The organism is Ruegeria sp. YTSC106 (assembly GCF_059609765.1).
In genome coordinates, this window is record NZ_JBXWMI010000009.1 from 113973 (window position 1) to 170257 (window position 56285).

Below are 56285 nucleotides of genomic sequence, written 5' to 3' on the forward strand. Positions count from 1 at the left end.
CATTCAAAGGGTCTTTTCTGCTTCGTCGCCTCTAAACTGGCATGAATATCTTGCCGTTCCGTAACCGCCGCATCATAAGTCGATCGCGAGCTTGGATCAACAAACCACAGGAACGGAGCTTTTTTGTGACCTACGACGCGCTTATTCCCGTCATCCGGCGACTGGCTCTGGAGGCAGGCGACAAGATCATGGAAATCTACGAGGCGGATGATTTCGATGTCAAAGTCAAATCCGACTCCAGCCCTGTGACCGAGGCAGACGAAGCTGCTGACGCATTGATTTCGGCAGGGTTGCTTGCGGCATTCCCGGATATTCTTCTGGTCACCGAAGAACAGGCCGCTTCGCACTCTGAAAAAGGCGACACTTTTCTCATTGTTGACCCGCTGGACGGCACCAAGGAGTTCATCAACCGTCGCGGTGATTTTACCGTCAACATCGCACTTGTCGAAAACGGAGTGCCGACCCGGGGTGTCGTCTATGCCCCGGCGCGGGGTCGTATGTTCTTCACGCTGGCTGATGGCCGTGCGGTCGAGGAAACAGGTGCTTTCGACAAAAACGTGACAGGTCCTTCGACGCCCATATCAGTCTCTGAACCGGACAATTCAGGGCTGTTGGTTGTGGCGTCAAAGTCCCACAGGGATCAGGCCACCGAGGACTACATCAACAAATATCATGTGAAGGACAGCAAAAGCGCGGGTTCGTCACTCAAGTTCTGTCTGGTTGCCACGGGCGAAGCGGATATTTACCCGCGCGTCGGACGCACGATGGAATGGGATACGGCAGCGGGCCATGCAGTACTGGCCGGGGCCGGTGGCCGGGTTGTGCGTTTTGACGACCATACTCCGTTGGTTTATGGCAAGGATGGCTATGCAAATCCGTTCTTTATTGCCTACGCCCCGGGTGTTGAACTGAAGGAAGCCTGATGTCTGTTCTGATTGCCATCCCCGCGCGCTACGCCTCGACCCGCTATCCCGGCAAACCTCTGGTTCCTCTGACCGGCGCGAGGGGCGATTCCATGACTTTGATCGAACGGTCCTGGCGTGCAGCCAAGTCGGTCTCTGGCGTCGATCGCGTAGTTGTTGCGACGGATGATGACCGAATTCGCGAAGTGTCCGAGGGCTTTGGGGCAGAGGTCGTGATGACCTCGGAAAGCTGTCAAAACGGCACCGAACGATGCGCCGAAGCGCATGAGGTCCTGGGCGGCGGGTATGAAATCATCGTCAACCTGCAAGGAGACGCTCCGCTGACACCGCAATGGTTTGTCGAAGATCTGGTGTCCAGCCTGCGCGCGGCCCCGGAAGCCGGTGTTGCGACCCCTGTTTTGCGCTGCGATGGTAATGCGTTGAACAGTCTTCTGAACGACCGGAAGCATGACCGTGTGGGTGGCACGACGGCAGTATTCGGACGCGATCGCAGTGCGATGTACTTCTCGAAAGAGGTCGTGCCCTTTACGTCCCAGACATACACCGGTGATGCAGCGACACCCGTTTTTCACCATGTCGGCGTTTACGCCTATCGGCCCGATGCACTGGCGGCGTATCCAGGTTGGCCAATCGGCCCTCTGGAACAGCTGGAAGGCCTGGAACAGCTCAGGTTCATGGAAAACGGGCGCAAGGTTCTGTGCGTCGAGGTCGAGGCAAGGGGCCGTCAGTTCTGGGAACTGAACAACCCGCAGGACGTGCCCAAAATCGAAGAGATGATGGCAGCCATGGGGCTGGAGTGACGTCTTTTCCCCATGACTCTGACGGTGCCCTTGCCGAAACTGTTCCTCAACCAACCTCGATGGATATGCCATGAAGACAATTCTTGTCACCGGTGGTGCCGGGTACATCGGCTCACATGCCTGCAAGGCGCTTGCGCAGGCAGGTTATCTTCCTGTGACCTACGACAATCTGATCACGGGTTGGCAGGATGCGGTACAGTTTGGCCCTTTTGAACAGGGCGACCTTTTGGATCGGGACCGCCTGGATGAGGTTTTCGCGAAACACAAACCAGATGCAGTGATGCATTTTGCGGCGCTCAGCCAGGTTGGTGATGCCATGCGTCAACCCGGACTGTATTGGTCGAACAATGTCACAGGCTCGCTGACGCTTATTGAAGCAGCGGTTGCAGCCGGGTGTCTGGATTTCGTGTTTTCGTCCACATGTGCCACATATGGTGAGCATGACAATGTGGTACTCGATGAATCCACGGCGCAGTATCCCCTGAACGCCTACGGAGCATCGAAACGCGCGATCGAAGATATCCTCAAGGATTTCGAGGCGGCTCATGGGCTGCGCCATGTCATCTTCCGCTATTTCAACGTTGCAGGCGCTGATCCTGAAGGGGATGTGGGCGAGTTTCACCGACCCGAAACCCATCTGATTCCGCTGATGTTGGACGCGATTGACGGCAAGCGGGAAGGTCTTACCGTCTTTGGGACGGATTACGACACGCCCGACGGCACATGTATCCGCGACTATGTACATGTTTGTGACCTGGTAGATGCACATATTCTGGGGCTGGGCTGGCTGGAACAGAGCAAAGACAGCCGAGTCTTCAATCTGGGCACCGGGTCCGGGTTTTCCGTCCTTGAGGTGATCGAGCAATCCAAGTCCGTCACCAACCGTTCCGTGCCGTATACTGTGGGCCCTCGACGGGCAGGAGATTGCACCAAGCTGGTATCCGGCTCTGTGCGGGCTGAAAACGAACTGGGATGGAAGCCCAAAAGATCTACGTTAGAGACGATGGTCGCAGATGCTTGGCGCTGGCACCAGAACGGCCACTACGAGAAATGAGGACCCGGTGACATCCAGCACTGCTTTGACACTTCCCCGGATCGGATGGGCACGGCAGTACAGGTTGCGCTGGAAACGCCGGCGGCTGCTCTGGAGGTCGCTGCGCAGCCGACATCAATTGACCTGCCAGAAGGATCGGACGGCCGAGATCAAGGGCGGTGACGTGTTGGCTTTGGTCACCCTACGCAATGAAATCATCCGCCTGCCGTGGTTCTTTCGTCACTATCGCGCTTTGGGTGTCGATCATTTTCTGATCGTCGACAACGGCAGTGACGATGGATCGTCCGAGTATCTGCAGGATCAACCGGATGTCTCTGTGTGGAAAACCCATACCAGCTATCGTGGATCGCGGTTTGGCCTGGACTGGTTAACCTGGTTGCAGATGCGCTATGGCCACCGCCACTGGTGCCTTATGGTGGATGCGGATGAACTGTTGGTCTATGCCCACTGTGACACCCGGTCCCTGCATGACCTGACAGCTTGGCTGGACCGGCGCGGGCAGATCGGGTTCGGGGCGCTGATGCTGGACCTCTATCCCCAGGGTCCTTTGGGCGACAATGCTTATGACCCGGACACCGACCCCACAAATCTGCTGTGCTGGTTCGATTCAGGACCGTATCGTACGCAACGACAAAGCCCGATGGGCAATCTTTGGGTGCAGGGCGGCGCGCGGGAACGGATGTTCTTTACGCAGACACGGCAAAGATCCCCAACGCTGAACAAGATCCCGCTGATGCGCTGGTCGCGGCGCTATGCTTATGTGAACTCTTGTCATTCCGCCCTGCCGCGCCATCTGAACGAAACCTATGATGGGCCGGGCGGTGATGCCCCGTCGGGCGTGTTGCTGCACACGAAGTTCCTGCCGGACGTTATCGAGAAATCCAATACCGAAAAGCAGCGACGCCAGCATTTTCATGATCCGGACCAATTCGGGCCATACTACGATGGAATAATCAACCAGCCGGATATGTGGACCTCGCAATCGGTGCGCTTCACCGGATGGAGCCAGCTGGAACAGTTGGGTCTGATGAGTGGCGGAGGCTGGGATTGAAAACGAAAACAAGGGCATCAACCGCACGTTTACAATTTACGGGTTTTAAAGTCGTTGCCTCTGAAGATGCAAAAGTGGCATAAACCTGCAACGCCATGTCGTGTTAACGGTCGCGACGGGTTTGGGGAAAGCTCGCGTCATAAAAAGGTTGGGCAGTCACGTGAGCCTGTTTGAGTCTTACAAGATGAGGTTGCGGCGCAAGCGCCGTATTCTGCGTTGCCTCAAACGTCGCCGCGAACTCAGGCCGGTCAGCAACAACACACAAGCAATCCGCCGTGATGATATCCTGTTGATGAGCGTTGTTCGGAACGAGAAAATTCGCCTGCCCTTCTTCCTCGAATACTATCGCAAACTGGGCATCAATCATTTTTTGTTTGTCGACAACGACAGCGATGATGGCAGTTTTGAGTTTTTGAAAGAACAGGCCGATGTTTCGGTCTGGCGGACGACAACCAGTTACAAACGCGCAAGCTATGGTCTGGACTGGTCAAACTATCTGCTGCACAGATATGCGCATGGACATTGGGTGCTGAGCGTCGATCCGGATGAATTCTTCATCTATCCGTTCTGCGACACTCGCCCGATCCGTGCTTTGACCGACTGGCTGGATGGCAGTGCCGTACGCAGTTTTGGCACGATGCTGATCGACATGTACCCTGAGGGGGCGGTGGACGCCGAACCTTATGCCGAAGGTCAGAACCCGTTCGAAATTGCGCGTTGGTTCGATCCCGGCAACTATATGATTACCAAAAACCCCGAATACAAAAATCTTTGGATACAAGGGGGTCCACGGGCGCGTGTGTTCTTTCGGGACAACCCCTCCAAGGCACCGGCGCTGAACAAGATTCCGCTTGTAAAATGGGACCGGCGCTATGTTTATGTCAGCTCGACCCATTCGCTTTTGCCGCGCGGGCTCAATCAGGTTTATGACGAATGGGGCGGCGAGAAGGCCAGCGGGTCGCTGCTTCATGCCAAGTTGATCAATATTCTTGGCGACAAAGCCCGCGAAGAACTGGAGCGTGGCCAGCATTACCGCGGCTCCGGCGAATACAGGGCCTATGCGACACAGCTTGAGGACAAGCCCGTTTTCTGGTGCGAGTGGTCCGAGGCCTATATCAACTGGCGGCAGCTTGAGATCCTTGGCCTCATGTCGAAAGGAAACTGGGCATGAGCGGTCTGGGTATTGTCATGTTGGTTCATACCTCGCTGGACCGTGCCGAACAGGTCGCACGCCACTGGACGGCAGCAGGATGCCCGGTGGTCATCCACGTGGATCGCAAGGTGTCAGACGATGTCTATTCCCGATTTGTAGCGTCCTGTTCCAACAATCCCGTGATCGTGTTTTCAGATCGACATCGGTGCGACTGGGGTGGCTGGGGCATTGTTGCCGCCTCGCAAAGCGCCTCCGAGTTGATGTTGGAGCAATTCCCAGAAGTTCGCCATGTGTTTCTGGCCTCGGGGGCCTGCTTGCCCTTGCGACCGGTCGAGGAACTGATCGATTACCTGTCAGACAGGCCGCGCGTCGATTTCATCGAAAGCGCGACCACGTCTGATGTCAGCTGGACCATCGGCGGGCTGGATCATGAACGGTTCACCCTGCGGTTTCCGTTTTCGTGGCGCAAGCATCGCAAATTATTCGACGCATATGTAAAACTTCAGCGCGCCGCAGGATTTCGCAGGCAAATCCCCGACGGCCTGGTTCCGCATATGGGCAGTCAGTGGTGGTGCCTGACCCGTCAAACGCTGTCCGCAATCCTTCAGGACCCCAGACGCAAGCTATATGACAAGTACTTCCGCCATGTCTGGATTCCGGATGAAAGCTATTTTCAGACGCTGGCGCGGTTGTACTCCACGCATATAGAAAGCCGGTCTCTGACCCTGTCCAAATTCGATTATCAGGGCCGTCCACACATCTTCTATGACGATCATCTGCAATTGCTGCGCCGATCAGATTGTTTTGTGGCCCGAAAAATCTGGCCTCGCGCGGAACGGTTGTACCAGGCATTCCTGACAGATCAGACCGGAGCAATGAAACCGGCGGAACCCAATCCGGGCAAGATCGACCGTGTATTCTCCAAAGCTGTGGAGCGGCGAACTCGTGGACGCGACGGGCTGTACATGCAAAGCCGGTTTCCCCGGCATGGCAGTGAAAACGGTCTGACATCGTCACAGTATTCCGTATTTCAAGGCTTTTCAGAACTGTTCGAGGATTTTGAACCATGGCTGGCCGCGACCACGGGAACCAGAGTCCACGGGCATCTTTTCGGGCCGGGGCGCGTCGGTTTTTCGCAAGGGGAAGTCATAACAAATGGGGCTCTCAGCGACAGTGCAGAGCTGCGGGACTACAACCCAACCGCCTTTTTGTCGAACCTGATCTGGAATACGCGGGGCGAGCGCCAGTGTTTCCAGTTCAGCCCGCGGGACACCCAGGAGATCAACTGGTTTCTGGCGCGGGACAAAAACGCTCAGATTTCGGTCATCACTGGCGCGTGGGCAATTCCACTGTTCCGATCCAATATGAACTTCTCGGAAATCCGGTGTGAGGCGGCGCGCCTGCAACGAATTGAAACCAAGCAGCTTGAGGTGCTGACATCGGTCTGGACCAAAGCGCGGATGCGCAGTTGGACGCTGGCAGATTTCATTGAATCTCCGATGGATGCATTGCAGGCAGTGCTTGAAGAAATAGGCATGCAACCGACCAGCCACCTGACCGAAGTGCCAACCATGGTCGATCTGTCCGGATTCGGGAAGTTCCTGCAAAACCTCAAGAATCAGGGAATGCACCCTTATCTGATGGGCGACTTCCCGGCGGACGACGTATTCGGCCGTCAGGCAAAACCCTACCGAAAACCATATCTGGTGCAGTGATTTTGCCCATGTCAGCCAGTTTTGACTACTTCGTGATTTTGGCCGCCATGCGAACAGGTTCGAACCTGCTCGAAGCCAACCTGAATGCGATGGATGGGATTACCTGTCACGGAGAGGCATTCAACCCGCATTTCGTCGGCAGCCTGAAATCCGACCACCTGCTCGGCCTGTCGCTGGAAGACCGGGATGCGGATCCGATGCGAATGCTCAAAGCCATCCGATCAGCGCCGGGCGACATCAATGGCTTTCGATATTTCGAAGACCATGACCCACGTATCCTGAAACCCATTCTGAACGACCCGTGCTGTGCCAAGATCCTTCTGACCCGCAATCCATTGGACAGCTATCTGTCGCTGAAAATCGCGCGGAAAACGCAGCAGTGGCTGCTGAAGAATGTCAAACGTCGCGTCGACGCGCAGGTTGTCTTCGACGCCGACGAGTTTTCGGATTATCTGAACCAGGTGCAAGGCCATCGGCTTATGGTACAACGGCACTTGCAAAAAACAGGCCAAACAGGGTTCTTCATTAACTATGACGACCTGACCGAGTTGGAGGTCATAAACGGTCTGGCTGCATGGTTGGGCGTCGAGGCGCGGCTGACCAGGCTGGATGATTCCCTGAAGCCACAAAACCCGGCACCGGCTTTGTCCAAGGTCACCAATCCTGAAGAGATGAAGCAAGCCCTGTGCGACCAGGATCGGTTCGGATTGCATCGGTCAACAAGCTTTGAACCGCAGCGCGGGGCGGCTGTGCCGATTTACGTTGCCGCAGCCCGGTCTCCATTGATGTATTTGCCCATTCGCGGTGGAATAGAGCCTGTTATTGAGCAGTGGCTGGCTGATCTGGACGGATGCCCGAAGGACAAGCTGATCACGGAGCAGAACCGCAAACAGATCCGTTCCTGGAAGCAGAACCATCCCGGTCATCGGCAATTCACGGTTCTGCGGCACCCTCTGGCCCGGGCACATACGGTGTTTTGTCAACACATTCTTAGTACGGGGCCAGGCAGCTACAAGATGGTGCGGAACTATCTTCGTAACCGGCTCAAACTGCCAATCCCGGGGCAAGTACGGGACACCAATTATTCTGTCGAACAACACCGTGAAGCATTTTCGGGTTTTCTGGGCTTTTTGCGCCTCAACCTGAACGGGCAGACGCCGATCCGTGTAGACGGTACGTGGTGCAGCCAGTCCAGAACACTGGAGGGAATCGCATCCTTCACCATGCCGGATCTGATTCTGAGAGAAGAGGACCTGTTGACGGCTTTGCCGGATCTGGCACGCAACCTGGGGCATTCAGATCCGCCTCCACCAGGTCACTGCGCGCCGGATGAACCATACGCTCTGGACCAGATCTACGACGAAAACCTCGAGGCGCAGGCAGTTGCAGCGTACCAGCGCGACTATGAAACCTTCGGGTTCAGTGACTGGCTGCCGAAAACAGCCTAAGGACGCAGGGTGATCAGCGTGCCTTTGTTAACCATCGAATATATCTCTTCGATTTCGTCATTCTTGACCGCGATGCATCCTGCCGTCCAATCCCGCGTCTTTTTTGCGCGTTTCCGCTCTGAGCGCAGATTGGGTTCTCCGTGGATGAATATATCTCCACCCGGATCAACGCCCGCGGCTTTGGCTTTGGCGACATCCTGCGAGTTGGGATAGGATATGCCTATGGACAGATGATATCGGCTTCTGGGGTTGCGACGGTCGATCAGATAAGTGCCCTCGGGCGTCCGGCCGTCGCCGCGCTGGTTCTTTGTTCCATTTGGCGCAAACCCCAATTCGACATCATATTCCTTGAGGATTCTTTCGTGGTGCAACAAGTAAAGCTTACGCGTGCTCTTGTTGACCACCAACGATGTCACCTCGGGTCCGTTATAAGTCAGAAATCTTGGGCTGCCAGAGGCACAAGCCGAAAGGCTCAGCGTTGCCAACGCCCCCAATCCGAATACTCGACGATCCATGTTTCACTGCCTGCTCTGCTTTTTTTTGATCATTATGCCAAAAAAGGAAAAAACTGAAATCACTTTTTGATGTTCGACTGCTCGGCCAGTCGACGTTCAATGCTTTCCAGCCGTTCCAGAACCTCATCTCGATAGGCGTCGGTTTTAACTTCATCCTCGGCGTGGTGGGCATCCTGCATCGAATTTACGATCAGACCCACCAAGAGGTTCACCACGGCAAATGTGGTGACCATGATGAATGGAACAAAGAAGACCCAGGCATAGGGATAGATCTCCATCACCGGGCGCACGATGCCCATCGACCAGCTTTCCAATGTCATGATCTGGAATAGCGTATAAGCAGACAGGCCCAGATCGCCGAACCAACCCGGGAACGATGTCGAGAACAACTTGGTCGAGATAACCGCCCCGATATAGAACAGAATTGCCATCAGCAGAAACACGCTGGCCATTCCGGGAAGGGCGGAGATGAACCCCTCGACCACGCGACGCAGGCGAGGCGCGACGGAAATCACGCGCAACACCCGCAAAATTCGCAGGGCACGCAGCACCGACAAACCTCCGGCACTGGGAACCAGGGCGATGCCTACGATCAGGAAATCGAAAATGTTCCAGCCATTGGTAAAGAACCTGCGCCCGGTGGCGATCAACTTCATGGTAATTTCGACCACGAAGATCGTCAGGCAAAGTCTATCCAGCGCGACGATCAGCGGACCTGCTAACTCCATCAGGGTTGGCGATGTCTCCATCCCCAAAAGAATGGCATTGAAGATTATGACAGCAGTAATGAAGCGACCGAATACCGGCGCTTCGATAATGTTCAGCAACTGCTGTTTAATCCCCATGAGTCGCATTCCCCTGCCTGATCAAGTTGCGGCGCTCAGGACAAACCGCCCAGCGAGTTCCGTATGTGAAGACCATCGAAACTGGTCAACGACCTGTACCCATTCAAGGGTGTAACCCGCGTTAACCAGCGTTTTCGCATCGCGCGCAAAGGTGACAGGACTGCACGATACATAGGCAATCACCAGGCGTTGCGACTGTGCAATCTCATCTACCTGCGCTTCGGCACCGGCGCGGGGCGGGTCCAGCACTATCGCGTCGAAAGATTTCAGCTCGTCCGGCATCAGCGGGCGGCGGAACAGGTCGCGGACCTCGGTCGTTACACGTTTCAACCCCTGTGTCCGGCGCCAGCCCTGATCGAGTGCCTGAATCATGGCAGCTTCGCCTTCAACCGCGTGAACTTCGGCGTTTTCCGCCAATGGCAGTGAGAACGTTCCGCTGCCCGAAAACAGGTCAACGATACGCTTCGCACCTTGTGTTGCTTCGAAAACAGCCTGTAATAGAGCCTGTTCGCCGTCCTTTGTTGCCTGCAAAAAACCTCCGGGAGGCGGCGTGACGCTGGCTGTCCCAAAACGCTGAACCGGCGCATGCCGCATGGCAATAACCTCACCATCCCAGCTGAGCCGGGCCAGACCATGCTTCTCAGTCGCCTGCGCCAACGCCAGTTCCAAGGGGCCGTCCAGAGGTTTGCCGCCTTTGACGGCCACGTCCAGACCACCTTCGGACAGTGTGAGCGTGACGGCCAAAGCGCCCTTGCGGCTTCCTCCCAGAACAGCCAGCGCCTCGGCCACCGGAATAGCCGCGATCAATTCCGGCTCAAGCAACCGGCAGTCGGGTATCTCTGTGATCGTGCCCGATGCACGACCGTGAAACCCCGCCAACGTGCCCTTCTTCGTGCGCCTTACGGCAATCGTAGCGCGCCGCCGCGACTGTTCGGGCGATGTGTGTATTGGGCGCAGTGGCGCTTCGAGACCTTGCGCCGTCAGCGCGTTGTTGACGATTTGCAGCTTCCAATCGGTCACAAATGCATCAGATGCATGCTGCAACTGGCAGCCACCGCACGCTTTGTAGTGGCGGCAAGAAGCTTTGACACGATGTTCGGACGGTGTGTCGACCCGGATATCGGTCAATTGCTGGCCAACAAGGGTGCCGCTGACGATTTCGCCCGGAAGGGTGCGTCGGGCGTAGATGGGGCCATCGGCAATGCCGTCGCCCTGATGTCCAAGCCGTGTGATTGTGAATTGCTGCGTCATGGGAGGCCTGATAGCCGGGCTTTCACAGCAACAAAACCCTTATTCCGCAGCTTCTGCCTGAATGAAGCCGCCCGACTGCCGGTGCCAGAACCGTGCATACAGCCCGCCCAGGTCCAGCAACGCCTCATGGGTTCCGGTTTCCACGATCCGTCCCTGATCAAGAACAACGATGCGGTCCATTTCGCTGAGCGTGGACAGACGGTGCGCTATGGCCAGCACGGTTTTACCCTGCATCACCCGATGCAGCGCAGTCTGAATCGAAGCTTCAACCTCGGAGTCCAGCGCCGATGTCGCTTCGTCGAGAACCAAAATTGGGGCATCTTTCAGAATGGCCCGCGCCAGAGCGATCCGTTGCCGCTGTCCGCCGCTGAGCTTTACGCCACGCTCCCCCAGATGAGCATCATAGCCCTTACGACCATGAGCATCTTCAAGACTCAGGATGAAGTCATGCGCTTCGGCCTTCTTTGCGGCCTCGATCATCTCGGCCTCTGACGCGTCCGGCCGACCATACAAAATATTCTCACGAGCGGATCGGTTGAACATCGCCGTTTCCTGCGTGACCATACCGATCTGCCGGCGCAGACTGTCTTGCGTCACCTGCGATACGTCCTGGCCATCGATACGAATAGCGCCATTTTCCTTGTCATAGAGCCTGAGCAACAGCGAAACGAGCGTGGATTTCCCCGCCCCCGAGGCACCGACGATGCCCAATTTTTCACTCGGATCGATGGTCAGGGTCAAATCCATGACCCCACCGATATCGCGACCATAGGCAAAGCTGACGGCTTCGAAGGTAATCGATCCTTCGGTCACATCAAGGTCCTTCGCGCCGCGCATATCTTCAACCCGGTCACGCTTGGCCAGCGTTTTCATCCCGTTTTCAATTTCACCGACATTGGCATACAGCCCCATCAACGTGAAACTGACCCAACCGGTCATCTGAGCTATACGGATCGAAACGGCCCCGGCAGCCACGATATCCCCGGCGGTCGCCATGTCGCCCTGCCACAGCCACAAGGTTGCGCCCAGCAGCAAGACGGGCAGGACTCCAGCCAGCGTCATGAGGATGAACCGGAAACTGGCCGACAACTTGCCAAAATCCAGAGATTTTTCACGCAGATCCACCATCGATTCACGCGCGGCCTGATCTTCAAAAGCGGAATGGGCGAAAAGCTTTACAGTCTTGATGTTGGTGATCGTATCAACCACCTGCCCGGACACCATCGCCCGCGCCCCGGCCCGCGCCGCCGACCGCACTCGGATGCGCGGCAAATACCAGCGCACAAGCAGGAAGTAGATCACAAGCCACGCGGCAAAGGGCAACATCACCAAAGGATGTATAGACCCTAACAAAAGCAAAGACCCCACCAGAGACGCCAGGGCAAACACAATCGCGCTGATGGTTTCCGACACGACCGACGCCATGGAGTTCGATGTCTGCATCTGTTTCTGAGCGATCCGGCCGGCAAAGTCGTCATCGAAATACGTCACCGATTGGCCCAGCGTCCAACGGTTCAGCTTGGCCAGCACCAAAGGTGTGATGTTTGGCATGACAATGTAATTGTTCGACAAAGATGACAGGCCAAACAGGATCGGGCGAAGCAACATAAAGAAGGCGACCGCACCGAAGATCATCCACATATTCGCCGGGGTCAGAAAATTCTCGGGCCCGCTTGATATCGCCACATCAATCACACGGCCCAGAATCCACGCTGTCCCCGCCTCCATCGCACCTGCAGTGGCCGAGAAGATTGCCGCAACAAACAACATCGGCCACGCGCCGGACAGGCTCCAGCGAATGAACGCCCCCAACGTCTGCGGCGGGGGCGTTTCGATGTTCCTGAACGGATAGATGAGGTCGGCAACCCTCATTCAACGGCCTCCGGGTTCATGAAACCACCAGATTGCCGCGCCCAGAATTGGGCGTAAAGGCCACCCTGCGCCAGAAGGTCGGAATGCGTGCCTTCCTCAACGATACGGCCAGCATCCATAACCAGAATCCGATCCATCTGCGCGATGGTACTGAGCCGGTGGGCGATGGCGATCACGGTCTTTCCTTGCATCATGCCGTAGAGGGTTTCCTGAATTGACGCTTCGACCTCGGAATCTAGCGCGGATGTCGCCTCATCCAACAACAAGATCGGCGCATCCTTCAGGATCACCCGCGCCAGCGTCACGCGCTGCCGCTGTCCACCGCTGAGCTTCACCCCCCGTTCGCCGACATGTGCGTCGTACCCGGTCCGACCCTGCGGATCTTGCAAGTCGAGGATAAACTCATGCGCTTCGGCCTGCTTGGCGGCGGCGATCATCTGCGCCTCGGACGCATCCGGCCGGCCATAAAGGATGTTGTCGCGTACAGAGCGGTGCAGCAAGGCGCTGTCTTGTTGAACCATACCGATATGACTGCGCAGGCTGCCCTGGGTGACGTTCGCAATGTTCTGACCATCAATTAAAATCGCACCGCGCTCAACGTCGTAGAACCGCAGCAGCAACTTTACCAAGGTCGATTTGCCAGCGCCGGAGCGACCGATCAGGCCAATCTTTTCACCCGGTTGAATGGTCAGATTGATATGGTCCAAGCCGCCGGCCTCGCGACCATAGTGATGCGAGAGGTCACGGATCTGGATCTCTCCCTTGCCGAGCCGCAAGGGTTTTGCATCAGGTGCATCGATCAAATCGATGGGCTGGGCAATGGTCTCCATCCCCTCGGCCACGATACCAAGTTGGCGGAAAAAGCTGGTCAGGGCCCACATGATCCATCCGGTCATGGCGTTCAGGCGCAGGGTCAGCGCCGTGGCCGTTGCAACAACTCCGACCGAAGCGCTGCCCTGCATCCACAACGCGATCGCCCAGCCCACAACGCCCACGATCAGCATGCCGTTCAATGTGACCAGAACGGCATCCATGATAGTGAATATTCGCATTTCGATCTGAAATGTCCGGCGGGTTTCCTCGATCGCTTCACGGGCATAGTCCAGCTCTTGCGGGCCATGGGCAAACATTTTGACCGAATGGATGTTCGTATAGCTGTCCACGACCCGTCCCGTGACCGTCGAACGCGCATCCGATGCCGCCTTTGACGCCGGACCGACACGCTGAACAGTCCATCGCACCAGTGCCGCATAGAACGCAAACCAGATCAACAGCGGGATCAATAATCGCGGATCCGCCGCATACAGCAGGAACGCCGCACCGATCAAATAGGCCAACGAAAAGGAAATCGCGTCAAAAACCTGAAAGACCACTTCACCGGCCGCAGGCGGTGTCTGCATGATCCGGTTTGCAATCCGCCCGGCAAAGTCGTTTTCGAACCAGCCAACTGATTGACGCAAAACATGTTTGTGCGCACGCCAGCGGATCAATGTGCCAAAGTTTGGCAAGATCGTATTGTTCAGAATAAGTACATCGACCAGATGCAGAAGCGGTCGAAATAGCAACACAAAGGCCGCCATCAAAAGCAATTCCGTTCCGTGGTTTTGCCAGACCTCTGACGGCGTACCGCCCAACATATCCACAACGCGACCCATGTAATAGATCAGTCCGATTTCAACGCCCGCGACGACAATGGAAATCAGCGCCGCCCAGAAAAATACCCGAAAGAACGGTCGCGAATAGTCCAGCATGAAGGGCCACAAGCGCGTCGGCGGTATATCAGCCTCGCGGTAGGCAACAAAAGGGTCAACAAGGTTTTCGAAATAGCGAAACATGGAGAGTGCTCCGATTGAGCAGAAACTAAAGACGTGCGAAGAAAGATGGCGCCTGAACACCACCCTTTACGGGGCAAGTGTCCCGGCTTTAGCCGAACCAGATCCCGTAATACATTCGCATTCCTCCATCCATGTGACTGGCGCACCTAAACACAAAGGATCAATGTTGTCATCCCTTTTTGAGACTTCGTACTAGTGTGCCAGCAACTCTTCGCGAGACAGCGCAAAACCGGATGCGATCCAGCGTTTTTCCAGCTCGGCCAGCTTCTTGCCCAGCGCCGGGCCGGTGAAGTTGGGGATCAGATCCCTGGCCTGGACGGGGAAACGCGCTGCTGCCCCGGCGTGCAGATCGCGCCGCAAATCTTCGGACCAGGGTTGTTCCAGAAAAGCGCAGCGCAAAAGCGTCTCGTGCAAACCACCTTCGTCGCCATAGCGATATCCCAGTTCAGCAATACTGGTTGCGGCCTGTGCCTCTTCGCGCATCCTGATCAGGCGTTGCAACTGCGAACGGCTCAACCGCAATGTGGCGGCATTATCGGGCGTAGCAATCGCAGCCAGGCGACGCACCGGATCGGGATCGGCACCAGCCGCCCGTTCCAGCGCGATCAAAGGGGCCAAAGACCGATCGTCCGCACCCGGTAACACCCGGGCCAAAACACCTGTACTGCGCATGGTCGCAACGGCGGGGGCTGGATCAGGCGATGCCAGCAATTTCAACAGTTCTGCCCCGACCCTCTCGCGCGACAGCGATTCCAGCCCGTCAAGATTGGCACCGATGGCGGCCAGCGCATCGGGATCAAAACCGGCATCCGGATCCCCGTACCAGGCGTGAAAACGAAAGTAACGAAGCGAGCGGAGATAGTCTTCACGTATACGATTCTCGGCTGTTCCGATAAACCGCACCAACCGGGCCTCAAGGTCGGGAAGGCCCCCAAGCGGGTCTAAAACAGTGCCATCGGGCTGTGCGTAAATCGCGTTCATTGTGAAATCACGTCGCGCCGCGTCTTCTTCGACGTGATCGGAAAATGCCACGACAGCACGACGACCGTCGGTTTCCACGTCACGGCGGAAGGTCGTGACCTCGTGCGGGATACTTGCGCTGACCACTGTGATCGTACCATGCTCGATGCCGGTTGGAATGGCCTTGAGCCCGGAAGCCTGCGCCATTTCGATGACCCGCTCGGGTTTTGCGTCGGTGGCGATGTCGATATCCGAAACCGGCGCGCCAAGCAGCGCATTGCGCACGCAGCCACCCACAAAAAGCGCCTGAGCCCCGGATGAGGTCAGGGCCGAACAGACTTTTTGGGTCGCTGGCTCACTGATCCAGGGCTCGTCAATCTGCATCATTCATTCACCCGTGCTGCAAGCCCGCGCAATATGCGGGCGGTCGCGCCCCAAATGTAATACGGGCCGTACGGAACTGCGTAGTATCTGCGTCTCTGGCCGCGCCATCGGCGCGACTCAACCAGATAATTCTCAGGATTCAAAAGATGGGCAAGGGGGGTCGAGAAAACTTCGTCCACTTCGCCGGGCTCAGGCACGGGTTGGAACCTGTCCCGCAATACAGCGACCACAGGTGTTACGGTGAACGAGGTCACGGTTTCATGCGTCGGCAGAAACCCGAGGATCTCTGGCATTTCCGGGGGCAGGCCGATCTCTTCCTGAGCTTCCCGCAAAGCCGCTGCTGTAACATCAGCATCGGCTTCGTCCTGTTTGCCACCGGGAAAGGCGATCTGGCCCGGGTGATGCTTCAGCGCGGATGAGCGCTTGGTCAGGATGACCTGCGGTGTATCTTCAGTCAGAGAAATTGCCACCAGAACACCGGCGGGCCGTAACCGGCGCCCGGGCGGCAGAACGGTATCCGGGTTCAGGTCAAAATCGCTGGACCCGTGACCTGGGCGGCGCAGGGCCGCCCGGATTTTTTCAACTGGGTCATTCACCTTTGGTGTCTTCGGCATCGAACCCGACAGTTGCCGGGTCCAACACATAATGAGCCCCGCAGAACTGACAATCCGCGGTGACCTCGCCCTCGGGTGTGGTCATCTTTTCGATATCCTTGGCCGAATAGATTGACAGGCTCTGTCGCACACGATCCTCGGAACAGGTGCAGCCAAATTGCACAGACTGCGCATCATAAACACGCGGCTGTTCCTCGTGAAACAGACGAACCAGAAGGTCGGTCGGCGCAACAGAGGGGCCGATCATTTCCAAGTCCTCGACAGTATCCAGCAGGATGTTGACGCGACCCCAGTTTTCACCTTCTTCGCCGTCGACCAGATCGGTAGCGGTCAGGATTTCACCCGTTCCTTCACCCGACGCTGCAAAGGGCGACGCTTTGGGCATGTGCTGCAGCATGATGCCGCCTGCGCGCCAATGCTCGCCCACGCCCGGCTCGGTCGATCTGCCGAAGCTCAGCGAAAACCGCGTCGGCAGCTGTTCGGACTGCGCAAAATAAGCCTCGGCACATTCACTCAGCGATCCACCGGACAGCGGAGTGATGCCCTGGTACGGCTGTGTGCCCTCACCCTGATCGATCATGATGGCAAAATACCCTTCGCCCACCTGATCGAAAGGCGCGGAATTGGTCAACCGGTCCCGGTCAAAGCTAGCATAAGCCCGAATCTGAGCGGACTGACCCTCTTCCTGCGGCGCATAATAGTCGGTGGCGATCATGCGGACCGCCCCTTTGGACTGCACCTGCAACGACAATTTCCAGCGCAGCGCAACTGTCTGGCCGATCAAAGCGGTCAGCAAGGCCATCTCGGCCACCAGCGCCTCGACCTGCTTGGGATAGTCATGCTGTTTCAGGATGCCATCCAGCACGCCATCCAGACGGGCCACGCGGCCGCGCATGTCGGATGCATCAAGTTGAAAGGGCAGGACGGTATCGTCCCACGCGATTTTTGTTCCAAGAGACATGGGGTTTCCTTACACGCCACGGGTTGGCATACCGGCACCATATAGGTCGTACAGATTGGGTTGTAAGGGGCCATACATGATCAGGCGGTTCGGTGAAACCCCCGAGACGGGGCGGAAATATACCCGGAGGGTTGGCGTCTATGCCCTTTTGCCACGTGGCAGGCAATTACTGTTGACCTGTCAGACAGAGCCGGGCCCGGATCTGCAATTGCCGGGTGGAGGCATCGATCCAGGCGAATCACCGATTTCAGCCTTGCATCGCGAAGTCTATGAAGAAACCGGGTGGCACGTCGCCAATCCGCGTCGTGTCGGCGCTTTTCGTCGGTTCACCTATATGCCCGAATACGATCTGTGGGCTGAAAAGGTCTGCCTGATCTACCGCGCCCGTCCCATACGCCGCAAAGGCCCTCCGAGCGAAGCGTTCCACGAAGCTTTGTGGATGGAAGCCACCGATGCCGTTGAATTGCTGGGCAATGACGGTGACCGGCACTTTGCGGAAATGCATCTCAGTTCGATTTAAGGCCCGTTATATTCGAAGAAAACGGCGGATACGTCATCCCCAATGCTATCTTTGGGCGAAATCTCTTGCGTCAATCGCCAGAACATGTCGTCCAGAAACTCCGACCCGCCCTTTGCAGAAATGCACAGCTGGGCCATCTCTCGCAAACCGTCTTCTTCCAGCAAACCACCTTCAGCGAGCTGACATTCGGTAAACCCGTCCGAGTACACCAACAGCTTGTCGCCGGGTTTCATTTGAGTCTCGATCTGCTGAAAGCTCGCGTCTTCGATCAACCCGATCGGCAACCCGCCATCACCCAGAAATTCAGCACTGCCATCCTGCCGCAGCAGGAGCGGATGCGGATGCCCGGCCTGTACCATTTTGAGATGCCCGTTTCGAAGATCCACAATGGCGTAGACCATCGTGAAGTATTCCTCGATCCCTTCATCCGCCATCAATCGGGAATTGAGCATACTGGCGACGTCTTCCGGAGGCAGCAGTGCGTAGAATTTGTTAAACCTCTTTTCCATTGCGACATTTTGATCAAAGTGTTTGCTTGAAAGATAGCCGCCCAGACGCGCCGTCATCATGGCCGAGGTGATGCCATGTCCGGATACATCGATGCTGTAGAACCCCAGCCGATTGACCCCGGGCGAGAACATGCCAACAAGGTCTCCACCGATATGGCCACAGGGTTTCAACAACAGGCTGACCCGGGATTTTCCAAAGCTCCGCGTAAATTCCGGAACCAGCGATTCCTGGATTTTACGGGCCTGTATGAGGTCCTTGTCGATCGCGTCATGAGCCAGCCTGAGTTCCTCCAGCGCGGACTCAATCAAGCGGTTTTTCTGCGAAAGCTCGCGCTGCATGTCCAGAATGCGCGCACCTGCGGATATGCGTGCCCGCAACTCATCCGCCTCAAGGGGTTTGATCAGAAAATCGTCTGCCCCGGCATCCAGCCCGCGTGCAACCTCCTGCTTTTCACTTTTTGAAGTCAGCAGGATGAAATAACAGTATTGATCGGTATCCAGGGCGCGAAACGCATTGCAAAACTCAAGCCCGCTCATCCCCGGCATGACCCAATCGCTGAGAACAAGGTCGGGTGGATCATCCAGACAATGCGTCAAAGCCGCATCGCCCGTCTCTGCCTCGACCACCTCAAAGCCCCATTTTCTGAGCGATGCGACCAGGATGCGCCGCTGCAGACGGCTGTCATCCACCACCAGCACCTTACGGATCGCGCCGAAATCCAGATCCGATCTGGTTTCCTCAAGACTCGTCCTTGGCACCATTTACCCTCTGATCTTATGCGTTCATTCACACACGGCGATCCTAGCGGCGACGGTTTTAACATCCGGTGAAGACCGAAGGCTGCAATCCCGCTTGGCGGTTAACCCGGTTTTTACTGGTGTTGCCTATTCCTGAAAACGCATGTTCAACGGCAGGTGACGCAGTATGATCCACTGGGGCAGAGTCAGGCAATTGCGGGACGAAGTTGGCCCGGATGAGTTTGATGAAGTGGTCGACATCTTTCTGGATGAAGTACAGGAGGTCATCGCCCGCCTGCATCAGGATACAAGCCGGTCCGAACTGGAACAGAATCTGCATTTCCTGAAGGGCAGCGCGCTCAGTCTTGGATTCGACCAGTTCTCGAAACTCTGTCAGGACGGCGAACGGCAGGCGGCCGCAGGTCAGGGCGGGGATGTCGATCTGCCCGCTATTCTAGCCGTATTTGACAGCTCGAAACAGAAATTCGAGGCTGAGCTGCGCCAGAACCTGGATTAAATCACGAACTGCGCCAGCGTTTCGTCTTCGGTTATGTCGGTGTAGGTGAACCCTGCCTCATCCAGATGCGCAAACAGACGCATGAAGTTTTCAGGCTTGCGGGTTTCGATCCCGATCAGGACCGAACCGAAATTGCGGGCTGATTTTTTCATGTACTCAAAGCGGGCAATGTCATCCTCGGGGCCCAGGATTCCCAGAAACTCTTTCAATGCGCCCGGGCGCTGCGGCAGGCGAAGGATAAAATACTTCTTCACCCCGGAATAGCGTTGGGCGCGTTCCTTGACCTCAGGCAAGCGCTCAAAATCGAAATTACCGCCCGATGTTACGCAGACCACGGTTTTGCCCCGTACAAAGCTTTGGATATCGCCCACCGCTTCGATCGCCAGGGCGCCAGCGGGCTCCAAAACAATGCCTTCGACATTCAGCATCTCGATCATGGTGGTGCAGATTCGGTCCTCGGACAGGACCAGCACATCCGACAGATGGCGTGATTTCAACAGTTCAAACGGTTTCTCACCGATCCGTCCAACCGCAGCACCATCGACGAAGGTGTCCACATGATCCAGCGACACAGGATGCCCCGCAGCCAATGCAGCCCGAAGACAAGCACCTCCAGCTGGTTCGACAAACAGACAATGGCTGCGATCCCCGAACCATGTGGCCACACCCGAGGACATACCGCCACCGCCGACCGGCAGCACAATGTTATCCGGCACACCGCCCATTTGCTCTTCGATCTCGACCGCCAAAGAGGCTTGCCCTTCGATCACATCCGCATCGTCAAACGGTGACAGGAAATGCCCGCCCTGCTGCGTGCACCAGGTTTGCGCGGCGGCCAGAGTGTCATCGAAATAGTCGCCAGTCAGGTGGATCTCGATATTGTCGCCGCCGAAGATTCTGGTCTTTTGAATTTTCTGCTGCGGTGTGGTCACCGGCATGAAGATCACACCCTTCACGCCCAGATGCTTGCACATGAAGGCCACGCCCTGCGCATGGTTGCCTGCGCTGGCACAGACGAACAGGTCCTGCCCCTGCTGTTTTCGCATCGCGTTGAACGCACCGCGGATTTTGTACGACCGCACCGGGCTGAGGTCTTCGCGCTTGAGCCAGATATCGGCCCCATAGCGTTCGGACAGATGAGCATTGCGCTGCAACGGCGTCGCCGGAAACACAGAGCGCATCGCCTGTTCGGCGGCGCGGGCGCGGGTCACGAAATCAGTCATGTCCGTTTCCCTGCCCCATCATCGCGATAAGGGCAAGGAATACATATGTGTACGGGCTTACGACAGCTCGCGCTTTTCGATGAAGACACCGTACATTGTGGTAAAGATACTGATGTTGATCATCGGAAGGATGAGTGTGCCAAAGAACACGGTCAGCAAAACGCCCAAAACCGGAATTATTGCCAGGACAGTGAAAGCCAGCTGCACCAACACCTGGAACAGGAATGCAACGACGAGAAGCAACAAGATTGCACCGCTGACCCCCGCAGTTTTGGTCCATGCATCGCTCAGCGAGATGGGATCACCAATCGCCGCTGCCGGCAGGATAATTGACAGGCGATAGAAGCATACGACCAGAAAAACGGTGTATGCAACCATCAGAATGATCGAAAGCCCCGCAAGGCTTTCGCCTAGTGCTGCAGCGACCAGACCCATGGGGATATACGCGATCATCATCAAAATCCCCAACATCAGGAAGCGACCGAAATAGGCAAGGATCCTGTCGAAACGGAATGTCGGGAGTATTCCCGTGGGGTACTCTTCCATCAGGATGAAGCGGTGCCATGACACCGCGATCCAGAACATGGTTACGAACATTACCGCCAGCAAAACGAACACAAAGACAAAGACTGATCCTGCGGTTACACCCGGTGGCAGATCGACTGCGTTTTCATCAAGCGCTTCAAGCGGAATACCAAGCGCCAAGAACACGCCCACGATAACGATAGTCCCAATCAGAGCAGGGCCAACCGTGATCTGCAGGACCTGCTTCAGGTTCCCAAAAACCATCCGCACCGAATGCACAAATATTTGCCATCCCAACATATGAAACCGCCCTCTCAACCAATGCTTGTTATTCTCTGCCTCCGTTTCACCCCAATTCAGTCACTGCGTCAATCCTCACAACTTGCCCCCGCGCGTAAAACCCGCTAGGGGCCAATCGTTCTACGCATAAAGGGAAGTCAGATGTCCGCGCCCAAGAAAGTTGTTCTGGCCTATTCCGGTGGCCTTGATACCTCGATCATTCTGAAATGGCTGCAAACCGAGTATGGGTGTGAGGTCGTGACCTTCACCGCTGATCTGGGTCAGGGAGAAGAGCTGGAGCCCGCACGCCAGAAGGCCGAACTGCTGGGGATCAAGCCCGAGAACATCTATATCGAGGACATCCGTGAGGAGTTCGTTCGCGATTTCGTTTTCCCGATGTTCCGCGCCAATGCGCAGTATGAGGGGCTGTACCTGCTGGGCACCTCGATTGCGCGGCCGCTGATCTCGAAGCGTCTGGTTGAGATCGCCGAAGCGACGGGTGCCGATGCGGTCGCCCACGGTGCAACCGGCAAGGGCAATGACCAGGTACGGTTCGAACTGGCGGCCTATGCGCTGAACCCCGACATCAAGGTGATCGCACCATGGCGCGAATGGGATCTGACCAGCCGCACCAAGCTGCTGGAGTTTGCCGAACAGAACCAGATTCCGATCGCCAAGGACAAGCGTGGTGAGGCGCCCTTCTCGGTCGATGCCAACCTGCTGCACACCTCGTCCGAAGGAAAGGTTCTGGAAGACCCTGCGGATATGGCGCCTGATTATGTGTACCAGCGTACCGTCCACCCCGAAGATGCCCCGAACGAGCCGGAGTTCATCGAAATCGGCTTTGAAAAAGGCGACGCGGTCAGCATCAATGGCGAGGCGATGAGCCCGGCAACCCTGCTGACCAAGCTGAACGAATATGGCGGCAAGCACGGCATTGGCCGTCTGGACCTGGTCGAAGGCCGGTTCGTCGGGATGAAATCGCGCGGTATCTATGAAACACCCGGCGGCACCATCCTGTTGGAAGCACACCGTGGCATCGAATCCATCACCATGGACCGTGGCGCGATGCACCTGAAGGATCAGCTGATGCCGCAATATGCGGAACTGATCTATAACGGTTTCTGGTACTCGCCCGAGCGTGAAATGCTGCAAGCCGCCATCGACAAATCGCAGGAACATGTCACCGGCACCGTTCGCGTGAAACTGTATAAGGGTCTGGCCTCGACCGTGGGCCGCTGGTCGGATCACTCGCTGTATTCCGAGGCACATGTGACCTTCGAGGAAGACGCCGGAGCCTATGATCAGACCGACGCGGCAGGCTTTATCCAGTTGAATGCCCTGCGCCTGAAATTGCTGGCCGCACGTGACAAGCGTTTGTCCAAGTGATTGACGAAGACGACAACGACGACGAACTCGATATGTTCATCGAGGCGCAGGACACGGTTTGGGCCGATGTCCTGCGTGAACTGGAACAGGGGCAGAAAACCAGTCACTGGATGTGGTTCGTGTTTCCGCAACTGGCCGAGCTGGGCCAGTCCCATATGGCGCAGCTTTACGGCATCGAAGATCTGGATGAAGCGACACGCTATCTGAACCACCCTGAACTGCGCCGCCGTCTGACACATGCGGCCTCGCTGTTACTGCAGCATCAAGGGCGCGACGCCAGCGATATTCTGGGCGGGGTTGATGCAAAAAAGCTTCGTTCTTCGATGACATTGTTTTCCTCGGTGGCGAATGCTCCGGCCGAGTTTCAGGCTGTTCTTGACGCTTTTTATGATGGCGCGCCCTGCGCTCGGACAGTTCAGAGCCTCAGCGCGTCGTGATGGAAAGTTCCAGTCGGGTCAGCCTTGCCTGTTCGATACCTGACGCTTTACGCATTCGGAAACTGCGAAAGGAACCCGGATGCTTCAGGACATCGCCGACGAAATTCAAAAAGGTCTGAACGGCAAAACCTTTGACGGCTCGTTGAAATTCGATTGTGGTGAGGACGGCGTTATTGTTCTGGCGGACAGTCAGGCATCGACTCAGGACCAGGAAACGGATTGCACGATCCGCATCTCGCAGGACAACCTGACCAAGCTTCTGACCGGAAAACTGAACCCGATGACAGGTGTCGCTTTAGGCAAGCTTAAAATCTCGGGCAATATGGGTGTTGCGATGAAACTGGGGCAGTTGCTGGGCTAAGCCGAAGGCAGGTTCATCGCGGACCTCCCCCTTGCCGGGACGCCCATATCCCACCGCCAAGACGGCCCGGTGTAAGGTATTCCACCGACGTCCGCCGCCGATAAACTCGTCTCACCAGCCCGTGACATCAGATGTCAGGCAATTGAATGTCATTCGGGTTCGGGTCACCATGGTGCCGAAAGGAGACCCGACATGTCACGGACCGCTTATCTGGATGCCTTCAAAACAGCCATTCTGTTCACCCTGATCACACTTGCGATGATCCTGCGCGCCCTGCCTGCCCCCGCAGCAGGTGCCGAAACGTTGACGGTTGCTGGAGGATGTTTCTGGTGTGTCGAGTCCGATTTTGAATCTGTACCGGGTGTTGTCGGGGCCGTGTCGGGCTATACCGGCGGCAAATCCGCCAACCCCACCTATGATCAGGTCTCCAAAGGTGGCACCGGTCATTATGAAGCAGTGCAGATTACTTTTGACCCGGCCCGCGTCTCACGTGAAACACTGCTGAACATGTTCTTCCGCTCGGTTGATCCGACGGACGCCGGAGGTCAGTTCTGCGACCGGGGCGACAGCTATCGAACTGCGATTTTCGTCTCTAACAAAGGCGAAAAAGCGTTGGCTGAACAAGCCAAGAAAGAAGCACAACGAGCACTGGGTCAGAATGTTGTCACCCCGATTCTGAACGCAGGCTCGTTTTATCCAGCCGAGGCCTATCATCAGGATTACTACAAAGGGAACAAGCTGATCTTCACCCGCTTTGGACCCAAGCGTCAGCACAGCGCCTATAAAGCATATCGCAAAGCCTGCGGCCGTGACGCGCGCGTCAAACAGCTCTGGGGTTCAGATGCGCCTTTTGCCGGGTCTTAATCGAAGGACGCGTCGCGCACTTCTCTCAGATCCGGAATGACATCGGCCGTGCCGTGCCGCGTGACCATCAGGGCAGCGGCGCGGTTCGCTTGCAGAATGGCCTGTTCCATTGGCATTCCGCGATCCATTCCAGCCAGTACGTAGCCAGTGAAGGTATCACCTGCCCCAGTGGTATCCACGGCCTGCACCTTGTGGGCCGCAAATTCCACCGGGTCATTGCCCTGCTGCAAATACCGAGCGCCTTTTGAACCCAGCGTGACAATGACATGCCGAACGGGAAGGTCAGCCGCACCCATCCCGGACTCTTGCCGCAATTGTTCGGCCTCGACCTCGTTCAGGATCAGGAAATCCAGATAGGGCAGAACCGCCTGAACCGCCTGTGCCTGAAACGGCGCGGCGGCGTAACAAACGGTCAGTCCAAGTTTGCGCCCCAACTGCGCAGCTTCAACTTGTGCGTTGGTTTCATTCTGCAGGATCAGCAGATCACCGGTGTTTGCAGATGACAGAGCCTGCCCCAGATGGCTGATATCCAAGGCGTGGTTGGCCCCCGGATAGAGGATGATCAGATTCTCACCCTCGGCATCCACCGCAATGATTGCGTGCCCCGTCGGCAGGTCCGCCTCCGAGATATAGCGTGTGTCAACGCCATATTCCGTCAGTCGATCCTTCGCCCAGCGCCCATCATGCCCGACGGCACCGATATGGCTGACGCGCGATCCAGCCCGCGCAGCCGCCACTGACATATTGGCACCTTTTCCGCCAAGGAACCGGTCCAGCCCGCGGGCGGCCAGGGTTTCCCCTGGCGCAGGCAGATGCGGCAGGTCGTATACCATATCCGCGTTGATCGAGCCAAGGTTCCAGATCGTCATGGTTTATCCGATGTCGCACGAGGCCAGAATGGCCATGTTCAGAATATCGTTCGCTGTCGAGACGGTCGAGCAAATCTGAATCGGCTTGTCGACACCCGCCAAGATCGGCCCGATCACTGTAGCGCCGCCCATTTCCTGCATGAGCTTGGTCGAGATCGACGCTGAGTGCCGCGCGGGAACGATCAGGATGTTCGCGGGGCCGGTCAGGCGTGAAAACGGGTAAGCCGCCTGCTGATCCACGTTCAGCGCCACATCCACAGTCATCTCGCCTTCATACTCGAAGTCAACGCCGCGCTGGTCCAGAACGGTCGGGGCACGATGCATTTTCTCGGCACGTTCCGAAATCGGGTAGCCAAAAGTCGAGAAACTGACAAAGGCAACCCGAGGTTCCAGACCCATGTGCCGGGCCACTGCGGCCGAACGCTCGGCAATGCTGGCCAGATCGTTTTCATCCGGCCATTCATGCACCAGTGTATCACCGATCAGGACAATCCGGCCTTTATGCAGAAGTGCCGTCACGCCGGCGGCGCCATGGGCGGCATCGGCATCAAATACATGATTGATGCGATCGATTACATGGGCCGATTTTCGTGTTGCTCCGCTAACCAGCCCGTCTCCGTGTCCGTGGGCCAGCATCAGTGAAGAGAACACGTGGCGGTCCCGCGCGGCCAGACGGTGAATATCCTTGCGGTCAAAGCCTTTGCGCTGCAAACGCTCATAGAGGAAATTCGAATAGGTCTCGAGGTGGGTGGTGTTTGCAGCATTCACAACCTCGATCTCCCGCACTGCATCGCCAAGACCGGTGGCTTCAAGTTTTTCTTTGACATCATCCGCCCGGCCGACCACGAGCGCCTTACCAAAGCCGGAACGCTGGTACATGACGGCGGCGCGCAGCACGCGGGGATCATCGCCCTCGGCAAAAATCATGCGGCTTTGCGCCTGTCGCGCCCGTGCGTTCAGCCCGCGCAGAATGCTGGCGGTCGGGTCCATCCGGGACTTCAGGCTCAGCTCGTAAGCCTCCATGTCGATGATCGGGCGACGGGCCGCACCGGTGTCCATCCCTGCCCTTGCTACCGCTGGTGGGATGCGGTGGATCAAGCGCGGATCAAACGGCGTAGGAATAATATAATCCCGTCCGAAGGTCAGCGACTTGCCATAAGCCATCGCGACCTCATCCGGCACATCCTCTCGCGCCAGATTGGCCAGTGCATGGGCACAGGCGATCTTCATCTCGTCATTGATGGCACGCGCGTGGATGTCCAGCGCGCCGCGGAACAAATAGGGAAAGCCCAAAACGTTGTTGACCTGGTTTGGATAGTCGCTGCGCCCGGTCGCTACGATGGCATCCACGCGGACCTCGTGCGCCTCTTCCGGGGTGATTTCCGGATCGGGGTTGGCCATTGCAAAGATCACTGGATTATCGGCCATGCTTGCGACCATCTCCTGCGTGACCGCACCCTTGACCGAAACGCCAAGAAAGACGTCCGCACCCTTCATGGCCTCTTCCAGAGTACGCAGATCCGTGGTGATCGCATGGGCCGACTTCCACTGGTTCATACCCTCGGTCCGGCCTTGGTAGATCACACCCTTGGTATCACAGACGATACAGTTATCGTGCCGCGCGCCCATGGATTTGAGTAGTTCAATACAGGCAATCCCTGCCGCCCCGGCTCCGTTGAGAACGATCTTCACATCCTCGATCTTCTTGCCCGAGATATGCAACGCGTTGATCAGCCCCGCCGCGCAGATCACCGCCGTGCCGTGCTGGTCGTCGTGAAAGACGGGGATGTCCATCTCTTCCTTCAGGCGCTGCTCGATGATGAAACACTCGGGCGCCTTGATGTCTTCCAGGTTGATGCCGCCGAAGGTCGGCCCCATCAGACGCACCGCGCGGCAGAACTCATCCGGGTCTTCGGTATCCAGCTCGATATCAATCGAGTTCACATCCGCAAACCTTTTGAACAGGACGGATTTCCCCTCCATCACCGGTTTCGAGCCCAGCGCGCCAAGATTCCCAAGCCCCAGAACCGCCGTCCCGTTCGAGATTACGGCCACCAGGTTGCCCTTGTTGGTATAGTCATAGGCGGTCTCTGGGTTCTCGGCGATTGCTTCACATGGAACGGCCACACCCGGGCTGTAGGCAAGCGAAAGATCCCGCTGCGTGGTCATCGGGACAGTGGCCTGCACCTCCCACTTGCCGGGGGTGGGGTCGAGGTGAAAGGCCAGCGCCTCTTCTTTGGTGATCTTCGCTTTGGGCATCGGAAATGTCGTTTCTTTACATCTGTTGGGCTTTTGCCTCATAGCGCAGGCAAAGGCGCGCCTCAACGACAATACGTTTTCACCTTTCGTCGCAGGGACCGGGTTTGTAAGGTCGCGCCCGGAATACGCCAGAAGGGGGCCGCTTTGTCCACAGTCACGCCGATGATGGCGCAATACCTCGAAATTAAAGAGGCTCATGCCGACGCTCTGCTGTTTTATCGCATGGGCGATTTCTATGAGATGTTTTTTGAGGACGCCGTCAACGCAGCCGAGGCGTTGGACATCGCCCTGACAAAACGCGGCAAACACAATGGCGAAGACATTCCGATGTGCGGTGTGCCGGTGCATTCGGCAGAAGGGTATTTGCTGACACTGATCCGGAAAGGCTTTCGCGTGGCTGTCTGCGAGCAGATGGAAAGCCCGGCTGAAGCCAAGAAAAGAGGCTCTAAATCAGTCGTAAAGCGTGATGTTGTACGCTTGGTGACGCCCGGAACACTGACCGAAGATGCCCTGCTTGAGGCCCGTCGCCACAACTTTCTGGCGGCCTATGCCGAAGTTCGGGATGAGGCCGCGCTGGCCTGGGCCGACATCTCGACCGGGGCGTTTCACGTGATGCCTTTGACGCCGGTGCGCCTCAGCCCCGAACTCGCACGACTGGCACCGTCGGAACTGATCGTCGCCGATGGCGTGCAAGACAAACTGAATGAGCCGGTTCGTGACTTGGGTATTTCCATCACCCCTGTCGGGCGGGCCAGTTTTGACAGCACGGCGGCTGAAAAACGCATCTGCGGTTTATTTCACGTGGGTGCGCTGGATGCATTCGGAAGCTTTGGACGCGCCGAAGTGTCTGCGATGGGTGCGCTGATCGACTATCTGGAGATTACACAGAAGGGCAAACTGCCCCTGTTGCAAACGCCACTGAAGGAATCCGAAGACCGCGTTGTACAGATCGACGCTGCAACGCGCCGCAATCTGGAGCTGACCCGGTCCTTGTCTGGCGGACGTGCCGGTTCACTACTTTCGGTAGTCGACCGAACCGTGACCCCGGGCGGTGCCCGTTTGCTTGAGCAACGTCTGTCCAGCCCCTCACGCAATCTGGAAATCATTCACGCCCGACTGGACGCGGTGAGCTTTGCGGCCGAAGATAGTCTTATCGCGTCAGACCTGCGTGAAGCTTTGCGGAAGACGCCAGATCTGGACCGCGCCCTGTCCCGCTTGTCGCTGGAGCGCGGCGGGCCTCGGGATCTTGCAGCCGTCCGAAACGGCCTGACTCAATCGGCAGCCATTGCCCAGATTTGCGCAGATCAGGATGTGCCGATTCTGCTATCAACCGCGCTTCAAAACCTTGTTGGCTTCGACGACCTGTTGAATTTACTGGATGAAGCCCTGGTCGCCGAACCACCGCTTCTTGCACGTGATGGTGGTTTCATCGCTCCGGGCTTTGACGCCGAACTGGACGAGGCCCGCACCCTGCGGGACGAGGGTCGGTCCGTTATCGCCGGATTCCAGAAAAAATATTCCGAGCATACCGGCATCACGTCGTTGAAGATCAAACACAACAACGTGCTGGGATATTTCATCGAGACGACAGCGACCCATGCCGAAAAGATGCTGAACCCGCCCTTCAGCGAGACCTATATCCACCGCCAGACCACCGCCAACCAAGTGCGGTTCACCACTGTTGAACTCAGCGAGATCGAAGCCCGCATCCTGAATGCCGGGAATCTGGCTCTTGAGATCGAAAAACGGCTCTATCAAAGGCTATCTGACGAGATTTTGTCCCTCGCAGCACGACTGAATCAAGCTGCCCGCGGGTTGGCTGAACTGGACCTGACCACTGCCCTCGCCGATCTGGCGCGCGGGGAAAACTGGTGCAGACCACAGGTGGACGCGTCCCGCGCGTTCAACATACAGGGCGGTCGGCATCCGGTTGTCGAACACGCACTGCGCCAACAAAGCGGCGATGCCTTCGTCGCCAATGACTGCGATCTTAGTGCCGATGACGGTGCAGCCATCTGGTTGCTGACAGGCCCAAACATGGCCGGTAAATCGACTTTCCTGCGTCAGAACGCGTTGATCGCCCTGCTGGCCCAAATGGGCAGCTTCGTCCCGGCCGAGCAGGCCCATATCGGTGTGGTCAGCCAGTTGTTCAGCCGCGTGGGAGCCTCTGACGATCTGGCGCGGGGCCGCTCGACTTTCATGGTCGAGATGGTGGAAACCGCCGCGATTCTAAACCAGGCCGACGAACGGGCGCTTGTGATTCTCGATGAAATCGGGCGTGGAACGGCAACCTATGACGGGCTCTCCATTGCCTGGGCGACTCTGGAGCATCTGCACGCAGCCAACAAATGTCGTGCCTTGTTTGCCACGCATTATCACGAGCTCACAGCGCTGGCCGGGACGCTGGAAGGTGTCAAGAATGCCACGGTCGCGGTGAAGGAATGGGAAGGCGAAGTGATCTTCCTGCACGAAGTCCACAAGGGTGCTGCCGACCGGTCATACGGCGTGCAGGTTGCGCAACTGGCCGGGCTGCCCGCATCCGTGGTGGAACGCGCCCGCATTGTACTGAACCAACTGGAGAAAACAGAGCGCGAAGGTGGAAAGCAAAAGGCGCTGATCAACGATCTGCCACTGTTTTCTGCTGCACCACCACCACCGCCGCCCGCACCCAAGGCATCGGCGGTCAACGATATGCTGAACGACATCCTGCCGGACGAGCTTACGCCACGAGAGGCACTTGACCTGATCTACAAATTGAAAGAGGCGGCCAGATTCTGACCGCCCCTGCACCTTCAAAAGCTCTTGCGCCGGAGGCTTGGCTTTTTCGAAGCCGATCAGCTTGCAGGCATGGAAGAAACGCCCACCTGCGCCGGACGCAGCAGGCGATCGTGCAACATAAATCCTTCTGCGGACACCTGAATGATGTCTCCTGCCTTGGTTCCGGGAACCGGTGCCTCGAACATGGCCTCGTGCACGTTCGGATCAAACCGGTCGCCCACTTCGGGCGTGATCACTTCGATACCATGCTTGTGGAACACGTCCTTCAATGCACGCATGGTCAGTTCGACACCTTCTAGCAAACCAGCAGCGACTTCTTTCTGCTCATCCGTCGCGGCTTCAAGGGCGCGTTTCATGTTGTCGTATACGGGCAGCATATCACGGGCCAGCTTGGACCCGCCATACTGTTCAGCATCGCGGCGTGCCTTGTCACTCCGCTTGCGCATGTTTTCGGCATCCGCCAATGCCCGCATGAACTTGTCTTTGTAGTCGTCCCGTTCGGCTCGCAGCGCGTCCAGCTCCAGTTCCTCTTCGCTGAAGTCCATCAGCTCTTCGGCCAGTTCTTCCGCCTCGGCGGTTGCGATATCGTCCAGAAAATCTTCGTTCTTGGGCTCTGCCATCTCTTACCCTCTAGCTCCGGTCGGATATCAGCTTGCCGACCAGTTGCGCCGTATAATCCACGATCGGTACGATCCGTCCATAATTCAAACGTGTGGGCCCGATGACCCCGACCGCACCGATTATCTTTCGATCAGCGTTCATATAAGGAGACACCACCAAAGAGGAACCCGAAAGTGAGAAAAGTTTGTTCTCAGAGCCGATAAAAATGCGCACACCCTCACCGTCCTCGGTCAATTCAAGGAATTCGGCGATGTCTCGCTTGCGTTCCAGATCGTCAAACAGGGTGCGAATGCGGTCAAGTTCCTCGGTCTGACCGGGTTCGTTGAGAAGATTCGCGCGCCCGCGCACGATCAAACGCGCCGAGTCGCTTCCGTCTCCGTCCCAAACGGCCATCCCGCCTTCAACCATCTCACGCGCCAAAATGTCGATTTCCTGCTTACGCGCGTCGATCTGCGTCTGCATCTGCCGCCGCACTTCGCTGAGGGTCCGCCCCTCGATGAGCGCGTTCAGGAAGTTCGCGGCCTCACGCATTGAACTGGGTGTTTGCCCCGGTGGCGGTGTGAACAAACGGTTTTCCACATGACCGTCCGAGAAAACAAGAACCACCAAAGCCCGATCATGGCCCAGAGAAACAAACTCGATATGTTTGATTTCTGATTCATGCTTGGGCGTCAAAACCAGTGAGGCCCCTTGTGTCACGTGTGACAAGGCAGAACCGACACGGTCCAGCATTCCGCCAACATCACCCGTGTTAGAGCCTAGGGTCTGTTCCAGTTTCTGCCTGTCATCGGCGCCCAGGTCTCCGACTTCAAGCAATCCGTCCACAAACATTCGCAGACCTTGCTGCGTCGGGATTCGACCAGCGCTGACATGGGGGCTGTCCAGAAGGCCCAGAAACTCCAGATCCTGCATCACATTTCGGACAGTTGCGGCGCTGACTTTTTCGGACAACGTACGTGCCAAAGTACGACTGCCAACGGGCTCTCCGCTTTCCAGATAGCTCTCGACAATCAGCCGGAACACTTCACGTGACCGGTCGTTCATCTCGTCCAGAATCTTGCTCGCTTCGCTCATGCGTGTTCCCCTGCTCGCTTGTCATTAAATAGCAGGCAAATGAAAGGTCAATCGGGGTTGCATCGTAACGCTGCGGGGCGTTATCCCCAAGCCAGCAAACAAAGGAATTCCGATGCGACCCTCTGGAAGAGATTTAAGCGAAATGCGCGCCGTTTCAATCGAGACGGGGTTCACAAAACATGCCGAAGGTTCCTGCCTGATCAAAATGGGCGACACACACGTTTTGTGCACGGCAACGATCGAAGATCGCGTGCCGCCGTTTATCAAGGGATCGGGCCTTGGGTGGGTCACAGCCGAATACGGAATGCTGCCCCGCGCCACCAATACACGAATGCGGCGCGAGGCGGCTTCGGGCAAACAGGGGGGCCGTACGGTCGAAATCCAGCGCCTGATCGGCCGCGCCCTGCGCGCCGGTGTCGACCGGGTTGCTCTGGGAGAGCGTCAGATCACCGTAGACTGCGACGTGATCCAGGCTGATGGTGGCACCCGCTGCGCCTCGATCACTGGCGGCTGGGTCGCGCTGCGGCTGGCTGTGAACAAGCTGATGAAAACCGGCGATGTGATCTCGGACCCGCTGGTTGATCCAGTCGCTGCCGTGTCTTGCGGCATCTATGCGGGTCAGCCGGTACTGGACCTTGATTACCCCGAAGACAGCGAAGCGGGCGTAGATGGTAACTTCATCATGACCGGATCCGGCAAACTGATCGAGGTACAGATGTCCGCTGAAGGCTCTGTTTTCAGCCGTGCGCAAATGGATCAACTGATGGATCTGGCGGAAAAAGGCGTCTCTGAACTGGCTGCCGCTCAGAAAGCCGCCACCGCATGACCCGCAAATTCGACGGGGACAGGTTACTGGTCGCCACCCATAATAAGGGTAAGCTCGAGGAGATGGCGCATCTTCTTGAGCCCTTCGGCGTGACAGTTGTTGGTGCCGGCGAACTGAACCTGCCGGAACCCGAAGAGGCCGAGGACACCTTTGTCGGTAATGCGCGGATCAAGGCCCATGCGGCCGCCAAAGCCACCGGCCTGCCTGCTCTGTCGGACGATTCCGGGATCACTATCGATGCGCTGAACGGCGCACCTGGTGTTTACACCGCCGATTGGGCCGAAACCGACAATGGCCGTGATTTTCTGATGGCCATGACCCGCGCCCATGATGAGCTCGAAGCGAAAAATGCACCTCACCCCCGCACCGCCCAATTCCGCAGTACACTGGTTCTGGCCTGGCCCGACGGGCACGACGAAGTGTTCGAAGGCGTTGCACGCGGTCATCTGGTCTGGCCGATCCGCGGCGAAGGTGGGTTTGGCTATGACCCAATGTTTGTCCCCGACGGGTACGACATTACCTTTGCTGAAATGGATCGCTGGGAAAAGAACAAGATCAGCCATCGCGGCCGCGCGGTGGCGATGTTCGTGAAAAGCTGCTTTGGCGGATGATTGGCGCAACGGGGGCTTTGGCCTGTATGTGCACTGGCCCTTTTGCGAGGCCAAGTGCCCCTATTGCGATTTCAACAGCCATGTTTCCAGAAATATTGATCAAAAACAATGGGTTGATGCCTATCTGAGCGAACTTCGCCGTTCCGCCTCTGAAACGCCGGATCGGGTGCTGAACACGATCTTTTTTGGTGGCGGCACGCCTTCTCTGATGGATCCGGAAACCGTTGCAGCTGTGATCGATGGGGCGCGTGCGCTCTGGCACCCGGCCAATGACATGGAAATCACGCTCGAAGCTAATCCCGGCTCGGTTGAAGCCGGTCGGTTTTCGGCTTACCGCGATGCTGGGGTTAATCGGATATCGATGGGCATTCAGGCCCTGAATGACGAAGATCTGAGGCGGCTGGGACGGATCCATACGGTGGCCGAGGCCCGGGCCGCCTTTGATACAGCCCGAAATTGCTTTGAGCGTGTCAGCTTTGACCTGATCTATGCGCGCCAACACCAAACGCTGGAAGCCTGGCGTACGGAACTGACCGAAGCGCTGTCGATGGCTATAGACCACCTGTCACTATATCAATTGACGATCGAAGACGGGACGGCCTTTGGGGATCGGTATGCGGTGGGTAGATTACGCGGCCTGCCAGAAGATGACAGTGCCGCCGATATGTATCTGGCGACGCAGGAGATATGCGAGGCACATGGCTTGCCGGCCTACGAAGTTTCCAACCACGCCCGCCCCGGCGCGGAATCGCAGCACAACCTTATTTACTGGCGGTATGGCGACTATGTCGGCATTGGGCCCGGCGCCCATGGGAGGATTACCCTGAATGGTCAGAAATACGCGACCGAAACCTGTCTGAACCCCCAGCGCTGGCTTGATACCGCCAAAAAAGGTAACGGAGAAAAGGACCGCAGCGTATTGTCGCTTGAAGATCAGGCAAATGAATACCTTATGATGGGTATGCGGCTTACTGAAGGCCTAGATATAGACAGGTGGCAAGCCCTTTCTGGTCGCTCTCTTCCCTCCGAAACCATGGATCACCTGACTGACATCAACATGGTTCAGCGCAGGAACAGACGCCTGATAGCCACATCAGACGGGCGCGCCGTATTGAACGCAGTCATCCGGGAGCTGTTGGACTGAGTATGCAGTATCTTTGGGCCGGACTGGGATTGCTTTGCGTTGCGATGGCGGTTGTTGGGGTTGTTCTACCCCTTCTTCCAACAGTGCCATTTCTTCTGCTTGCCGCGTTTTTCTTCGCCCGCTCATCCTCGCGGCTGCACAATTGGCTTGTGAGTCATCAGCTTTTTGGGCCATTGATTCTTGATTGGCAAAGTTCCGGCGCCATTCGACCGGTCGCAAAAAGGGCGGCAACCGTCTCGATCGCCGCCGTTTTCGGAATCTCTGTTGTGCTTTCCGCACCGCCTTTTGTGTTGATCATTCAGGCCGTTGTTCTGGGCGGCGTCATGATCTTTATCTGGTCACGGCCTAACGGCTGAGCTTAGCGCACAAATCGTCCAGCTGATCCAGGTTCTCGTAGGTCAGAACGACTTGTCCTGTTTCCGTTCCGGCCTTGTGATTGATCGACACTTTCATCGCCAGGATCGCGGACAGGTCCTTTTCCAACGCACGTGTGTCTGCATCCTTTCCAGCATCCAGATTTCGGGCGCGAGGTGCAGATCGTTCAACGCCGCCTTGCTGCTGTTTTTTGACCAAAGCCTCGGTTGCGCGCACCGATAAGCCATCCTTGACGATCTGTTTCGCGAGTTCCGACGGATTTTCGGCCGTAATCAGCGCCCTGGCGTGCCCCGCAGATAATTTGCCTTCAATAACAAGGGCTTGCACATCCATCGGCAAGGACAGAAGCCGCAAAAGGTTCGCAATGTGGCTGCGGCTCTTGCCCAGGGCCTCAGCGAGCTTTTCCTGCGTGTGCCCAAATCGATCCATCAACTGCTTATAGCCAGCGGCCTCTTCCACTGCGTTCAGATCTGCACGTTGAATGTTTTCGATAATCGCTACTTCCAACACTTCCGTGTCATCGAATTCACGCACAATGACCGGAACATCGTGCAGCTGCGCCATCTGCGCCGCGCGCCAACGGCGTTCGCCTGCGACAATCTCATATTCTCCTGAACCTGTCGCTCGAACGATCAGGGGCTGAATGATGCCTTTTTCCTTTACCGATGCCGCCAGCTCGTCTAGCTGCTCAGGCCTGAATGTGCGGCGCGGCTGGTTTGGGTTGGCTTTCAGCTTTTCAATCGGGACTTTCAGATCAGGCCTGCGCGCATCCACTGAGGCCCGACCTTTTGCTTCAGGATTCACATCTGCCATAAGAGCAGACAGGCCCCGCCCCAACCCTCTGGATTTTGCTTTCTTGGCGCTCATGTCGCCCTCCTCATTCCCGCTCAGGCTGCGGTTTTGTTGTTCTTGTGCATGATCTCGCGAGCAAGATGTCGATACGCCATTGCCCCAAGCGATCCCGAGTCATATTGCAAGACCGGCAACGCATATGACGGCGCTTCGCTGACCCGCACATTTCTGGGTATCTTGGTTTTAAAAACCATCTCACCCAGATTGTCACGTGCGTCCTTTTCGACCTGGCGGGACAAGTTGTTGCGGTTATCATACATGGTCAACACAACACCTTCGATTCTCAGATCTGGATTCGCCGTTTGGCGAACCTCTCGAATCGTCAGCATCAATTGCGACAGTCCTTCAAGGGCAAAGAACTCACTCTGCAACGGCACAAGTACCGAGTGTGCAGCAACCATTGCATTTACGGTCAGCAAGTTTAGGGACGGTGGGCAATCGATTAGTACAAAATCAAACTCAAATGCATCTATGGCTGTCTGCCGCAGCGCATCATGTAAAAGGTAACTGCGTTTTTCGTTTGAGATCAGTTCAATATCGGCGGAACTCAAATCGACGGTGGCCGGGACTACGAAAAGGCCTTCAATTTCAGTCTCCTGAACCACTGCCTCTAGTGGCGCCTCGTCGAGGATCAGGTCATAAGTTGTCCAGTCCCGATCTTCGACACCCAAACCAGTTGAAGCGTTCCCTTGTGGATCGAGATCAACCACCAGAACTCTGCAACCGGCCTCAGCCAATCCAGCAGCAAGATTGATAGCTGTGGTTGTTTTCCCGACCCCACCCTTCTGATTGGCAACAGCAACTATCCGAGGCCCTGAAGGTCGAGATAAATCAACCACGTGATACTCCATTTATCTTAAGGATAACGGCTTGAGGTTCAGTTAAACTTGTAATCGCCTCTGCCTCGAATTTCCATTCCTCACGTGCGTCTTCCATCTCTTTTTTCCAATTTGCGCCTTTGGGCAACAATGCTGTCCCGTTGGTGTGTAAATGTCTGTCACAAAAGGATAATAGTGTACGCAAGTCAGCCAATGCACGCGCTGAAATGATGTTTACCGCCAAAGGATCAACCATCTCAATCCTTTTTGAAGTCACTGCGCATCTTATTCCGCATTCCCGGGCAACGTTGCGCAAGAAAGCTGATTTTCGCTGATCACTTTCTATCATATTGAATGAGGCGCTTGGATTTTCTTCCGCGGCGAGGATAGCACAAACCATACCAGGGAACCCGCCTCCACTTCCCAGATCCGCCCAGGTGTCAAAACTGTCAGCGCACCGATAGACCTGCACGGAATCCAGAATATGCCGGTCCCAGATATGCTCCAGGCTGTTCCGCGACACGAGGTTGATCTTTGGATTCCAACGTTTCACCAGTTCAACATAAGTCGTGAGGCGTTCGAATGTTTCACGTGAAACATTCAGGTCTTCAAACTTCGAATAATCAACCATCATGCTTGGCGAGCTCTTTGATCCCGGCGCAGTTTTGCCAGAACGAGCGTCAGCGCTGCCGGCGTGATCCCCTCGACACGGCTTGCCTGAGCGATATTTGCAGGATTTGCTTGCGACAGCTTCTGTTTCATCTCCGAAGACAGGCCGTCCAAAGCAAAATAGTCGAACTCATGCGGGATGACATAGGATTCATCCCGCTTCATTGCTTCAACGTCCCGCTTTTGCCTGGCAATGTAGTTGGCATACAAGGCGTCCCGCTCGATCTGGAGCCTGATTTTTAAGTCAACATCCTGCAAATCAGGAACAAGAGGCAGCAAATCTTCAAACGAGGTGTCGGGGAATGCGAGAATTGCCATCCCATCCCTACGGTTTCCATCCTGATTAACGTTTATACCGGCGGCGAGAACTTCCTTGGGTGTATAAGTCCGTTCCGTCAGCTTTGACTTCACGCTTTCAAGTTGGTGCATTTTATCTTCGAACTGAACTTTGCGCTCTTGTCCGACGCACCCCAATTCCAAACCAAGCGGTGTCAGCCGTTGATCAGCATTGTCGGCGCGCAGAGATAGCCGGAATTCCGCACGCGACGTGAACATGCGGTAGGGTTCGGCAACTCCTCGAGTTGTCAAATCATCGATCATTACGCCAATATAACTGTCGGATCGCGTAAAATGGATGGGTTCTCGCCCTTGGGTCTCCAACGCCGCATTGAGGCCGGCCACCATGCCCTGAGCTGCGGCTTCCTCATATCCTGTGGTCCCATTTATCTGGCCCGCTAGATATAGTCCGGGAACAGTTGGCAAGGATAAAGAAGCGCTCAGGACGCGCGGATCAACATAGTCGTATTCGATTGCATATCCTGGTTGCAGAATATCTGCATTCTCCAATCCCTTAATCGATCGCACATAGTCCAGTTGAACGTCTTGCGGCAATGACGTCGAGATACCGTTCGGATAGATCGTGTGATCATTGACCCCTTCGGGCTCAAGGAAGATTTGATGCGATTCCTTATCCGCGAATCGTACGATCTTGTCTTCAATCGATGGACAATAGCGCGGGCCTACTCCATCAATGCGACCGCCATACATCGCGGATTTCGAAAGATTCGCAGCGATGATCTCATGTGTTCGCGCATTTGTGTGTGTAATTCCGCAGGAAATCTGGGGCGCGACAACGGATTGAGACATAAAAGAAAACAGGGTTGGCTCATCGTCGCCGTCCTGCCTTTCAAGATCCGACCAATCAATGCTCCGACCATCCAGGCGCGGCGGTGTCCCGGTTTTCAATCGTCCCATGGGAAGATTGTATCTTTCCAACCGTTCAGCCAGTTTGACGGAAGGTCGATCCCCCATTCTCCCACCGGGACGAGACACGTCACCTATGTGAATGACACCCCGTAGAAATGTACCGGAGGTCAGGATAACGGCGCGCGCAGAAAGTTCTGATCCATCAGAAAGAGCAACACCTGCAACCTTCTCACCGATCATTAGAAAATCGACAACCTCTCCGACAACAACGGACAGGTTATCCTGTTTCTCTGTTTCCTGTTGCATAGCAAGCCGATACAGGGCGCGATCTGCCTGCGTTCTCGGCCCCTGTACGGCGGGCCCTTTTCGACGGTTCAACAAACGAAACTGTATGCCCGCCTGATCCGCCACACGACCCATGACGCCATCCAAGGCGTCAATCTCACGCACAAGATGGCCCTTTCCCAAACCTCCAATCGCCGGATTGCAGGACATAACGCCGATGTCTGTTGCAGACAACGTCACCAGTGCAGTTGTTGCGCCCATCCTTGCTGATGCATGAGCGGCCTCGGTTCCGGCATGGCCTGCGCCAATGACGATGACATCAAACTTCGAATGTTTCACGTGAAACACTCCTTACTTTCCCAAACAGAAGCTGGAGAAGATTTCATCCAACAGAGTTTCGACATCTATTCTGCCCACCAGAGATTCAAGGGCACGAATTGCAGTTCTCAACTCCTCTGCAGCGATATCATACAGGTCCGGACCTGATTCCAGAACCGAGATTGCAGATATGAGTGAGTCCAATGCACTTTTGATTGCAACGCGATGGCGTTCCCGTGTTGCAATACCATGGCTAGTAGTTCTCTTACTCAGTACACACGAAATCTGGTTTACAAGTGCGTCTATTCCCTGGCCTGTTTTCCCAGATACACCCTGCCCGTCAATACCCCGAAGGTCCGCTTTGGGCAAAACATGAATATCACCATCTTGCATCTCCACACCCAAGATTTCCGGTGTTTCAGACAAGAAAACGCGAAGGTCAGCGGCCTCCGCTCTGCTACGCGCAAGCTCGATGCCCAGGTTTTCGACATGATCTTCAGTCTGTCGCAGCCCCGCCGTATCCAGCAAGGTCACTGGTAAACCAGCCAGATCCATTCGAACTTCGATCACATCGCGCGTGGTTCCGGCGTATTCCGAAGTAATAGCCGCCTCACGGCCTGCCAATGCATTTAAAAGAGTGGATTTTCCCGCATTTGGAAGGCCGACGATCGCAACCTCGAACCCTGTACGTATTCGCTCGGCAATTTTGACGCCGTCTGCCTCACGGTGAAGATCTGACATGACACCTTGGATCAGGGCGCGCACTTCCGGCGTCACATCAGTAGGAACTTCTTCATCAGCAAAATCGATGACAGCTTCCAACAGGGACGCAGCCCGTATCAAATCCCTGCGCCACCGTTCTGCCAAGGTGCCCAGCTCGCCCGCCAAAATGGTCTGAGCTCGCTTACGTTGTGCTTCCGTTTCTGCATCGATTAGATCGGCCAGACCTTCAACCTGAGTCAGGTCCATCTTGCCATTTTCCAGTGCCCGGCGTGTAAACTCACCCGGTTCAGCGATGCGCAACCCTTCCATATCAGACAGGCAGCGCAGCACTGCGTTGACAGAGGCTGTGCTTCCATGAATCTGAAGCTCAGCCACTTCCTCACCGGTAAAGCTAGCCGGGGCCTGGAACGTCAAGACCAATCCGTCGTCCAAACGTGCTCCGCCATGATCCATCAGAGTGCGCAGGACCATGCCACGCCTTGGCAACGCACCACCAGTCAGGCGCGCCGCTGCTGAATGTGAATCTGGACCTGAGAGGCGGATGACCGCCACCCCAGCTTTGCCCTGCGCGCTGGCCAAGGCGAATATCGTATCCATTCGAAGGCCTCGCTAGAGTTTAAGACCTGTGTCAGGTGTTCATCGAATCGAAGAACTCACTGTTGGTCTTGGTCTGCTTCAACTTGGACAACAGGAACTCGATCGCGTCAGTCGTGCCCATCGGGTTGAGGATACGGCGCAGAACGAAGGTCTTGGCCAGATCGCCTTTGTCGACCAGCAGTTCCTCTTTCCGCGTGCCGGATTTGAGGATGTCGATCGCCGGGAACACGCGTTTGTCCGCAATCTTGCGATCAAGAACGATTTCCGAGTTACCTGTACCTTTGAATTCTTCGAAGATAACCTCGTCCATCCGACTGCCGGTGTCGATCAGCGCGGTGGCGATGATGGTCAGTGAGCCACCTTCTTCGATATTCCGCGCAGCACCAAAGAACCGCTTGGGCCGTTGCAGAGCATTTGCGTCCACACCACCGGTCAGAACTTTACCCGACGATGGCACCACAGTGTTAAAGGCCCTACCAAGTCTTGTGATCGAATCGAGAAGAATAACAACATCTCGTTTGTGCTCGACCAACCGCTTGGCTTTTTCGATGACCATTTCCGACACGGCGACGTGGCGGGTCGCGGGTTCATCAAAGGTCGAAGACACAACCTCACCCTTCACCGAGCGCTGCATGTCCGTCACCTCTTCGGGGCGTTCGTCGATCAGCAGGACGATCAGATAGCACTCTGGGTGGTTCTGTTCGATCGAATGCGCGATGTTCTGCAGGATCACCGTTTTACCGGTCCGCGGCGGTGCCACGATCAGAGAACGCTGGCCTTTACCGATCGGCGAGACCAGATCAATAACACGGGCCGATTTGTCCTTGATGGTGGGATCCTCGATCTCCATCTTCAGACGCTCGTCCGGATACAGCGGCGTCAGGTTGTCAAAAGCAATCTTGTGCTTGGCTTTTTCCGGTTCTTCAAAATTGATCTTGGTAACTTTGGTCAGCGCAAAGTAACGTTCGTTCTCATCAGGTGCCTTGATATCACCTTCAACCGTATCTCCGGTCCGCAGCGAGTGCAGGCGGATCATTTCAGGCGAAACATAGATGTCATCCGGACCCGGCAGATAGTTCGCCTCGGGCGAGCGCAGGAAACCGAAGCCGTCCTGAAGAACCTCAAGCACGCCATCGCCACCAACGGTCCAGCCCTCATCCGCGCGTTCGCGCAGGATCTGGAACATCATCTCGCCTTTTCGCATGGTCGAGGCGTTTTCGATTTCCAGTTCTTCGGCCATCGCCAGAAGATCTTTTGGGCTTTTGGCCTTGAGATCGGCCAGATTCAGAGATTCAGTTGTCATTATACAAACCTTCACCGCTGAGACTGCGGCACGAAGTGGAATTTCAGAACGGAAGATACGCCGCCCGGACGGGCGTGTTGATCCCTACATAAGCTCAGCGCTGCGTGGAGTCAAACAGGCCCTCAGAACTTCAGAACGACCGCCAGAACGATGGCAACCATCAAAACGGTCGGGACCTCGTTCATCATGCGAAACTGCCGCCCAGTGAGCTTGTTTCGCCCTTCCAGGAAATCCTTGCGTCGCGCCATCAACCAGTGATGAAACCATGTCATACCGATCACGGCAGCGCCCTTGACCCAGGGCCAGGACCAATCCCATCCCACGATGCCCGGCGTAAACACCATGATCAAGCCACAGACCCACGCAACGATCATCGCCGGGCTCATGATCACACGCAGCAGCTTATCTTCCATTTCAAAGAAAATTTCCTGTGCGCCATCGACGGCCTGAGCTTTCTCAACGTGATAGACAAACAACCTGGGCAGATAGAACAAGCCTGCCATCCACGAGATCACGGCCATGATATGGAGTGACTTCACCCACGGATACAGCGTGAAAAGAAGATCGGTCATATTGGCTCCAGGCATTGCTCGGAACCCTCCCTAATAAAAAAATAAGAAAAGAAAAAGGATGATGGTTTTGTAGAGTGAGCAAAATCCGTGGATTACTTTTTTACACATGTGTTTTCCCCAAGTGGACAGAACACGGCATTTTTCGGTCGATTCTGTTGATTTATGTTTTTATAGCTTAAAATCAACACGTTAATCACGGCGCTCCTTATTCCAATTGGGGATAACTGGTAGGAGAATTTGGGATATCGAGGTTTTCCAGAGAAACTAACTTATCCTTGTCCGGACTGGATGGGATTTGAGCGACTCGGGGATCTTTGTCGCGAAATCCCCGGGGTTGCGTGTCAACCGGAAAACCATACAAAGCACCCCTGAACTCTCAATGATTTGCGCACGGGGTTTTCCACATGTCTGTCCCCATTCTTCTTGCTTCCGGGTCCGCTATTCGCGCGCAGCTGCTTGAAAATGCAGGTGTACCGTACGTGGTACAAACCGCGCGCGTGGATGAAGAGACGGTCAAACGCGCCTTGCTGGCTGAAAACGCAACACCACGGGATATTGCCGACACGCTCGCTGAAATGAAAGCGCGGAAGGTCAGTGACAAAAATCCCGGAGCCATGGTTCTGGGGTGCGATCAGGTTCTGGATTTTGACGGCCAGTTGCTGTCGAAACCGGAATCGCCCGAACAGGCGCTTGACCAGCTGAAAGCCATGCGAGGCAAGCGGCACATGCTTTTATCCGCAGCCGTGATCTATCAGAATGGTGAGCCGATCTGGCGGCATGTGGGACAGGTGCGGTTGCGGATGCGTGCCAGTTCCGACGCCTATCTGAAAGACTATGTTGCGCGAAACTGGGACAGTATCCGACATGCTGTCGGAGCCTATAAGCTGGAAGAAGAAGGTGTCCGCCTGTTCGCCACCATTGACGGCGACTATTTTAACGTTTTGGGTATGCCCCTGTTGGAGCTGCTCAACTTTCTGGCTGTCAAAGGGGTAATTGATCAATGACGGACTATCGGGTTCCATTGGCCGGAGTTATTGGACATCCCATTGGTCACTCACGTTCCCCCAAACTGCATGGTCATTGGCTGAAAACATATGGTCTTGCCGGTCATTACATTCCGATGGATGTGGCACCCGTCGATCTGGAAGCTGTGCTACGCACCCTGCCCAAGGCGGGTTTCGTCGGCGCCAATGTCACGGTCCCCCACAAAGAAGCCGCCTTGAAGATCGCCGATCATGCGTCTGACCGCGCAACGGTGATAGGTGCTGCGAACACTCTGGTGTTTCGTGAAGATGGCTCAATCCATGCAGACAACACAGACGGGTACGGGTTCATGGAGAATCTTCGCAATGGTGCACCGGACTGGAATGCAAAGGACGGGCCGGCTGTTGTGTTCGGGGCCGGTGGGGCCGCTCGCGCCGTTCTGCAAGCGCTGTCTGACGCTGGTGTGCCGGAAATCCTGCTGACCAACCGAACCCGCGCCCGTGCGGATCATTTGAAAGAGGAATTCGGTCAACGCATCCGCGTGGTGGATTGGGTTCAGGCCGGAAATGTCATCGAAAACGCAGAGCTCGTGGTAAACACGACCTCGTTGGGAATGCAGGGCCAACCGGAATTGCGGGTTCCGCTCGATGGGTTGCAGCCCGGTGCCGTGGTGACAGATCTGGTTTATGTGCCTTTGAAAACCCGCCTGTTGCAAACCGCAGAACAGGCAGGGTGCACCGCAGTTGATGGGCTGGGCATGTTGTTGCACCAGGCAGTACCCGGTTTCGAACGCTGGTTCGGCGTGCGCCCCGAAGTTGATGTTGATGCGCGTGCGGCGGCGATGGCATGAGTTTCGCACTTGGCCTGACCGGTTCCATCGGCATGGGCAAAAGCACAACGGCGCATATGTTCGTCGAAGAAGGCTGTGCCTTGTGGGATGCGGATGCGGCGGTGCATCGCCTGTACTCCAAGGGTGGCGCGGCCGTTGGCCCCATGGAACGAACGTTTCCGTCGTCCATTCTGGACGGTGCGGTCAACCGGGATGCGTTGAAACGGATTATTGCCGCCGATCCTGCTGCGCTGAAAACCATCGAAGCTATCGTCCACCCTCTGGTCGCTGCTGACCGCGCAGCATTTCGTGAAGCCGCGACAAACGACATTTTGGTGTTCGATATTCCGCTTCTGTTTGAAACGGGCGGTGACGCGGCAATGGACGCGGTGGCGTGTGTTTCGATCCCGGCCAGCGAGCAAAAGCGGCGGGTCATGGAACGGGGTACAATGACGGAGACGCAGTTCGAGCAAATCCGTGACAAACAGATGCCGAATGACGAGAAATGCGCGCGGTCGGATTACGTGATCGTGACTGACACTCTGGACCACGCTCGCGCGCAGGTGCAGGATGTGGTCAGGCAGATACGGGCGGGGATGGCAAATGCGTGAAATTGTACTCGATACAGAAACCACTGGATTCGATCCCGAAAGCGGTGACCGGATCGTGGAAATCGGCGCGGTTGAACTGTGGAACCACGTTGCAACGGGTGAGACGTATCACGTTTACATCAACCCTGAACGCTCGATGCCAGAAGAGGCATTTGGTGTGCATGGCATCGGCCCGGACCTGTTGGAAAACCCGCGTCCGCCGGAAAAGGGCGAAGTGACGCTGAAAGACAAACCGGTTTTTGCCAAGATCGGTCACGCTTTTCGTGAATTCGTTGGCGATGCTCAGTTGGTGATCCACAATGCATCTTTCGACATGAAGTTCCTGAATGCCGAGCTGAAATGGATGGGTGCCCCGCTCATCCTGATGGAACAGGCGCTGGATACGCTGGCGATAGCGCGCAAACGGTTTCCCGGCTCTCCGGCCTCACTGGACGCGCTTTGCCGCCGCTTCAATATCGACAACTCGAACCGTGTTCTGCACGGCGCGTTGCTCGACTCTGAAATCCTGGCAGAGGTTTATCTTGAACTGATCGGAGGACGACAGCCCGATTTTGGCCTGTCGACATCTGCATCCTCTGCGGCAGGCGGCAGCGATGATTGGCGACCCACACCACGTGCCATACCGCTGCCATCCCGAATTACCGAGGATGAGCACGCAGCACATGAAGCTTTCGTGGAAAAACTGGGCGACAGCGCCCTGTGGGCCCGCGCCTGATCCGGTCAGGCACGGGCCAAAACCTCAGGCGTCTGTCTTCTGGGACTGTTCGGCCTGACGACGCATCACTTCGTTGCGATACAGGGCGACGAAATCGATATTGTCCAGATTTACCGGTGGGAAACCGCCGTCACGAGTGATGTCGCTGACAATTCGGCGTAGGAACGGGAACAGCATCCGCGGGCATTCGATCATCAGGAACGGGTGCAACTGGTCTTCCGGCACACCTTCCACGTGGAACAGGCCGCAATAGTCCAGCTCACACAGGAACAGAACGTCTTCCAGGCCTTTGGCTTTGGATGTCAGGTTCAGCTTGACGGACACTTCGAACTGGTGGTCTGCCGTGCGTTTTTTGGCGTCCAGATTCACCTGAACCGCGATTTCGGGCTGTACGTCACCGGAAACACCCTTCTGGGCCATCACGTTCTCAAAGGACATGTCGCGGATGAACTGCCCCAGAACACGCATCTGAACTTGCGGGGCGGCTTTGGCCGCAGTGTTTTCTGCAGCGTTTTCTTCGGCCATGGATCTACTCCAAAAATGAAATTCGCCACTGCTTATCAAGTTGGGGGCGGCACCTCAATGCCGGTGGGGGCCCTCGACCCATTTAGACGGTTTTGACGGATCATTTTTCGGGCGAACTTCGGTGAAGTCGCCGTCTATGATGTCACCCTGATCGAACGGATTTCCCCGTGACTGAAAACCGGGGCCTTGACCCATCTGAAACTGGGAAACGGTGACTTTCGATCTCAGGTACCTGAAAACCGCGACCCGCACGCCCGGAACAAGCAACGCAAATCCAATGGCATCAGTGAAGAATCCCGGCGTAAGCAACAAAGCGCCCGACAAGAGGATCATTGCACCATGCGCCAGCGGTTCGGTCGGGTCGTCAAGTTCGGCAAACGACCGTTGCAGGTTTCCCAACGCCATGCGACCTTGTGTCCGCACCAAAACCGTGCCCAAAACCGCTGTCAGTACTACGATGGCAAGGGTTGGCCACAAGCCGATCAACCCGCCGACCTGAATAAACAGCGCGATCTCGATGATGGGCACCAACAAAAATGCCAAGAACAGATACATTTGCGTTATCCTTTCCATTAGGCCGGGCTGTGGACTTGCCACCTACGGTCACCTACATAGTGGCATGAGGCCGCGTATACAAAGCCGCGGTCCTGAAAAGAGGATGAAATGAACGAACCCATGATCCAGTTGCTGGTCCTGGCCGGAATTGCCGTTTTCCTGATCCTGCGCCTCAAGAGCGTATTGGGCACGCGTGAAGGTTTTGAAAAACCACCCGTGCAGCAGCAACCCGAAGCGCATAAATCGCGCCGCGATTTCGAAGTGATCGAAGGCGGCCCGGATCATGACATCACCGACCATGTCCCGGAAGACAGCGAACAGGCGCAAACACTGGCAGCGATGAAACGCGTTGAACCCAGTTTTTCCGTCAGCGAGTTTGTTCAGGGTGCGCGCGGTGCCTATGAAATGATCCTGATGGGGTATGAAAAGGGAAATCTGGACGAGATCCAAGCATTCCTGTCGGAGGAAGTTTTTGAGTCCTTCGTTGCGGGTGTCTCTGCACGAGAAGATCAGGGCCTGACGATCGAGGCTGAGTTTATCGGTGTCCGAGAAACAGCCCTGACGGATGTCAAATTCGACAAGGATACCAATCAGGCCGATATCACCATGAAATTCGTGGGTGAGCTGACTTCGGTCGTGCGGGATCGCGGTGGCGATATCGTAGAAGGCAGCCCCAATACCGTGAAACGCCAAAAGGACAGTTGGACCTTTGCCCGAGTGATGGGCAAGGACGATCCAAACTGGCTGCTTGTTGCCACGGACGCATGATTGCCACGCTCCGGTCGCTCTTACTGGTCGGTGCAATGACCACTGCCAGCGCTGCCGGGGCCGAGGCAACGCGATCCATTCTGTCGTTCGATGATCTGCGTGGTTGGGCCGAGGATGACCACGGTGCAGCCCTTTCGGTTTTTCTGAACACCTGCGGGGATCTGAAAGATCCCGATTGGCGGGCCCTGTGCGGTGTGGCAAGAACCTATGATGCGGAAGCGGCAAGGGCGTTTTTTGAACTCTTCTTTCGCCCCGTTCTGGTTGAAGATGGCGCGGAAGCCTTGTTCACAGGGTATTTCGAACCCGAGCTTGATGGTGCGCGTACCCGGACGGATCGTTTCAGGTACCCCATCTACAAGATGCCGCCCGAGGCCCGCGCTGAGGGGTCCTGGCTGAGCCGGCGAGAAATTCTGACCAGTGATGTGATGCAAGGCCGCGGACTTGAGATTGCCTGGGTCGATGACCCCGTAGAGTTGTTTTTTCTGCAAATCCAGGGTTCGGGCCGCGTTCGATTGCCGGATGGCGGCGCCTTGCGCGTCGGATATGGCGGCGCGAATGGTCACCCCTATAGGTCAATTGGTGTGGAACTGGTGCGTCGCGGCATTCTCGGCGCGCATGAGGTCAGCGCGCAGATGATCCGCGCCTGGGTGCGCAAGAACCCCGAGGCCGGTGCGGAATTGCTGCTCCACAATCCATCATACGTGTTTTTCCGCGAAGTTTCACGCGTCGCGCCCGAGCTTGGGCCGCTGGGTGCCATGAACCGATCCGTAACGACCATGCGCAGCATTGCTGCCGACCCGGCCTACACGCCGCTGGGCGCGCCGGTTTGGGTGGAAAAGGACGGCAACGAACCGATTCGCCGCCTGATGATTGCGCAGGACACTGGTTCTGCCATCAAGGGCGCACAACGGGCCGATATTTTTTTCGGAACGGGGGACGAGGCCGGGCAGGCCGCGGGAAAGCTGAAAGATCCGGGCCGGATGGTGGTGTTGCTGCCCATCCAGCGTGCCTATGCCCTGCTACCGGATGAATTCTGATGACCCGGCGCAAACTAACCGGCGAAGAGATCGAGCTGTGGCGGAAGGTCGCCAAACAGGCCGAGCGGCTGCATCCGGAAATCCCGCAGACGGTCCATCCGACTTCCCTGCCGAAACCCAAGCCCAAGAAAACGCCGAAACTCCGGCTTGAGTCATTCGAACTTGGACAGGCCCATCAGGTGAAATCGAAACCGAATGATCTGAAGCCTTCGGTGACGAATGCGCTTCGCAAAGCACCGGTTCAGATGGACAACAAGGCCTTTGGCCGGATGAAGCGCGGCAAGCTGAAACCCGAAGGCAAGCTGGATCTGCACGGTATGCGGGTCGCTTCGGCCCATCCGGCACTGATCCGATTTGTCCTGAGCGCGCAGGCACAGGGTAAGCGTCTGGTTTTGGTCGTGACCGGCAAAGGCAAGGATCGGGACGAGCCCGGTCCGATTCCGACGCCGCGCGGTGTTCTGCGAAATCAGGTTCCTCACTGGTTGTCTATCCCACCGCTGGCCCAGGCGGTGATGCAGGTCACACCTGCTCATATAAGCCACGGCGGAGATGGGGCTTATTACGTATATCTCAGGCGCGTGCGCTAAAGGTCACGACGGGCGCGGGAAATACCGACCCAAATCAGAACGCATACCAGCACGAAGAACATTCCAATCCAGAAAAACTGAGTGTTCAGAGAAATACCAAGGTCAATCAGAACGCCGGTCAACCCAGGTCCGATGGCTGACCCCAGCACCATGACAGCCGCAGCCATCGCCTTGATGGCTCCGATATGCTGGGTCCCATAGAATTCTGCCCAGAACGCACTGGGCAAAGTACTGTTTGCGCCGACCGTCAGGCCAAGAAAAACCAACCCAATCGTCGCGCCGCTGATTGATTCAGTCATGCCCAGAACCACAAACCCAACCGCCATCGGAAGCTGATAGTATGGCATGATGCGCGCAGTGCCCCATTTGTCCAATGCCCAGCCCGCAGAAAACATCGATAGCAGTGATATTCCGGTAAAGATCGGAAACAGAGCGACTAGTTGAATATGCTGCCAGCCTTTGACGTCAGCCAGATAGATCTGATGGAAGAAAAACGCGGTAATGAATGCAGAAGGCGCAAGCACGGCGGGGACCATGAACCAGAACAAGGGGTTAAACAGCGCGTCGCGACGGCTCCAATGGCGACCCTGCATTCCAATGGCAGAGGATTCGCTGGCAAGGCTTTGCGGTGTTCGTTCCTCGCGTAATAGCCGCATCAACACGGGAATACCCAAGGCGGTCACCGCCGCCGCGATGACCCACAGCCAACGCCAGTCCAGGTAAACCATGGCCGCAACAAAGATCAGCGGCAGCAAGGCCTCACCGATGGCATAGCCGATGGATGCAATGGAAAGTGCTTTGCCCCGCGTGACCGTAAACCACCGCGCCATGGCGACCGCGGCCAGATGCGTGCTCATCCCCTGACCGAGAAGACGCAGCAAAAAAATCACCACTGGCAACAGCAGCAGCCAGGTATTCAGCGCCATGGCAAGGGCGGCCAGGGTCAACCCGGTCAGAACCGCCGGACCCAGCACCCGGACGCGAAAGATGTCCGTTAGCCCTCCGGCCCAGATCATCACGATGGCCGACAGGGTTGTGCCTAATGTGTATAGCCCACCCCAGGCACCGTGGCCGAGACCGAATTCCGCGCGGATATCACCGGCAAAGATCGAGATGAAGAATGTCTGCCCAAAGCTGGACAAAAACGTCAGGAGAACGCCTCCGCCAAGCCAGGTGGCATTGTCCAGAAGATACCGACGCAGCTTAAACCGCGTCACGGAGAGCTGACCTGTGCCTGTCCGGTATCTGTTAGAACAATTTCAGTGGCACCGTCGGGATTTCGCTCGCTGGGTGGCACCAGAATATCAATTGCCGGTCGGTCTTCCCGCCCGAAGGTATTGTTGACACGCCGTAACGAGTTGAGGATCGACAACAAGGCCGGTGAGGTTGCGGCAACGAAATGCGAGGAAGCCGCGTCACTGCTGAATGCCGTCGTGTCGATCACGCTGATCGGGAATTCTTCGAGAGAGTCAATCGAGCTGATATTACCCAACCGCTTACCTTCATCAGTGCCACGCAAACGGCCCGAGATGTTCAGGATCTTGTCCTTTTGGGACACCATTACCAGGAAAGGATCGGGCGGGTTTTCGATACGTTTCATCTGCGAGCGAAACAGATCAAGATCCAGATCGGGCGAGATCAGCACGACCCCATCGATGTTTCGGTTGGCCCATCCGGGTTCTTGTAGTTCGGTTTGTCGCATCATTTCCATCGCCAACGCACCGCCCATGGAATGCGCCACCAGAATAACGCGTTTGACACCCATGGCTTTCAGCTCGCGGATAGTCTGTTCCAAACCGTCGCGGGCAAACAACATGCTGTCCAAATCGTAGGCATACCCATAACCCGTCGCACGGCTTGGCCACGAATACACCAGCGTTGACCCGGGGAGGCCGATGTCATGCGTCAGCTGAGCTGCGCGAAAGATCGTTTCGGTCTGGGTCGAGTTGTAGCCGTGCACAAAGATCGTGACGTCGCCCTTACCCCGCAGATGTTTGCGTAATCCACCAGGCCCATCCAACTCGGTGACATCTGCCAGAACGAACTCTTTCTGCGGATTCGGGTTTGCGTAGGAAAAACGGAGCGTACCCGGAGTATGCGTTGGTGGGATCGAAACCGTAGTTTCGAGAAATTTTAGTGTTTCACCGCGTCGGAATCCAAAGGATCCATCGGCCTCACGCGCGCGGGTCGTACTTGCGAAGATGGTTTCAGGTGTCCCGATGTTCACGGCATCGGGCACGACCTCGGACACCGTCCGGTCGACGCAGGCGCAGAGCGAAAGGGATGCGAACAGAATGATGAAATAGCGCAGCACGGGCCAGACCTCGAGGTGAATCGTGGACACGCTATCCTATTCTTGCCTAACGTCCAGCATGGCAAGTCGAGAACAACGGCAAAAAACGGCTGGCCGTGTTACAGAACGTAACGGCTCAGATCAGAGGACTTGGTCAATTCTCCAAGATTGTCACTGACGAATTGCGCGTTAACAGTGATTTCCGTACCGGCTTGGTCTGGCGCCGCGAAGGACAGTTCTTCAAAAACCCGCTCCATGACAGTGTAGAGCCGCCGGGCGCCGATGTTTTCGATGCTCTGGTTCACGTCAGCTGCAATCTTCGCCAGTGCCGCGATGCCGCCCTCGGTAAAGCTGACAGTTACCTCCTCGGTGGCCATCAAAGCAGTATACTGCAGGGTCAGCGCGTTATCGGTTTCGGTCAGGATGCGCACGAAGTCTTCTTCGGTCAGAGCGCGCAATTCGACGCGAATCGGCAGACGCCCCTGTAATTCCGGCAACAGATCCGAAGGTTTGGCGATGTGAAACGCACCTGAGGCAATGAACAGGATATGGTCCGTTTTGACCGGACCATGCTTGGTCGATACGGTTGTCCCTTCGATCAACGGCAGAAGGTCGCGCTGCACCCCTTCCCGGCTGACATCGCCGCCGCGTGCGTCGGAACGGGCGCAGACCTTGTCGATCTCATCCAGAAACACAATGCCGTTCTGTTCGACTGATTCCAGCGCGGTGCGGGTTACGGTTTCGTCATCCAGCAGCTTGTCGGCCTCTTCCCCGATCAGCAAATCATAGCTTTCTGCGACGGTCAGGCGTTTCTTGACGGTGCGTCCGCCAAAGGCCTTGCCGAAAATGTCGCCCAGATTCATCATGCCCATCTGACCGCCCGGCTGCCCCGGAATGTCAAACATCGGCATCGGGCTTGAGGTGTCGGACAGTTCCAGTTCGATCACCGTGTTGTCCAGCTCGCCCGATTTCAGCTTCTTGCGGAACATCTCGCGCGTGCCTTCGCGCGCATCCGCGCCTGCAATTGCTTCGATCACGCGGTCTTCGGCAGCCTGATGCGCTTTGGCCTTGACGTCTTCACGCATGAACTCGCGGGTTTGCAGGATGGCTGCGTCTGCCAGATCGCGCACAATCTGCTCCACATCGCGACCGACATATCCAACCTCGGTGAACTTGGTAGCCTCGACCTTGATAAACGGCGCGCGGGCCAGTTTCGCCAGACGGCGGCTGATTTCGGTCTTGCCGACGCCGGTGGGGCCGATCATCAGGATGTTCTTGGGATAGACCTCTTCCCGGATGTCGTCCGGCAATTGCTTGCGGCGCCAGCGGTTGCGCAGGGCGACGGCCACGGCACGCTTGGCATCCTTCTGCCCGATGATGAAGCGATCCAGTTCCGAGACGATCTCGCGCGGGGTCAGGTCGGTCAAAGGGCAGTCCTTTCGGTCGGCATTTGAGTCATGCGGCTTAGGTAATCACGGTACGGGCGAAAACAACCAAGCCAGTATTCATGGCCGCGTTGGTTAGCAATGCAGGCTCAGGTTTGCAAATGCTTTGCTTGGGGAATGTGGGATCCGTCTGCTACGGTATATCGAGGGTTTGAAGGCCAGGAGCGTGAGACATGACAAATATCGCCAAGATTACCCTTTTGTTTGTGGTATTTGTGGATCTGATCGGACAGGGGCTGGTCTTTCCCATCATCAACTCGCTGATCATGGAAACGAAATCAGGGTTTCTGCCCGAAAACACACCCGAGGGGCGCAGGCATTTTTACTATGGCCTCGTGATCGGATGCTTTTTCCTGTCATGGTTTCTGGGCGTTGTCTATGTCTCGAAAGTATCGGACTCGATCGGGCGCAAGAACGCTTTGCTTGTGTGCCTCGGTGGCGCGCTGGCCGGATATGCCCTGACCATTGCCGCGCTTTACCTCAACAGCCTTCTTCTGCTGATCGTCGGGCGTTCGATCACCGGGTTTACTGCGGGCAACCAACCCATTGCGCAAGCGGCGATGATCGACGGAAGCACCGACGCGACAGACCGGGATCGGAACATGGGCTATATCGTGACGGGCGTCAGCTTTGGCCTCGTGGGTGGGCCGATCATCGGCGCGATCTTGTCAGACGCCGCCCTGCTGGGTGGCTTCGCCACGCTGAGAACGCCATTTTATGGCGCTTTTGTCCTTGTGATGATAGCAATCTTTCTGGTCCTGTTTTTCTTCCAGGATACCCGAGCGGATCGTGCACCCTTTGTATTCCGTCCCCGTGACATAACTGACAGCCTGATAGCAGTGCGCGGTCACCCGATGGTATTGAAGATCCTGCCTGTCTATTCGTTCTTCATGATCGCCAACGTCACCTTCTACGTGTTTGTCGACAATTTCCTGACAAGTGCCTTCGGATACGGAGTCATCGGTGGCAGTATGGCGATGGTCGTCATCGGCGTCGCGCTGGCCTTTTCCAGCACGTTCCTGGTGAGACCCGCCCAGGAGAAGTTCAGCAAGTATGCGATTATCTACACGTCACTCGTCGTCATGGTGATTTGCGGATTCGCTTTCGCCTTCAGCCCAAGTGGCATGTTCAGTTATGTGCCGGTCTTTTTCTTCTATTTCCTGTTCGGAATCGCTTACCCTACCGTGCTTGGGCTTTTCTCTTCCAGCGTCAGCGAAGCGGATCAGGGCTGGGTCATGGGCGTGACCACCGCGGTGTTCTGCCTTGCGGGCGGGATCATGTCGTTGATAGGGGGCGGATTGATGAGCATCGATATCCGCGTGCCCTATTACATCGTGATCGTCGCAGCGATTATTGGCCTGATCGGCATGCATCGCCGCTGGAAAGGCAAGGAAATCTCGGCGCTGCTAGCCTGAGATTGTCTCAACCGTCAGTTTGCCGTTGGTATAGACGCAGATGTCGGCCGCGATGGCCATTGCCTGACGCGCGACCTCTTCCGCCGACTTGTCACTATCCATCAGCGCGCGCGCAGCGGCCAGAGCAAAATTTCCCCCGGACCCGATGGCGGCCACGTTGTGTTCAGGTTCCAGCACGTCACCGGCGCCGGTGATCACGAAAAGATCTTTACCGTCCGTGACGATCAGCATTGCTTCAAGCTTTTGCAGGTACTTGTCAGTGCGCCAGTCCTTCGCCAATTCCACCGAAGCGCGGGCAAGCTGGCCTGGTGTTGCCTCAAGCTTGGCCTCCAGCCGCTCCAGCAACGTGAAGGCATCGGCCGTCGAACCGGCAAAGCCAGCGACAACTTCGGACCCTCCGGGGGACAGGCGGCGCACTTTGCGCGCCGTGCCCTTGATTACGGTCTGACCCAGGCTGACCTGCCCATCACCGGCTATGACGATCTGACCGCCCTTCTTGACGCCAATGATCGTCGTGCCGTGCCAACCGGGAAAGTCGTTGTCTGCCATGATCGTCTCCGTTTTCGCTGGCGGTATATATGGGCCGGGCCAGAGGTTGGCGCAACCCGTTCTTCAATTGCCCAAAAGATATGCAAAAAACGCAATCCGGGGTTACCGGACCAGCAATTGTGAGTCCGGGCGCGCGGGACTACATGAGGCTCACAACCGACAACGGGTCGGCTGTTTCATCACAAAGGACTGCGCACATGGCAACCACAGCTAACATTCATGCGCCGCTCGGAGCAGCTACCATCCTGCACGTAGTGGACACGTTCACCAATGTCTTCAACACCGTTGTTGAATGGAAAGATTCCCGCAAAACCCGCAAACTCCTGTCGGAACTCAGCGACGCTCAGTTGGACGATATCGGTCTGAGCCGCGCAGATATCGCCGATATCTGATCGTTCCAACAGACCGCCCATTCGAGACAGCCGCCCGGTTTTCCGAGCGGCTTTTTCTTTGTTCAGCTTCGAACGTATTTTCCGGAAAGATCAGGCAGAAAAGCCTCGATCGCCGCGGTAGCAACCACGTGCCGCGTACCTGCTTCTTCATCGACAACGTCAAGCCCACCTTTGACTGCGCGAACCTCGGCCCTGCCCCGCGGCAGGTCAGAAGCTACCAGGCCGCAATCCACCTGTTCAGGATCCTGCACGCCGATCGTGACGCTGACACGCATTTCGGAATGATCAATCCCCAGTTTCGAAAACAACGTGATGGATGAATGGTGCAAGGCATCCTGCACCGCGCGGCGGGCTGCCTTGGTATAATCCTGGCCGTACAGGTCGTTTCCCGTTCCCATCTCCAGAATGATGCGTTTTTCACTCATTGTGCGGGCTCCATGTCGAAGGAAACGATCAGGGCGGCGTTGGCAATGATCGTGTGCCCGTCACTGTGGGGCTTTGCGATGTCCAATCCCCCTTTTGTGATTGATATGTTCGGCTGACCGTAGGGGAAAACAGCCTTTAGCGCGTCGATGTCCACCTGATCCGGTTGCTGAACCCCAATTTCGGCATCAATGATCATCGTCTCTTTCGGGAACCCGAACAGTTCCGCCATGTTGACCGAGTTGTGCCAAAGCCCATCCTTGATCGCCCGCAGTGACGCCTGAGTATAGTCCATCCGGCGCAGGGATGTGCCCATCCCGAATTCTACAAGGACCCGCGTTTTAGCCATTGGTGTCTCCGATGTCTTCAATAAAAAAGGCGCCCCGATCTGAGGTGCCTTCGAGAAAATCTGTTAGGACCAGATCAGATGGATTCGTCGATCCAGCTTTGCAGGGCGGCTTTGGGGGCCGCGCCCGCGCGGTTCGAAACAACCTGACCGTCCTTGAAGATGAAC

The 56285-nt window shown here is 56.4% G+C and carries 58 protein-coding genes and 1 pseudogene (2 of these 59 cut by a window edge); 27 read left to right on the forward strand and 32 right to left on the reverse strand.

Translation table 11 applies throughout. The annotated features are described in order from the left end of the window. Positions 1–3 carry the beginning of an ABC transporter permease gene (locus tag AC2FEB_RS13895; protein WP_496673574.1) on the reverse strand. The gene continues 822 nt to the left of window position 1, outside the view, so the window shows 3 of its 825 coding nt (coding positions 1–3); its start codon is at positions 1–3; its stop codon lies beyond the left edge, outside the window. Positions 4–125: 122 nt separating this feature from the next. Between AC2FEB_RS13895 and cysQ the strand changes: the two genes are divergently transcribed. The 7 genes from cysQ (at position 126) to AC2FEB_RS13930 (ending at position 8144) form a co-directional block, all read left to right on the forward strand. Further along, positions 126–923 (forward strand): 3'(2'),5'-bisphosphate nucleotidase CysQ, encoded by a 798-nt coding sequence (cysQ, locus tag AC2FEB_RS13900; RefSeq protein ID WP_496673577.1) that lies wholly within the window; start codon positions 126–128, stop codon positions 921–923. Then, a complete protein-coding gene (locus tag AC2FEB_RS13905) occupies positions 923–1723 on the forward strand; it encodes a 3-deoxy-manno-octulosonate cytidylyltransferase family protein (protein WP_496673580.1) in 801 nt (266 codons plus the stop codon). Before cysQ ends, AC2FEB_RS13905 begins: the two co-directional genes overlap by 1 nt. Before the next feature lie 70 nt (positions 1724–1793). Continuing rightward, the gene (gene galE / locus AC2FEB_RS13910) at positions 1794–2777 is read left to right on the forward strand and encodes a UDP-glucose 4-epimerase GalE (protein ID WP_299899844.1); all 984 of its coding nucleotides are present in this window, start codon (positions 1794–1796) and stop codon (positions 2775–2777) included. Between the two features lie 7 nt (positions 2778–2784). Next, positions 2785–3828 carry a glycosyltransferase family 2 protein gene (locus tag AC2FEB_RS13915; RefSeq protein WP_254683744.1) on the forward strand — a complete coding sequence of 348 codons (1044 nt, stop codon included), beginning with the start codon at positions 2785–2787 and terminating at the stop codon, positions 3826–3828. A gap of 184 nt (positions 3829–4012) precedes the next feature. Next, complete coding sequence (locus AC2FEB_RS13920; protein WP_299900053.1) at positions 4013–4999, forward strand: glycosyltransferase family 2 protein; 987 nt, start codon at positions 4013–4015, stop codon at positions 4997–4999. After that, positions 4996–6696: a DUF5927 domain-containing protein gene (locus AC2FEB_RS13925; protein ID WP_496884133.1), complete on the forward strand. Its 1701-nt coding sequence runs from the start codon at positions 4996–4998 to the stop codon at positions 6694–6696. Before AC2FEB_RS13920 ends, AC2FEB_RS13925 begins: the two co-directional genes overlap by 4 nt. 8 nt (positions 6697–6704) lie before the next feature. Beyond that, a complete protein-coding gene (locus AC2FEB_RS13930; protein ID WP_496884134.1) occupies positions 6705–8144 on the forward strand; it encodes a nodulation protein NodH in 1440 nt (479 codons plus the stop codon). Here the strand turns inward: AC2FEB_RS13930 and AC2FEB_RS13935 are convergent. The 8 genes from AC2FEB_RS13935 to hslO all read right to left on the reverse strand — a co-directional run bounded on the left by AC2FEB_RS13935 (position 8141) and on the right by hslO (position 17381). Further along, positions 8141–8659 (reverse strand): L,D-transpeptidase family protein, encoded by a 519-nt coding sequence (locus AC2FEB_RS13935; RefSeq protein WP_299639158.1) that lies wholly within the window; start codon positions 8657–8659, stop codon positions 8141–8143. The genes AC2FEB_RS13930 and AC2FEB_RS13935 overlap by 4 nt on opposite strands. Positions 8660–8718: 59 nt before the next feature. Next, the gene (locus tag AC2FEB_RS13940; RefSeq protein WP_496673593.1) at positions 8719–9504 is read right to left on the reverse strand and encodes an ion transporter; all 786 of its coding nucleotides are present in this window, start codon (positions 9502–9504) and stop codon (positions 8719–8721) included. 21 nt (positions 9505–9525) lie between these two features. Further along, positions 9526–10755 (reverse strand): class I SAM-dependent RNA methyltransferase, encoded by a 1230-nt coding sequence (locus tag AC2FEB_RS13945; RefSeq protein WP_496673596.1) that lies wholly within the window; start codon positions 10753–10755, stop codon positions 9526–9528. A gap of 39 nt (positions 10756–10794) precedes the next feature. Beyond that, entirely contained in the window at positions 10795–12627 is a 1833-nt protein-coding gene (locus AC2FEB_RS13950; RefSeq protein WP_496673599.1) for an ABC transporter ATP-binding protein, read from the reverse strand. Then, positions 12624–14462, reverse strand: a complete 1839-nt coding sequence (locus tag AC2FEB_RS13955; RefSeq protein ID WP_496673602.1) for an ABC transporter ATP-binding protein — start codon at positions 14460–14462, stop codon at positions 12624–12626. The genes AC2FEB_RS13950 and AC2FEB_RS13955 overlap by 4 nt, the downstream gene beginning before the upstream one ends. 192 nt (positions 14463–14654) lie before the next feature. Beyond that, positions 14655–15809, reverse strand: coding sequence for a CCA tRNA nucleotidyltransferase (locus tag AC2FEB_RS13960; protein ID WP_117871309.1), 1155 nt, complete (start codon positions 15807–15809; stop codon positions 14655–14657). Beyond that, on the reverse strand, positions 15806–16420 hold the full coding sequence (locus tag AC2FEB_RS13965) for a CoA pyrophosphatase (protein WP_496673605.1): 615 nt from the start codon (positions 16418–16420) through the stop codon (positions 15806–15808). The genes AC2FEB_RS13960 and AC2FEB_RS13965 overlap by 4 nt, the downstream gene beginning before the upstream one ends. Then, the gene (gene hslO, locus AC2FEB_RS13970) at positions 16395–17381 is read right to left on the reverse strand and encodes an Hsp33 family molecular chaperone HslO (RefSeq protein WP_117871305.1); all 987 of its coding nucleotides are present in this window, start codon (positions 17379–17381) and stop codon (positions 16395–16397) included. Before hslO ends, AC2FEB_RS13965 begins: the two co-directional genes overlap by 26 nt. Positions 17382–17457: 76 nt before the next feature. Here hslO and AC2FEB_RS13975 point away from each other — a divergent pair, with 76 nt between their 5' ends. Further along, positions 17458–17901: an NUDIX hydrolase gene (locus AC2FEB_RS13975; RefSeq protein ID WP_496673608.1), complete on the forward strand. Its 444-nt coding sequence runs from the start codon at positions 17458–17460 to the stop codon at positions 17899–17901. Here AC2FEB_RS13975 and AC2FEB_RS13980 read toward each other — a convergent pair. Further along, entirely contained in the window at positions 17898–19172 is a 1275-nt protein-coding gene (locus AC2FEB_RS13980) for a PP2C family protein-serine/threonine phosphatase (RefSeq protein ID WP_496673611.1), read from the reverse strand. The two genes, AC2FEB_RS13975 and AC2FEB_RS13980, sit on opposite strands and share 4 nt — an antisense overlap. 163 nt (positions 19173–19335) lie before the next feature. Between AC2FEB_RS13980 and AC2FEB_RS13985 the strand changes: the two genes are divergently transcribed. Continuing rightward, complete coding sequence (locus AC2FEB_RS13985) at positions 19336–19665, forward strand: Hpt domain-containing protein (RefSeq protein ID WP_496884135.1); 330 nt, start codon at positions 19336–19338, stop codon at positions 19663–19665. On the opposite strand, the gene ilvA is transcribed toward AC2FEB_RS13985, so the two are convergent. Both ilvA and AC2FEB_RS13995 read right to left on the reverse strand, forming a co-directional pair. After that, on the reverse strand, positions 19662–20888 hold the full coding sequence (ilvA, locus tag AC2FEB_RS13990) for a threonine ammonia-lyase IlvA (protein WP_496673617.1): 1227 nt from the start codon (positions 20886–20888) through the stop codon (positions 19662–19664). The two genes, AC2FEB_RS13985 and ilvA, sit on opposite strands and share 4 nt — an antisense overlap. A gap of 57 nt (positions 20889–20945) precedes the next feature. Continuing rightward, positions 20946–21713, reverse strand: coding sequence for a hypothetical protein (locus AC2FEB_RS13995; RefSeq protein ID WP_496673620.1), 768 nt, complete (start codon positions 21711–21713; stop codon positions 20946–20948). 141 nt (positions 21714–21854) lie between these two features. On the opposite strand from AC2FEB_RS13995, the gene AC2FEB_RS14000 reads away from it, so the two are divergent. The 4 genes from AC2FEB_RS14000 to msrA all read left to right on the forward strand — a co-directional run bounded on the left by AC2FEB_RS14000 (position 21855) and on the right by msrA (position 24743). After that, positions 21855–23081 carry an argininosuccinate synthase gene (locus AC2FEB_RS14000; RefSeq protein WP_117871293.1) on the forward strand — a complete coding sequence of 409 codons (1227 nt, stop codon included), beginning with the start codon at positions 21855–21857 and terminating at the stop codon, positions 23079–23081. A 32-nt stretch (positions 23082–23113) separates the two neighbouring features. Next, complete coding sequence (locus AC2FEB_RS14005) at positions 23114–23518, forward strand: DUF1810 domain-containing protein (protein ID WP_117872921.1); 405 nt, start codon at positions 23114–23116, stop codon at positions 23516–23518. Between the two features lie 79 nt (positions 23519–23597). Further along, a complete protein-coding gene (locus tag AC2FEB_RS14010; protein WP_117871291.1) occupies positions 23598–23879 on the forward strand; it encodes an SCP2 sterol-binding domain-containing protein in 282 nt (93 codons plus the stop codon). 192 nt (positions 23880–24071) lie between these two features. Next, positions 24072–24743 (forward strand): peptide-methionine (S)-S-oxide reductase MsrA, encoded by a 672-nt coding sequence (gene msrA, locus AC2FEB_RS14015; protein ID WP_299899820.1) that lies wholly within the window; start codon positions 24072–24074, stop codon positions 24741–24743. Here the strand turns inward: msrA and AC2FEB_RS14020 are convergent. Beyond that, entirely contained in the window at positions 24740–25612 is an 873-nt protein-coding gene (locus AC2FEB_RS14020; protein ID WP_496673624.1) for a ribokinase, read from the reverse strand. The genes msrA and AC2FEB_RS14020 overlap by 4 nt on opposite strands. 3 nt (positions 25613–25615) lie before the next feature. Then, the gene (locus AC2FEB_RS14025; RefSeq protein ID WP_496673627.1) at positions 25616–27871 is read right to left on the reverse strand and encodes an NADP-dependent malic enzyme; all 2256 of its coding nucleotides are present in this window, start codon (positions 27869–27871) and stop codon (positions 25616–25618) included. Positions 27872–28033: 162 nt separating this feature from the next. On the opposite strand from AC2FEB_RS14025, the gene mutS reads away from it, so the two are divergent. Next, positions 28034–30649: a DNA mismatch repair protein MutS gene (mutS, locus tag AC2FEB_RS14030; RefSeq protein ID WP_496673748.1), complete on the forward strand. Its 2616-nt coding sequence runs from the start codon at positions 28034–28036 to the stop codon at positions 30647–30649. Between the two features lie 56 nt (positions 30650–30705). On the opposite strand, the gene AC2FEB_RS14035 is transcribed toward mutS, so the two are convergent. Then, a complete protein-coding gene (locus tag AC2FEB_RS14035) occupies positions 30706–31269 on the reverse strand; it encodes a nucleotide exchange factor GrpE (RefSeq protein ID WP_117871280.1) in 564 nt (187 codons plus the stop codon). Between the two features lie 10 nt (positions 31270–31279). Beyond that, positions 31280–32344 (reverse strand): heat-inducible transcriptional repressor HrcA, encoded by a 1065-nt coding sequence (hrcA, locus tag AC2FEB_RS14040; protein ID WP_496673630.1) that lies wholly within the window; start codon positions 32342–32344, stop codon positions 31280–31282. Positions 32345–32456: 112 nt separating this feature from the next. Here hrcA and rph point away from each other — a divergent pair, with 112 nt between their 5' ends. The 4 genes from rph to AC2FEB_RS14060 are packed head-to-tail and all read left to right on the forward strand — an operon-like array spanning position 32457 to position 35281. Continuing rightward, positions 32457–33170, forward strand: coding sequence for a ribonuclease PH (gene rph, locus AC2FEB_RS14045; protein ID WP_117871276.1), 714 nt, complete (start codon positions 32457–32459; stop codon positions 33168–33170). Further along, positions 33167–33781 carry an RdgB/HAM1 family non-canonical purine NTP pyrophosphatase gene (gene rdgB, locus AC2FEB_RS14050; protein WP_496673633.1) on the forward strand — a complete coding sequence of 205 codons (615 nt, stop codon included), beginning with the start codon at positions 33167–33169 and terminating at the stop codon, positions 33779–33781. The genes rph and rdgB overlap by 4 nt, the downstream gene beginning before the upstream one ends. Further along, complete coding sequence (gene hemW / locus AC2FEB_RS14055; protein WP_496884136.1) at positions 33771–34925, forward strand: radical SAM family heme chaperone HemW; 1155 nt, start codon at positions 33771–33773, stop codon at positions 34923–34925. Before rdgB ends, hemW begins: the two co-directional genes overlap by 11 nt. 2 nt (positions 34926–34927) lie before the next feature. After that, on the forward strand, positions 34928–35281 hold the full coding sequence (locus AC2FEB_RS14060) for a YbaN family protein (RefSeq protein WP_496673639.1): 354 nt from the start codon (positions 34928–34930) through the stop codon (positions 35279–35281). Here the strand turns inward: AC2FEB_RS14060 and AC2FEB_RS14065 are convergent. The 7 genes from AC2FEB_RS14065 to AC2FEB_RS14095 form a co-directional block, all read right to left on the reverse strand. After that, a complete protein-coding gene (locus AC2FEB_RS14065) occupies positions 35271–36167 on the reverse strand; it encodes a ParB/RepB/Spo0J family partition protein (RefSeq protein WP_496673642.1) in 897 nt (298 codons plus the stop codon). The two genes, AC2FEB_RS14060 and AC2FEB_RS14065, sit on opposite strands and share 11 nt — an antisense overlap. A 20-nt stretch (positions 36168–36187) precedes the next feature. Then, positions 36188–36991, reverse strand: a complete 804-nt coding sequence (locus AC2FEB_RS14070; protein ID WP_496673645.1) for a ParA family protein — start codon at positions 36989–36991, stop codon at positions 36188–36190. Further along, positions 36984–37601, reverse strand: a complete 618-nt coding sequence (rsmG, locus tag AC2FEB_RS14075) for a 16S rRNA (guanine(527)-N(7))-methyltransferase RsmG (protein WP_496673751.1) — start codon at positions 37599–37601, stop codon at positions 36984–36986. The genes AC2FEB_RS14070 and rsmG overlap by 8 nt, the downstream gene beginning before the upstream one ends. Then, a complete protein-coding gene (gene mnmG, locus AC2FEB_RS14080; RefSeq protein WP_496673648.1) occupies positions 37601–39469 on the reverse strand; it encodes a tRNA uridine-5-carboxymethylaminomethyl(34) synthesis enzyme MnmG in 1869 nt (622 codons plus the stop codon). The genes rsmG and mnmG overlap by 1 nt, the downstream gene beginning before the upstream one ends. Before the next feature lie 12 nt (positions 39470–39481). Then, complete coding sequence (gene mnmE / locus AC2FEB_RS14085) at positions 39482–40768, reverse strand: tRNA uridine-5-carboxymethylaminomethyl(34) synthesis GTPase MnmE (RefSeq protein ID WP_496673651.1); 1287 nt, start codon at positions 40766–40768, stop codon at positions 39482–39484. A 31-nt stretch (positions 40769–40799) separates the two neighbouring features. After that, positions 40800–42071 (reverse strand): transcription termination factor Rho, encoded by a 1272-nt coding sequence (rho, locus tag AC2FEB_RS14090; protein ID WP_117871260.1) that lies wholly within the window; start codon positions 42069–42071, stop codon positions 40800–40802. 122 nt (positions 42072–42193) lie between these two features. Beyond that, positions 42194–42643 (reverse strand): CopD family protein, encoded by a 450-nt coding sequence (locus AC2FEB_RS14095; protein WP_496673655.1) that lies wholly within the window; start codon positions 42641–42643, stop codon positions 42194–42196. A 404-nt stretch (positions 42644–43047) separates the two neighbouring features. Between AC2FEB_RS14095 and AC2FEB_RS14100 the strand changes: the two genes are divergently transcribed. From AC2FEB_RS14100 to dnaQ, 4 genes are read left to right on the forward strand one after another with little or no spacing between them, the layout of a single operon-like run. Beyond that, on the forward strand, positions 43048–43647 hold the full coding sequence (locus tag AC2FEB_RS14100; RefSeq protein ID WP_496673658.1) for a Maf family protein: 600 nt from the start codon (positions 43048–43050) through the stop codon (positions 43645–43647). Further along, positions 43644–44477 (forward strand): shikimate dehydrogenase, encoded by an 834-nt coding sequence (locus AC2FEB_RS14105; protein ID WP_496673661.1) that lies wholly within the window; start codon positions 43644–43646, stop codon positions 44475–44477. Before AC2FEB_RS14100 ends, AC2FEB_RS14105 begins: the two co-directional genes overlap by 4 nt. Then, on the forward strand, positions 44474–45067 hold the full coding sequence (gene coaE, locus AC2FEB_RS14110; protein WP_496673664.1) for a dephospho-CoA kinase: 594 nt from the start codon (positions 44474–44476) through the stop codon (positions 45065–45067). Before AC2FEB_RS14105 ends, coaE begins: the two co-directional genes overlap by 4 nt. Beyond that, positions 45060–45782 (forward strand): DNA polymerase III subunit epsilon, encoded by a 723-nt coding sequence (dnaQ, locus tag AC2FEB_RS14115; RefSeq protein ID WP_496673667.1) that lies wholly within the window; start codon positions 45060–45062, stop codon positions 45780–45782. Before coaE ends, dnaQ begins: the two co-directional genes overlap by 8 nt. Before the next feature lie 24 nt (positions 45783–45806). On the opposite strand, the gene secB is transcribed toward dnaQ, so the two are convergent. Continuing rightward, positions 45807–46307, reverse strand: a complete 501-nt coding sequence (secB, locus tag AC2FEB_RS14120) for a protein-export chaperone SecB (protein ID WP_299643158.1) — start codon at positions 46305–46307, stop codon at positions 45807–45809. A 54-nt stretch (positions 46308–46361) separates the two neighbouring features. After that, positions 46362–46862, reverse strand: coding sequence for an FxsA family protein (locus AC2FEB_RS14125; protein WP_496673670.1), 501 nt, complete (start codon positions 46860–46862; stop codon positions 46362–46364). A 108-nt stretch (positions 46863–46970) separates the two neighbouring features. Here AC2FEB_RS14125 and AC2FEB_RS14130 point away from each other — a divergent pair, with 108 nt between their 5' ends. From AC2FEB_RS14130 to AC2FEB_RS14140, 3 genes are read left to right on the forward strand one after another with little or no spacing between them, the layout of a single operon-like run. Further along, complete coding sequence (locus tag AC2FEB_RS14130; protein ID WP_496673673.1) at positions 46971–47630, forward strand: Tim44/TimA family putative adaptor protein; 660 nt, start codon at positions 46971–46973, stop codon at positions 47628–47630. After that, entirely contained in the window at positions 47627–48667 is a 1041-nt protein-coding gene (gene mltA / locus AC2FEB_RS14135) for a murein transglycosylase A (RefSeq protein ID WP_496673676.1), read from the forward strand. Before AC2FEB_RS14130 ends, mltA begins: the two co-directional genes overlap by 4 nt. Beyond that, the gene (locus AC2FEB_RS14140) at positions 48667–49254 is read left to right on the forward strand and encodes a Smr/MutS family protein (protein WP_496884137.1); all 588 of its coding nucleotides are present in this window, start codon (positions 48667–48669) and stop codon (positions 49252–49254) included. Before mltA ends, AC2FEB_RS14140 begins: the two co-directional genes overlap by 1 nt. Here the strand turns inward: AC2FEB_RS14140 and AC2FEB_RS14145 are convergent. From AC2FEB_RS14145 to hslU, 3 genes are all read right to left on the reverse strand, one after another. Further along, the gene (locus AC2FEB_RS14145; RefSeq protein WP_496852239.1) at positions 49251–50471 is read right to left on the reverse strand and encodes an MFS transporter; all 1221 of its coding nucleotides are present in this window, start codon (positions 50469–50471) and stop codon (positions 49251–49253) included. The two genes, AC2FEB_RS14140 and AC2FEB_RS14145, sit on opposite strands and share 4 nt — an antisense overlap. Further along, complete coding sequence (locus AC2FEB_RS14150; protein ID WP_496673754.1) at positions 50468–51589, reverse strand: alpha/beta hydrolase; 1122 nt, start codon at positions 51587–51589, stop codon at positions 50468–50470. The genes AC2FEB_RS14145 and AC2FEB_RS14150 overlap by 4 nt, the downstream gene beginning before the upstream one ends. A gap of 77 nt (positions 51590–51666) precedes the next feature. Further along, positions 51667–52974 carry an ATP-dependent protease ATPase subunit HslU gene (hslU, locus tag AC2FEB_RS14155; RefSeq protein ID WP_496673682.1) on the reverse strand — a complete coding sequence of 436 codons (1308 nt, stop codon included), beginning with the start codon at positions 52972–52974 and terminating at the stop codon, positions 51667–51669. Positions 52975–53165: 191 nt separating this feature from the next. Here hslU and AC2FEB_RS14160 point away from each other — a divergent pair, with 191 nt between their 5' ends. Further along, positions 53166–54407: an MFS transporter gene (locus AC2FEB_RS14160; RefSeq protein WP_496673685.1), complete on the forward strand. Its 1242-nt coding sequence runs from the start codon at positions 53166–53168 to the stop codon at positions 54405–54407. Here the strand turns inward: AC2FEB_RS14160 and hslV are convergent. After that, the gene (gene hslV, locus AC2FEB_RS14165; RefSeq protein WP_117871236.1) at positions 54399–54956 is read right to left on the reverse strand and encodes an ATP-dependent protease subunit HslV; all 558 of its coding nucleotides are present in this window, start codon (positions 54954–54956) and stop codon (positions 54399–54401) included. The two genes, AC2FEB_RS14160 and hslV, sit on opposite strands and share 9 nt — an antisense overlap. A 197-nt stretch (positions 54957–55153) precedes the next feature. Here hslV and AC2FEB_RS14170 point away from each other — a divergent pair, with 197 nt between their 5' ends. Beyond that, on the forward strand, positions 55154–55348 hold the full coding sequence (locus tag AC2FEB_RS14170) for a DUF1127 domain-containing protein (protein WP_496673688.1): 195 nt from the start codon (positions 55154–55156) through the stop codon (positions 55346–55348). A 62-nt stretch (positions 55349–55410) separates the two neighbouring features. Here the strand turns inward: AC2FEB_RS14170 and AC2FEB_RS14175 are convergent, their stop codons facing one another. From AC2FEB_RS14175 to trxA, 3 genes and pseudogenes are all read right to left on the reverse strand, one after another. Further along, positions 55411–55773, reverse strand: coding sequence for a Lin0512 family protein (locus AC2FEB_RS14175; protein WP_496718971.1), 363 nt, complete (start codon positions 55771–55773; stop codon positions 55411–55413). Continuing rightward, positions 55770–56120 (reverse strand): Lin0512 family protein, encoded by a 351-nt coding sequence (locus AC2FEB_RS14180; protein ID WP_496884138.1) that lies wholly within the window; start codon positions 56118–56120, stop codon positions 55770–55772. The genes AC2FEB_RS14175 and AC2FEB_RS14180 overlap by 4 nt, the downstream gene beginning before the upstream one ends. Before the next feature lie 74 nt (positions 56121–56194). Then, positions 56195–56285: pseudogene (gene trxA / locus AC2FEB_RS14185) on the reverse strand (thioredoxin); its annotated part runs 239 nt beyond the window's last position; the annotation flags it as partial.

Coding starts and splice junctions, on each gene's coding strand:
- AC2FEB_RS13905 (WP_496673580.1), top strand. CDS start 923: ATGTCTGTTCTGATTGCCATCCCCGCGCGCTACGCCTCGACCCGCTAT.
- galE (WP_299899844.1), top strand. CDS start 1,794: ATGAAGACAATTCTTGTCACCGGTGGTGCCGGGTACATCGGCTCACAT.
- AC2FEB_RS13920 (WP_299900053.1), top strand. CDS start 4,013: ATGAGGTTGCGGCGCAAGCGCCGTATTCTGCGTTGCCTCAAACGTCGC.
- AC2FEB_RS13925 (WP_496884133.1), top strand. CDS start 4,996: ATGAGCGGTCTGGGTATTGTCATGTTGGTTCATACCTCGCTGGACCGT.
- AC2FEB_RS13930 (WP_496884134.1), top strand. CDS start 6,705: ATGTCAGCCAGTTTTGACTACTTCGTGATTTTGGCCGCCATGCGAACA.
- AC2FEB_RS13935 (WP_299639158.1), bottom strand. CDS start 8,659: ATGGATCGTCGAGTATTCGGATTGGGGGCGTTGGCAACGCTGAGCCTT.
- AC2FEB_RS13940 (WP_496673593.1), bottom strand. CDS start 9,504: ATGGGGATTAAACAGCAGTTGCTGAACATTATCGAAGCGCCGGTATTC.
- AC2FEB_RS13945 (WP_496673596.1), bottom strand. CDS start 10,755: ATGACGCAGCAATTCACAATCACACGGCTTGGACATCAGGGCGACGGC.
- AC2FEB_RS13950 (WP_496673599.1), bottom strand. CDS start 12,627: ATGAGGGTTGCCGACCTCATCTATCCGTTCAGGAACATCGAAACGCCC.
- AC2FEB_RS13955 (WP_496673602.1), bottom strand. CDS start 14,462: ATGTTTCGCTATTTCGAAAACCTTGTTGACCCTTTTGTTGCCTACCGC.
- AC2FEB_RS13960 (WP_117871309.1), bottom strand. CDS start 15,809: ATGATGCAGATTGACGAGCCCTGGATCAGTGAGCCAGCGACCCAAAAA.
- AC2FEB_RS13965 (WP_496673605.1), bottom strand. CDS start 16,420: ATGCCGAAGACACCAAAGGTGAATGACCCAGTTGAAAAAATCCGGGCG.
- hslO (WP_117871305.1), bottom strand. CDS start 17,381: ATGTCTCTTGGAACAAAAATCGCGTGGGACGATACCGTCCTGCCCTTT.
- AC2FEB_RS13975 (WP_496673608.1), top strand. CDS start 17,458: ATGATCAGGCGGTTCGGTGAAACCCCCGAGACGGGGCGGAAATATACC.
- AC2FEB_RS13980 (WP_496673611.1), bottom strand. CDS start 19,172: ATGGTGCCAAGGACGAGTCTTGAGGAAACCAGATCGGATCTGGATTTC.
- AC2FEB_RS13985 (WP_496884135.1), top strand. CDS start 19,336: ATGATCCACTGGGGCAGAGTCAGGCAATTGCGGGACGAAGTTGGCCCG.
- ilvA (WP_496673617.1), bottom strand. CDS start 20,888: ATGACTGATTTCGTGACCCGCGCCCGCGCCGCCGAACAGGCGATGCGC.
- AC2FEB_RS13995 (WP_496673620.1), bottom strand. CDS start 21,713: ATGTTGGGATGGCAAATATTTGTGCATTCGGTGCGGATGGTTTTTGGG.
- AC2FEB_RS14000 (WP_117871293.1), top strand. CDS start 21,855: ATGTCCGCGCCCAAGAAAGTTGTTCTGGCCTATTCCGGTGGCCTTGAT.
- AC2FEB_RS14005 (WP_117872921.1), top strand. CDS start 23,114: ATGTTCATCGAGGCGCAGGACACGGTTTGGGCCGATGTCCTGCGTGAA.
- AC2FEB_RS14010 (WP_117871291.1), top strand. CDS start 23,598: ATGCTTCAGGACATCGCCGACGAAATTCAAAAAGGTCTGAACGGCAAA.
- msrA (WP_299899820.1), top strand. CDS start 24,072: ATGTCACGGACCGCTTATCTGGATGCCTTCAAAACAGCCATTCTGTTC.
- AC2FEB_RS14020 (WP_496673624.1), bottom strand. CDS start 25,612: ATGACGATCTGGAACCTTGGCTCGATCAACGCGGATATGGTATACGAC.
- AC2FEB_RS14025 (WP_496673627.1), bottom strand. CDS start 27,871: ATGCCCAAAGCGAAGATCACCAAAGAAGAGGCGCTGGCCTTTCACCTC.
- mutS (WP_496673748.1), top strand. CDS start 28,034: ATGATGGCGCAATACCTCGAAATTAAAGAGGCTCATGCCGACGCTCTG.
- AC2FEB_RS14035 (WP_117871280.1), bottom strand. CDS start 31,269: ATGGCAGAGCCCAAGAACGAAGATTTTCTGGACGATATCGCAACCGCC.
- hrcA (WP_496673630.1), bottom strand. CDS start 32,344: ATGAGCGAAGCGAGCAAGATTCTGGACGAGATGAACGACCGGTCACGT.
- rph (WP_117871276.1), top strand. CDS start 32,457: ATGCGACCCTCTGGAAGAGATTTAAGCGAAATGCGCGCCGTTTCAATC.
- rdgB (WP_496673633.1), top strand. CDS start 33,167: ATGACCCGCAAATTCGACGGGGACAGGTTACTGGTCGCCACCCATAAT.
- AC2FEB_RS14060 (WP_496673639.1), top strand. CDS start 34,928: ATGCAGTATCTTTGGGCCGGACTGGGATTGCTTTGCGTTGCGATGGCG.
- AC2FEB_RS14065 (WP_496673642.1), bottom strand. CDS start 36,167: ATGAGCGCCAAGAAAGCAAAATCCAGAGGGTTGGGGCGGGGCCTGTCT.
- rsmG (WP_496673751.1), bottom strand. CDS start 37,601: ATGGTTGATTATTCGAAGTTTGAAGACCTGAATGTTTCACGTGAAACA.
- mnmE (WP_496673651.1), bottom strand. CDS start 40,768: ATGGATACGATATTCGCCTTGGCCAGCGCGCAGGGCAAAGCTGGGGTG.
- rho (WP_117871260.1), bottom strand. CDS start 42,071: ATGACAACTGAATCTCTGAATCTGGCCGATCTCAAGGCCAAAAGCCCA.
- AC2FEB_RS14095 (WP_496673655.1), bottom strand. CDS start 42,643: ATGACCGATCTTCTTTTCACGCTGTATCCGTGGGTGAAGTCACTCCAT.
- AC2FEB_RS14100 (WP_496673658.1), top strand. CDS start 43,048: ATGTCTGTCCCCATTCTTCTTGCTTCCGGGTCCGCTATTCGCGCGCAG.
- AC2FEB_RS14105 (WP_496673661.1), top strand. CDS start 43,644: ATGACGGACTATCGGGTTCCATTGGCCGGAGTTATTGGACATCCCATT.
- coaE (WP_496673664.1), top strand. CDS start 44,474: ATGAGTTTCGCACTTGGCCTGACCGGTTCCATCGGCATGGGCAAAAGC.
- dnaQ (WP_496673667.1), top strand. CDS start 45,060: ATGCGTGAAATTGTACTCGATACAGAAACCACTGGATTCGATCCCGAA.
- secB (WP_299643158.1), bottom strand. CDS start 46,307: ATGGCCGAAGAAAACGCTGCAGAAAACACTGCGGCCAAAGCCGCCCCG.
- AC2FEB_RS14125 (WP_496673670.1), bottom strand. CDS start 46,862: ATGTATCTGTTCTTGGCATTTTTGTTGGTGCCCATCATCGAGATCGCG.
- AC2FEB_RS14130 (WP_496673673.1), top strand. CDS start 46,971: ATGAACGAACCCATGATCCAGTTGCTGGTCCTGGCCGGAATTGCCGTT.
- mltA (WP_496673676.1), top strand. CDS start 47,627: ATGATTGCCACGCTCCGGTCGCTCTTACTGGTCGGTGCAATGACCACT.
- AC2FEB_RS14140 (WP_496884137.1), top strand. CDS start 48,667: ATGACCCGGCGCAAACTAACCGGCGAAGAGATCGAGCTGTGGCGGAAG.
- AC2FEB_RS14160 (WP_496673685.1), top strand. CDS start 53,166: ATGACAAATATCGCCAAGATTACCCTTTTGTTTGTGGTATTTGTGGAT.
- hslV (WP_117871236.1), bottom strand. CDS start 54,956: ATGGCAGACAACGACTTTCCCGGTTGGCACGGCACGACGATCATTGGC.
- AC2FEB_RS14170 (WP_496673688.1), top strand. CDS start 55,154: ATGGCAACCACAGCTAACATTCATGCGCCGCTCGGAGCAGCTACCATC.
- AC2FEB_RS14175 (WP_496718971.1), bottom strand. CDS start 55,773: ATGAGTGAAAAACGCATCATTCTGGAGATGGGAACGGGAAACGACCTG.
- AC2FEB_RS14180 (WP_496884138.1), bottom strand. CDS start 56,120: ATGGCTAAAACGCGGGTCCTTGTAGAATTCGGGATGGGCACATCCCTG.